40 protein-coding genes, 10 tRNA genes, 1 riboswitch and 1 other annotated feature are annotated in these 43,208 nt (G+C 39.6%); of the genes, 16 read left to right on the top strand and 34 right to left on the bottom strand.

Annotated features, from left to right (window positions below; all coding sequences use genetic code 11):
- Window positions 1-48: 48 nt before the first annotated feature.
- The 11 genes from CVD27_RS25585 to CVD27_RS25535 all read right to left on the bottom strand — a co-directional run bounded on the left by CVD27_RS25585 (window position 49) and on the right by CVD27_RS25535 (window position 1,838).
- A tRNA-Gly gene (locus CVD27_RS25585) sits at window positions 49-122 on the bottom strand.
- Between the two features lie 22 nt (window positions 123-144).
- Window positions 145-221: transfer RNA gene (locus CVD27_RS25580), tRNA-Pro, on the bottom strand.
- Between the two features lie 7 nt (window positions 222-228).
- Window positions 229-305 (bottom strand) — tRNA-Arg (locus CVD27_RS25575).
- 60 nt (window positions 306-365) lie between these two features.
- Window positions 366-451, bottom strand: a tRNA-Leu gene (locus CVD27_RS25570).
- Between the two features lie 62 nt (window positions 452-513).
- Window positions 514-598, bottom strand: a tRNA-Leu gene (locus CVD27_RS25565).
- 14 nt (window positions 599-612) lie between these two features.
- A tRNA-Lys gene (locus CVD27_RS25560) sits at window positions 613-688 on the bottom strand.
- 169 nt (window positions 689-857) lie between these two features.
- Window positions 858-932, bottom strand: a tRNA-Gln gene (locus CVD27_RS25555).
- Between the two features lie 57 nt (window positions 933-989).
- Window positions 990-1,061: transfer RNA gene (locus CVD27_RS25550), tRNA-Glu, on the bottom strand.
- A gap of 11 nt (window positions 1,062-1,072) precedes the next feature.
- Window positions 1,073-1,163 (bottom strand) — tRNA-Ser (locus CVD27_RS25545).
- 7 nt (window positions 1,164-1,170) lie between these two features.
- A tRNA-Asn gene (locus CVD27_RS25540) sits at window positions 1,171-1,245 on the bottom strand.
- 122 nt (window positions 1,246-1,367) lie between these two features.
- Complete coding sequence (locus tag CVD27_RS25535) at window positions 1,368-1,838, bottom strand: SprT family protein (RefSeq protein ID WP_101651776.1); 471 nt, start codon at window positions 1,836-1,838, stop codon at window positions 1,368-1,370.
- A gap of 98 nt (window positions 1,839-1,936) precedes the next feature.
- On the opposite strand from CVD27_RS25535, the gene cmpA reads away from it, so the two are divergent.
- Complete coding sequence (gene cmpA / locus CVD27_RS25530; RefSeq protein ID WP_007083554.1) at window positions 1,937-2,050, top strand: cortex morphogenetic protein CmpA; 114 nt, start codon at window positions 1,937-1,939, stop codon at window positions 2,048-2,050.
- 66 nt (window positions 2,051-2,116) lie between these two features.
- On the opposite strand, the gene CVD27_RS25525 is transcribed toward cmpA, so the two are convergent.
- From CVD27_RS25525 to acpS, 6 genes are all read right to left on the bottom strand, one after another.
- Window positions 2,117-4,303 (bottom strand): Tex family protein, encoded by a 2,187-nt coding sequence (locus CVD27_RS25525; protein WP_180960452.1) that lies wholly within the window; start codon window positions 4,301-4,303, stop codon window positions 2,117-2,119.
- 164 nt (window positions 4,304-4,467) lie between these two features.
- Window positions 4,468-4,818: a type II toxin-antitoxin system endoribonuclease NdoA gene (gene ndoA, locus CVD27_RS25520; protein ID WP_007083556.1), complete on the bottom strand. Its 351-nt coding sequence runs from the start codon at window positions 4,816-4,818 to the stop codon at window positions 4,468-4,470.
- A 4-nt stretch (window positions 4,819-4,822) separates the two neighbouring features.
- A complete protein-coding gene (locus CVD27_RS25515) occupies window positions 4,823-5,104 on the bottom strand; it encodes a CopG family ribbon-helix-helix protein (protein ID WP_101651779.1) in 282 nt (93 codons plus the stop codon).
- Between the two features lie 265 nt (window positions 5,105-5,369).
- Entirely contained in the window at window positions 5,370-6,542 is a 1,173-nt protein-coding gene (alr, locus tag CVD27_RS25510; protein ID WP_101651772.1) for an alanine racemase, read from the bottom strand.
- Window positions 6,543-6,694: 152 nt separating this feature from the next.
- Window positions 6,695-7,714, bottom strand: coding sequence for a LolA family protein (locus tag CVD27_RS25505; protein ID WP_101651770.1), 1,020 nt, complete (start codon window positions 7,712-7,714; stop codon window positions 6,695-6,697).
- Between the two features lie 195 nt (window positions 7,715-7,909).
- Entirely contained in the window at window positions 7,910-8,257 is a 348-nt protein-coding gene (gene acpS, locus CVD27_RS25500) for a holo-ACP synthase (RefSeq protein ID WP_101651768.1), read from the bottom strand.
- Window positions 8,258-8,397: 140 nt separating this feature from the next.
- Here acpS and CVD27_RS25495 point away from each other — a divergent pair, with 140 nt between their 5' ends.
- Complete coding sequence (locus CVD27_RS25495; protein WP_257984492.1) at window positions 8,398-9,072, top strand: rhomboid family intramembrane serine protease; 675 nt, start codon at window positions 8,398-8,400, stop codon at window positions 9,070-9,072.
- A 34-nt stretch (window positions 9,073-9,106) separates the two neighbouring features.
- Here the strand turns inward: CVD27_RS25495 and CVD27_RS25490 are convergent, their stop codons facing one another.
- Together CVD27_RS25490 and CVD27_RS25485 are read right to left on the bottom strand one after the other, a co-directional pair.
- Complete coding sequence (locus CVD27_RS25490) at window positions 9,107-10,546, bottom strand: PH domain-containing protein (RefSeq protein WP_101651764.1); 1,440 nt, start codon at window positions 10,544-10,546, stop codon at window positions 9,107-9,109.
- Entirely contained in the window at window positions 10,539-11,018 is a 480-nt protein-coding gene (locus CVD27_RS25485; protein ID WP_101651762.1) for a PH domain-containing protein, read from the bottom strand. Before CVD27_RS25485 ends, CVD27_RS25490 begins: the two co-directional genes overlap by 8 nt.
- 190 nt (window positions 11,019-11,208) lie before the next feature.
- Here CVD27_RS25485 and CVD27_RS25480 point away from each other — a divergent pair, with 190 nt between their 5' ends.
- The 5 genes from CVD27_RS25480 to menC are packed head-to-tail and all read left to right on the top strand — an operon-like array spanning window position 11,209 to window position 16,712.
- The gene (locus CVD27_RS25480) at window positions 11,209-12,057 is read left to right on the top strand and encodes a MurR/RpiR family transcriptional regulator (RefSeq protein WP_101651761.1); all 849 of its coding nucleotides are present in this window, start codon (window positions 11,209-11,211) and stop codon (window positions 12,055-12,057) included.
- 27 nt (window positions 12,058-12,084) lie between these two features.
- Window positions 12,085-13,218 carry an amidohydrolase gene (locus CVD27_RS25475; RefSeq protein ID WP_101651759.1) on the top strand — a complete coding sequence of 378 codons (1,134 nt, stop codon included), beginning with the start codon at window positions 12,085-12,087 and terminating at the stop codon, window positions 13,216-13,218.
- A 21-nt stretch (window positions 13,219-13,239) separates the two neighbouring features.
- On the top strand, window positions 13,240-14,724 hold the full coding sequence (locus CVD27_RS25470; protein ID WP_101651757.1) for an amino acid permease: 1,485 nt from the start codon (window positions 13,240-13,242) through the stop codon (window positions 14,722-14,724).
- A gap of 23 nt (window positions 14,725-14,747) precedes the next feature.
- Window positions 14,748-15,572 (top strand): GNAT family N-acetyltransferase, encoded by an 825-nt coding sequence (locus CVD27_RS25465; protein ID WP_101651755.1) that lies wholly within the window; start codon window positions 14,748-14,750, stop codon window positions 15,570-15,572.
- A 27-nt stretch (window positions 15,573-15,599) separates the two neighbouring features.
- Entirely contained in the window at window positions 15,600-16,712 is a 1,113-nt protein-coding gene (gene menC, locus CVD27_RS25460; protein WP_101651753.1) for an o-succinylbenzoate synthase, read from the top strand.
- A 628-nt stretch (window positions 16,713-17,340) separates the two neighbouring features.
- On the opposite strand, the gene uvsE is transcribed toward menC, so the two are convergent.
- Window positions 17,341-18,336 (bottom strand): UV DNA damage repair endonuclease UvsE, encoded by a 996-nt coding sequence (gene uvsE / locus CVD27_RS25455; RefSeq protein WP_257984491.1) that lies wholly within the window; start codon window positions 18,334-18,336, stop codon window positions 17,341-17,343.
- 88 nt (window positions 18,337-18,424) lie between these two features.
- On the opposite strand from uvsE, the gene CVD27_RS25450 reads away from it, so the two are divergent.
- The 3 genes from CVD27_RS25450 to CVD27_RS25440 all read left to right on the top strand — a co-directional run bounded on the left by CVD27_RS25450 (window position 18,425) and on the right by CVD27_RS25440 (window position 22,474).
- On the top strand, window positions 18,425-19,969 hold the full coding sequence (locus CVD27_RS25450) for a spore germination protein (RefSeq protein WP_101651751.1): 1,545 nt from the start codon (window positions 18,425-18,427) through the stop codon (window positions 19,967-19,969).
- Window positions 19,966-21,129 (top strand): Ger(x)C family spore germination protein, encoded by a 1,164-nt coding sequence (locus CVD27_RS25445; RefSeq protein WP_101651749.1) that lies wholly within the window; start codon window positions 19,966-19,968, stop codon window positions 21,127-21,129. Before CVD27_RS25450 ends, CVD27_RS25445 begins: the two co-directional genes overlap by 4 nt.
- Before the next feature lie 226 nt (window positions 21,130-21,355).
- Complete coding sequence (locus tag CVD27_RS25440; RefSeq protein ID WP_101651747.1) at window positions 21,356-22,474, top strand: GerAB/ArcD/ProY family transporter; 1,119 nt, start codon at window positions 21,356-21,358, stop codon at window positions 22,472-22,474.
- Between the two features lie 33 nt (window positions 22,475-22,507).
- On the opposite strand, the gene CVD27_RS25435 is transcribed toward CVD27_RS25440, so the two are convergent.
- The 4 genes from CVD27_RS25435 to CVD27_RS25420 form a co-directional block, all read right to left on the bottom strand.
- Window positions 22,508-24,004, bottom strand: a complete 1,497-nt coding sequence (locus tag CVD27_RS25435) for a DEAD/DEAH box helicase (protein WP_180960451.1) — start codon at window positions 24,002-24,004, stop codon at window positions 22,508-22,510.
- Between the two features lie 211 nt (window positions 24,005-24,215).
- Entirely contained in the window at window positions 24,216-24,920 is a 705-nt protein-coding gene (locus tag CVD27_RS25430) for an alpha/beta hydrolase (protein ID WP_101651734.1), read from the bottom strand.
- A 20-nt stretch (window positions 24,921-24,940) separates the two neighbouring features.
- Window positions 24,941-26,320 carry a UDP-N-acetylmuramoyl-tripeptide--D-alanyl-D-alanine ligase gene (locus tag CVD27_RS25425; protein WP_101651732.1) on the bottom strand — a complete coding sequence of 460 codons (1,380 nt, stop codon included), beginning with the start codon at window positions 26,318-26,320 and terminating at the stop codon, window positions 24,941-24,943.
- 90 nt (window positions 26,321-26,410) lie between these two features.
- Entirely contained in the window at window positions 26,411-27,490 is a 1,080-nt protein-coding gene (locus CVD27_RS25420; protein WP_101651730.1) for a D-alanine--D-alanine ligase, read from the bottom strand.
- Between the two features lie 219 nt (window positions 27,491-27,709).
- Between CVD27_RS25420 and CVD27_RS25415 the strand changes: the two genes are divergently transcribed.
- Window positions 27,710-28,366 (top strand): HoxN/HupN/NixA family nickel/cobalt transporter, encoded by a 657-nt coding sequence (locus CVD27_RS25415; protein ID WP_101651728.1) that lies wholly within the window; start codon window positions 27,710-27,712, stop codon window positions 28,364-28,366.
- Between the two features lie 57 nt (window positions 28,367-28,423).
- Here CVD27_RS25415 and CVD27_RS25410 read toward each other — a convergent pair whose 3' ends face one another.
- On the bottom strand, window positions 28,424-29,200 hold the full coding sequence (locus CVD27_RS25410; RefSeq protein WP_101651726.1) for a hypothetical protein: 777 nt from the start codon (window positions 29,198-29,200) through the stop codon (window positions 28,424-28,426).
- A gap of 246 nt (window positions 29,201-29,446) precedes the next feature.
- Between CVD27_RS25410 and mgtE the strand changes: the two genes are divergently transcribed.
- Both mgtE and CVD27_RS25400 read left to right on the top strand, forming a co-directional pair.
- Entirely contained in the window at window positions 29,447-30,805 is a 1,359-nt protein-coding gene (mgtE, locus tag CVD27_RS25405; RefSeq protein WP_101651724.1) for a magnesium transporter, read from the top strand.
- A 150-nt stretch (window positions 30,806-30,955) separates the two neighbouring features.
- Complete coding sequence (locus CVD27_RS25400) at window positions 30,956-31,549, top strand: DedA family protein (RefSeq protein ID WP_101651721.1); 594 nt, start codon at window positions 30,956-30,958, stop codon at window positions 31,547-31,549.
- Between the two features lie 14 nt (window positions 31,550-31,563).
- On the opposite strand, the gene CVD27_RS25395 is transcribed toward CVD27_RS25400, so the two are convergent.
- The 5 genes from CVD27_RS25395 to argS form a co-directional block, all read right to left on the bottom strand.
- Window positions 31,564-31,875: a hypothetical protein gene (locus CVD27_RS25395; protein WP_180960450.1), complete on the bottom strand. Its 312-nt coding sequence runs from the start codon at window positions 31,873-31,875 to the stop codon at window positions 31,564-31,566.
- Between the two features lie 69 nt (window positions 31,876-31,944).
- Window positions 31,945-32,046: riboswitch (guanidine-I (ykkC/yxkD leader) on the bottom strand.
- Window positions 32,047-32,078: 32 nt separating this feature from the next.
- Window positions 32,079-33,905 (bottom strand): APC family permease, encoded by a 1,827-nt coding sequence (locus tag CVD27_RS25390; RefSeq protein ID WP_101651717.1) that lies wholly within the window; start codon window positions 33,903-33,905, stop codon window positions 32,079-32,081.
- Between the two features lie 232 nt (window positions 33,906-34,137).
- On the bottom strand, window positions 34,138-35,316 hold the full coding sequence (locus tag CVD27_RS25385; RefSeq protein ID WP_101651715.1) for an MFS transporter: 1,179 nt from the start codon (window positions 35,314-35,316) through the stop codon (window positions 34,138-34,140).
- An 86-nt stretch (window positions 35,317-35,402) separates the two neighbouring features.
- Complete coding sequence (locus CVD27_RS25380) at window positions 35,403-35,852, bottom strand: DinB family protein (RefSeq protein WP_101651713.1); 450 nt, start codon at window positions 35,850-35,852, stop codon at window positions 35,403-35,405.
- 73 nt (window positions 35,853-35,925) lie between these two features.
- On the bottom strand, window positions 35,926-37,620 hold the full coding sequence (gene argS / locus CVD27_RS25375; protein ID WP_101651711.1) for an arginine--tRNA ligase: 1,695 nt from the start codon (window positions 37,618-37,620) through the stop codon (window positions 35,926-35,928).
- 129 nt (window positions 37,621-37,749) lie between these two features.
- Window positions 37,750-37,963: a binding site (T-box leader), on the bottom strand.
- 103 nt (window positions 37,964-38,066) lie between these two features.
- Here argS and CVD27_RS25370 point away from each other — a divergent pair.
- On the top strand, window positions 38,067-38,321 hold the full coding sequence (locus CVD27_RS25370) for an alpha/beta-type small acid-soluble spore protein (RefSeq protein ID WP_101651709.1): 255 nt from the start codon (window positions 38,067-38,069) through the stop codon (window positions 38,319-38,321).
- Between the two features lie 100 nt (window positions 38,322-38,421).
- Window positions 38,422-38,679 carry a hypothetical protein gene (locus tag CVD27_RS25365; RefSeq protein WP_101651707.1) on the top strand — a complete coding sequence of 86 codons (258 nt, stop codon included), beginning with the start codon at window positions 38,422-38,424 and terminating at the stop codon, window positions 38,677-38,679.
- 36 nt (window positions 38,680-38,715) lie between these two features.
- Here CVD27_RS25365 and CVD27_RS25360 read toward each other — a convergent pair whose 3' ends face one another.
- The 4 genes from CVD27_RS25360 to CVD27_RS25345 form a co-directional block, all read right to left on the bottom strand.
- Window positions 38,716-39,288 (bottom strand): TetR/AcrR family transcriptional regulator, encoded by a 573-nt coding sequence (locus CVD27_RS25360; RefSeq protein WP_101651704.1) that lies wholly within the window; start codon window positions 39,286-39,288, stop codon window positions 38,716-38,718.
- Window positions 39,289-39,383: 95 nt separating this feature from the next.
- Window positions 39,384-40,166, bottom strand: coding sequence for an ABC transporter permease (locus CVD27_RS25355; RefSeq protein WP_101651702.1), 783 nt, complete (start codon window positions 40,164-40,166; stop codon window positions 39,384-39,386).
- Window positions 40,167-40,170: 4 nt separating this feature from the next.
- Window positions 40,171-40,971 (bottom strand): ABC transporter permease, encoded by an 801-nt coding sequence (locus CVD27_RS25350; protein WP_101651700.1) that lies wholly within the window; start codon window positions 40,969-40,971, stop codon window positions 40,171-40,173.
- Complete coding sequence (locus CVD27_RS25345; protein ID WP_101651698.1) at window positions 40,968-41,939, bottom strand: ABC transporter ATP-binding protein; 972 nt, start codon at window positions 41,937-41,939, stop codon at window positions 40,968-40,970. The genes CVD27_RS25350 and CVD27_RS25345 overlap by 4 nt, the downstream gene beginning before the upstream one ends.
- A 184-nt stretch (window positions 41,940-42,123) precedes the next feature.
- Here CVD27_RS25345 and CVD27_RS25340 point away from each other — a divergent pair, with 184 nt between their 5' ends.
- Entirely contained in the window at window positions 42,124-43,029 is a 906-nt protein-coding gene (locus CVD27_RS25340) for a nuclease-related domain-containing protein (RefSeq protein ID WP_101651696.1), read from the top strand.
- The last annotated feature ends 179 nt before the right edge of the window (window positions 43,030-43,208 follow it).

The following is a 43,208-nucleotide window of genomic DNA, read 5'->3' as shown; positions in this document are numbered from 1 at the left end:
ATTATTGTTTGTTGACGTTTTTGTTTGTTTAGTTTTCAAAGAGCAATTTGGAGCGGGTGATGGGAATCGAACCCACGACAACAGCTTGGAAGGCTGTGGTTTTACCATTAAACTACACCCGCATATATTTAAATAAAATTATGATGGTCGGGAAGACAGGATTCGAACCTGCGACCCCTTGGTCCCAAACCAAGTGCTCTACCAAGCTGAGCTACTTCCCGTAAAATATGGCGCGCCCGAAAGGAGTCGAACCCATAACCTTCTGATCCGTAGTCAGACGCTCTATCCAATTGAGCTACGGGCGCACGCTTGAAATGTAACTTTTAAAGTATATCAAAGTTATTTTTGTTTGTCAATAACTTTTTTGGTGCGGCCGAGAGGACTTGAACCTCCACGGGGTTGCCCCCACTAGGCCCTCAACCTAGCGCGTCTGCCATTCCGCCACGACCGCATATGAATCAGCGACAAAATCAATCATAACATTTATCACTGTTTAATTCAAGAGGAAATTAATGGTGCGGGTGAAGGGAGTCGAACCCCCACGCCTTGCGGCGCCAGATCCTAAGTCTGGTGCGTCTGCCAATTCCGCCACACCCGCATATGATAATCGAATGGTGAGCCATGAAGGACTCGAACCTTCGACCCTCTGATTAAAAGTCAGATGCTCTACCGACTGAGCTAATGGCTCGTAGAAATGTTGTTACCTAAACTTAGTGTTTCGCCGGATGCCCACACCTCAGAAAGCTTATTCAAGCAGCAACTCGGCGTGTGCCCTGATGCTGTTTCACCGAAGCTTATTCGTTCGTGCTCTACCGACTGAGCTAATGGCTCGTAGAAATGTTGTTACCCAAACAAAATGGCTGGGCTAGCTGGATTCGAACCAACGCATGTCGCAGTCAAAGTGCGATGCCTTACCGCTTGGCTATAGCCCAATAATGTTTATAAGATTAAGAAACAGGAAATGAAACAACGTCACTCCCCGTCCCTGATGACCCCTACGGGATTCGAACCCGTGTTACCGCCGTGAAAGGGCGGTGTCTTAACCGCTTGACCAAGGGGCCAAACTATTATATGGCGGAGAAGGAGGGATTTGAACCCTCGCGCCGGTTAACCGACCTACACCCTTAGCAGGGGCGCCTCTTCAGCCTCTTGAGTACTTCCCCATATAAATGGCTCCGCAGGTAGGACTCGAACCTACGACCGATCGGTTAACAGCCGATAGCTCTACCACTGAGCTACTGCGGAATAATCATCAATAATGCTTGTCTCTAAGGCGCTCGCCCTGTCGACTCTTTACATTATATAGACCTTCAACTATAAAGTCAACATTATTTTTACATAAAGATTATTTCCAAATTATCACTCATTTATAATTCCATCTCTTTAACTTTTGATAATTTCCCTCGGCACTTCCCACATACATATCTTGAGGTATTAATACTTCTTCTTCTTTTATAGGTAAGTTTACAGTTTGTACATTGATAAATAAGTATTCTTTTCGATGTTCGTTTGGCTGTTCTTTCAGGAAGCTGATTACAGAAACGAGGTGCACCTACTTTCTGTAATAAAAGCTTAAAGTCTTGATCCTTGTGCTGATAACCCCTGCCTTCAAGATGAAGATGGTAATGACACAGCTCATGCTTTATAATGCCGATTAATTCCTCTTCCCCCAGTTGCTCTAGATACTTTTTATTGATTTCAATATTATGAGTACCTAAAAGATATCTTCCCCCAGTTGATCGTAATCTTGGATTAAACAAAGCCATATGTAAAAAGTGCCTCCCAAAGAAATCAAGAGATATCTTTTCAACTAATAATTGAAGTTCCCGCTGCTCCATTTTACAGTTCCTCACTTTCTAGCGAACGTGACAACCTATTATAGCATATATTGTATATACCCTTAATGAATGATGAACTTTTCGGGAGGTTTTACACTATGCCGACTTGGTTGCAAAACCAAATGAAAAGGGCTTTCTATGAGAAGGACCGCTATCAAATAAAGCTGTTGAACCAGTGCTGGTTTTTTTACAGAAAAAAACACTGCTCCTAAAAGCAGTGTCTAACTTTTATAGCGCCTGTAGACTGACCCTGTCTCTAGACCAGGCGCTTTCAAAACTTAAGATGACGGCAGCATAGTCAATGCCACACGGCCCTTTTTCATATCAACAGAGTCCACCCAAACCGTAACGACATCACCTACTGAAACAATATCCAAAGGATGTTTTACAAAACGATTGCTGAGCTTAGATATATGAACAAGCCCATCTTGTTTTACACCAATATCAACAAATGCACCAAAATCAACAACATTCCGGACGGTGCCTTGCAGCTCCATTCCTGCTTTTAAGTCTTCTAGTTTTAAGACATCTTTTTTTAGCAGCGGGCGGGGTAAATCATCCCGCGGATCTCGTTCCGGTCTTACTAAAGCATCAATAATATCTTTTAAAGTTAGCTCTCCAATAGCCAACTCCAGAGAAACTGATTTTAAATCCAGTCCATTAAGGGCCTTCTTTAACTCTTCTGTTCCTATGTCATTTACAGTAAAGCCTAGACTAGATAACAACTTTTTAACTTCACCGTAATTTTCAGGATGAATTCCTGTCCGATCAAGCGGTTGTTTTCCATCGATCACACGAAGGAAACCAATTGCCTGTTCGTAGGTTTTCGCACCTAAACGAGGGACCTTTTTTAATTCCGTCCTGCTCGTAAACTTTCCTTCCTCCTCACGTTTTTTGACAATATTATTTGCTGCTGTTTTATTTAATCCTGCAACATATTGTAATAAGGAAGAGGAAGCGGTATTAACATTGACCCCCACTTGGTTAACTGCTGTTTCCACCACAAAATGCAGCGATTCCGATAGGCGTTTCTGTGATACATCATGCTGGTACTGGCCAACCCCTACTGATTTCGGATCTATTTTAACCAATTCTGCTAAAGGGTCTTGCAGGCGCCGTGCGATGGAAACCGCACTTCTTTCCTCCACTTGGAAATTCGGAAATTCTTCTCTCGCAATGTCAGAAGCAGAGTAAACACTCGCACCAGCTTCATTAACGATTAAATAGAAGATTTCTTTATCCATTTCTTTTAAAATATCAGCGACGAATTGTTCTGTTTCCCTAGAAGCAGTACCGTTCCCGATGGCAGCCATTTCTACTTTATATTCACGCAGAATGTTGATAAACTTCTCACGCGCTTCTTTTGTTTTCGATACAGGTGGATGGGGATAAATCACATCTATCTTTAATACTTTCCCCGTTTCATCAACAACCGCCAATTTACAGCCTGTCCGATAGGCCGGATCAACACCTATCACTACTTTCCCTTTTAAAGGGGGCTGCAGCAACAAATTACGCAGGTTTTCAGAGAATATATGTATGGCTTGCTCTTCCGCTTTTTCCGTTAATTCAGCACGAATTTCTCGTTCGATAGATGGCTGAATCAATCTTTTATAACCATCCTCTATCGCTTCTTGAACAATCGGGGCGGCAGGGGAATGCTGGACGCGTATCCATTTGCGCGACAGATAGGCCATGATCATTTCAGCGTTGATTTTAATCGAAACGCGCAAAATATCTTCTTTTTCACCACGATTCAAGGCAAGAATCCGGTGTGGAACAATTTTATTTACAGGTTCTTCATATTCATAGTACATTTCATAGACATTTTTCTCATCTTTGTCTGCATCTTTCACAGCAGATGATACGGTACCAGATTTAAACGTTTCTCTACGAATCCATTTGCGTCCTTCGGCATCATCAGAAACCATTTCAGCAATGATGTCCTTTGCACCTGCAATAGCATCCTCAATGGAAAGAACTTGTTTTTCTTCAGACAGGAACTCTTTAGCCTTTTGCTCAATGCTGTCTTTAGGAAAAGTCATCAGCCATTCAGCAAATGGTTCTAGTCCTTTTTCTTTTGCCACAGTGGCCTTGGTTCTTCTTTTTTGTTTATAAGGCCGATATAAATCTTCAACCTCTTGAAGTTTTTCAGCCTTCGTAATCGCCTTACTTAATTCATCAGTTAACTTCCCTTGTTCTTCAATAATACGAATTACTTCTTCTTTTCTTTGTTCAAGGTTTTGAATATACTGCCAGCGTTCTAAAATTGAACGAATCTGAACTTCATCAAGGGCACCAGTCATTTCTTTTCTATAACGTGCAATAAAAGGGACTGTGTTTCCCTCATCTAGCAATGAGATAACACTTTTCACTTGTTTATGGGAAATTGAAAGCTCTGCTGCTATTTTTCCTAAGAGCTGATCATCTTTTACGACTGTATCATTCACAAAACAATCCTCCATCCTTTTTTCATTTCATTTTATCAAATTAATGTAAAGGTTTCATCAAAGACCACATGTTCTCCAAGCAAAAAGAAAAGCAAGCTAAGAGTAGCTTGCTAATTGGCAGAAAAATCATGAGACAGGATATGTATGAAAAAACGCTCTTTAAAAGAGCGTACTTTAAACTAAAATTCGATGAGACCTAAACTTACCTGTAGGGCTTCATCCACTTTTTCCATCATTTCGTCATCGAGATGGGTAATTTTATCGGTTAACCGCTGCTTATCAATTGTACGAATTTGCTCTAACAGAATGACCGAGTCACGTTCAAATCCGTAGCGCTTCGCATCAATTTCTACATGAGTAGGAAGCTTTGCTTTTTGAATTTGAGCTGTAATCGCTGCAACAATCACTGTGGGACTAAACCGATTCCCGATGTCGTTTTGGATGACAAGTACAGGTCGGACGCCGCCTTGTTCAGAACCAACAACTGGGGATAGGTCCGCAAAATAAACGTCACCACGCTTGACAATCAAAGGATTATCCTCCGCTTACAAGACGTTCAACTGTGTGTTCTGCCTCATATTCTGCTAAAAATGCTTCTGATGCAATTCTAAGATTAATCTTTGCCATTTCCATGTATCCACGTCTCATCGACTCGCGAATTTGTCTCTTTTTCCGTTCGCGTAAATACATTTTTGTTGCTTGATAAATAAATTCACTGCGATTTCCATTCTCTTGCTTAACGAAGCCATCTAACTCTGTTAAAAGATGTTGCGGTAACTTTACTAAGATTTCCGTAGTTGCGCCAGTTTCAGACACAAACATACACCTCCACCATCACTACACACCATTTTTTATCTAACCAGAATTTCATTCTGTGCTTAAATTTAACTGCACTTCTGTTTACGTCCTCCTGGAAGAAGTCAAAAGCGAGTTTTAAATTTAATACTGTACCATATTTAATAATAACACTAATCAAGCCTAATTCATAGACTAAATATAATTCTACTGTATTATAAGCCAATTAAAGATGCTTTTATGCACAATTTACCGCAATATCATAATTATGTTCAAAATTCCTTATTTACGCCATTGAATTTCTAAGAACGTCATTTTTTAAGTCGACAATTTTACCCGACTTTTTATAAAGCCTTGGAACACGATTGGTAATGATGCATGGGACTTCATAGTTAATGGTTTCAAGCTTCGCAGCCACCTCATTGACAGAAATAAATTGCTCCCCCTGCCGCCCAATTAACGTAACGATTGTTCCAATAGGTAATTTGGAAGGAAGATGTACCATACATTGATCCATACAAATTCTGCCGACGATTGGCGAACGCCTTCCATTCACTAACACCTCTTGACCTTGCAGCCTGCGAATCCATCCATCTGCATAGCCAATTGGGATCGTCCCAATCCATTCACCTTCATTACTTTCATAGGTAGCCCCATAGCTAACCTTATCCCCTTCTTTCAGCTGCTTTACATGGACAAGCCTTGTTTGCAGTGAAAAAGCCTCCTTTAAAGGAAAGGGAATTTCTTTTTCCATGGCAAGAGATGGAGTCAGACCATACATTGCAATCCCAACTCGAACTGCATTAAAATAAGCATTAGGAAATCTTATGGCAGCCGCACTATTGCTGGAATGAATATACTTTGGCCGCTTCGTTAACACCTTTAACATATCCTCAAATAATGCTAACTGTTGCTCGAAATAACTGATGTCTTGTTCATCTGCTGTGGCAAAATGAGTAAAAATCCCTTCAAAATTAAACCGACGATCCCCTAAAATGAATTGTTCAACGGTCGATAATTCATCACGGGTACGTACGCCGAGTCTCCCCATGCCCGTATCCACTTTGATATGCAGAGAAACTCTATCACCATCAGCCAAATGTTTTTGAGCTTCCTGAAGCCATTCCTTTTGAAAAACTGTAAGGGCAATATTAAATTTTGCCGCAACTTGAACATCCTCTGGCCGGGTTACCCCTAAGACCAAAATAGGCGCATCAATGCCTTTTTGTCTTAAAGCAATTGCTTCATCCATTATAGCAACAGCAAGATAACTGGCCCCCGCAGAAAGGGCGGTTTTAGCCACTTGAACATCACCATGGCCGTATGCATTTGCTTTTACCACTGCAATAATCTCCACTTGTTCTGGTAAATGATTTTTTATAGCGGAGACATTTTCCCCGATACAATCCAGATCAATTTCTGCCCATGTATCTCGGTAAAAATATCCTTGCTCTTCCATCTTTCCACTTCCTAATTAAAATGCATTTTTTATTTTACCACAAAATTGGAATATGATAATTCTTAAGAGCCGAAGCCCTTTTTTTCATACAAAAATATCATACTACTTTTCAAACTAAAAAACAGGCACTAGGCCTGTTTTAGTTTAGATAATTATTTAACAGCTTCACCTTGAACAGATTTCGCCACTTCAACCATTTCATCTCTAGTCAGATTTTTTGATGCAATCATATAATCGATACCGCCTTGTGACCAAGAAAGTGAATGATCTGATAATGCCCCGATTGTTGCACCTAAATCAACGATATCCCCCTCCATTAGAGTTGGATTGGCAGATGCAACCTTTGTTGTTACCTTTTCCTGAACAAGTGTATAAGACTTTTTGCCGTCGTAGGTGAGGACCACCCGCTTACCATCCTCGATATTGACTGTCTTTTCTTCAAGTAACTTGGTTCCTTTTAATTCAAATGTTGGATACTTAACAGAGAAAGATTGATCTTTATCTTTTCCGTTAGCCATCGCTGGTAAATTTAACTGGGCCCGAGTCATATTCTTTTTCATATCAAAATCATCTTTATCAAAATTGGCATTAAATTTCACCTTCGAAAACTCAACTGTCACAAGAGCATTTCGATCCGGATCCATCACTTTTACCACCGCAGGTGATAAATCACTTTTATTCAGCTTAATTTCTTGGAATGGGAGCATACTATTGTTTTGATAACGAGTTTTCGTTTCAAAGATATAATATTCCTTTGTGGAAGAAAATTTGGCTTCTTTATCGGCGACAATATCTTTAATTAAGGATTCATACAAATAGGCTTGGCTGCTATTTTGCGGCCAGTCGCTTTGAAATCGGAAGCTTTTGTTCAATGCCGGTGTTAGAACAAAGACGCCTTCTTTATTTCTGAGAATCATCTGACTTTGATCTTTCTCTGCATTTTTTAAATTCACACGATAGAACGTAGGATCTTTGTGCCAAATTTCCACGTTATACACCTGCGAATCCGAACCCATTTTCAACGTCATTTTCGCATTTACTTTATAGCTGGTTAAGTCACTCTGCTTACTTCTTAGTTCTTTTACCACATCATCTTGTGATTTTGAACCACAGGCAGCCAGCACGAAAATAACCATTAGCCCAGTAATAAGCATCAAAAACTTTTTCCTCATTCCTTCAACCCCTTCTTGTCTCATTTCATATGATTATCAAAGAAGAGAAAGGCAGGAATCAGGCTTATCAACCATAGCTGACCTTGTCTCTCCTATTTCCCTATGAATATATGAGACAACCATGGGGATTATTCTTACAAGAAACCAAGCCTTTCTAAAAAATAAAGACCTTGGTCAAATAGCAGGGCAGATAGTCTAATATTCAATGACAACTTGAGCAACAGCATATTCCCTGCTATGAGAAATAGACAAATGCGCCTGAACCTTTGGTTTTATAAAAAAAGGTTTTCCATACCCATCTGTATCAATTTCGATATCTAAAAAGGATAAATCACTACCAATTCCAGTGCCAAATGCTTTGGAAAAGGCCTCTTTTGCAGCAAATCTCCCGGCTAAAAACTCCACTTTTCTTGCATCCGATAAATCTTCATACTTATTCTTTTCATTTTCAGTTAAAATTCGATCAACCAATTTAATCTGACTGCTGATGATGTTCCGAACCCTTTGGAGTTCAATAATATCAATACCGATTCCTTTAATCATGGTTTCTCATCCTTCTATTTAATTTACTATTAGCATAATAGTGTACAAGACCAAAAAACTGTTTAAGATGTATAGGAAAGGAGGTTTTACACATATTTACCAGAACTGAAAGCTTTCGTGAATTTGTCCGCTTTTATCCGATGGTCTCTATTATTGTCACGATCCACTTAGTATTATATCTTTTAACCATTCTACCTATATTCCCAAACAACTGGTTCTTCGAAAATTTTTCTGGTGTTAATCTTTATATTATGGAAGGAGAAGTATGGAGATTAATCACTCCTACTTTTATGCACAGCGGTTTCTCACATATGCTATTTAATAGTTTCTCCCTAATTTTGTTTGGACCGGCATTAGAACGCATGCTTGGGAGCGGCAAGTTTCTATTCGTTTATCTTTTTTCAGGATTTATTGCCAATTTGGCTACATTGCTGCTCGAACCATTAACCTATACACATGTTGGCTCAAGCGGGGCGATTTTTGGCTTATTTGGCTATTATATAGCCATTATTATTTTTAGAAAGAGAATGATGTCCCAACAAAACAGTCAAATTATCCTCGTTCTCTGTGCAGTTAGTTTAATCATGACCTTCCTGCAGCCAAATATCAATGTAAGCGCCCATCTATTTGGGTTATTGGGCGGCTTTTTAGTGGGGGCCATTCCGTACTTTAATAAAAAAGAGCTTTCCGATTCTATCCAGACCACTACATTTTGGGCCAGCAGTCAAAGAAAAAAGGTCTCCTTCCAATCCCCCATAAAAGTATTAATCTGGGCAACGGTTATCATCCTTGCTATTCTAGGATTTTGGAGATAATACACTATTTATAAATACAGGGAGTAACCCGAGTTCATTCCGGGCCGTTCCCTGTTTCCTTTTTCCTTGAATACCAGAGATAAATACCCTGAAGAGCAGCTTGATCCAAATCAACTACACGACCTCCTGAACTGACAGCACCGGACTTTACAAAGACCTCAAGTGTACCAAGCTCTTTCCTTTTTTGAAAATAACTAACCCTCGCCTCTAGACTTTGTATTTTGTTTTTCTTCATATATATTGTTGTCCTTTTAAAACTTCCATATTTCATACTTAACTGATCTTTGCTAAGAATCCAGCCGGCCGATTTAAAGTTTAATACAGCTCTAATAGTCAGAAGGACAAGCAAGAGGAGAGAAAGTAATCCCCAGCTCTTTAGAAAGATGACTGAAAGGATCACAATCGGGATGACAAAATACCAGGACCGAAAAATATACCTCCACATTGCCCGTTTTGGCAGCCGATTAAAAACCCCAGTGATTTCATAATCCGGTAAGTAAGGACTAATTATACTTGAAAAATCGTTTATTTTTACAATCGGCAAAAGCATCACATTTGCCCCTTCTAAATTAACAGCGGACCCTCCCGCACTTTCCAAGTACACGGTTCCAAGCCCTAACAGCTGCCTAACTGGATTTTCATCTATTCTAACTGCCTGGATTCTCTTCAAAGGAATGGTCATTTGCTTTTTTTCCAGCAGTCCTTGGGAAATCACAAAATCAGTTTCTGTCCGAACCACAGTGAAATTTGCATATTTAAGCATAGTGAAGAATAAGGAGATAATCCATGTTAGGAAAATACCTAAAAATACAATGAAGGCAATAAGCATAACATTATGAACTGCCCATGATTCAATTCCGCCAAATAATTTTTTATAAGGAATAAGGTCATCTACCTGCGAAAGTATCGCAAAAACCCCCGATATCACTACCCCCATCCCGCCGGAAGTGAATGAAAGTAAGATTAGCTGTTGTATTGAAAGTTTAAAAATCGGTTTACTTTCTGCCGCCTTTTCAAGAGTGGAGTCTTGTTTAGCAGCATAAACATGTGTTTGAATCCGCCCAGCTTCCTCCTTTGAAATAGCTGATAGCACAGCTTCTGCCTCATCACCGCCGCCTGCAGTTTCAATTTCCACTTTAGCTAATCCAAATAAACGCTGCATCAGCCCCTCAGTTATATTCATACTTTGAATACGTTCAAACGGAATATACCGTTTTTTACGGAGAAAAATTCCGTATTCAATCCGCAGTTCATCCTCCTCGAATCGATACGTATACCTGTACCAAGATAAGATACCTGTAAGGAAAGTAAACAGGATGGCAATTAACGATAGGATGAGGGAAACCTGTAAGGAAGTTTTACTGTCGCGCCCAGCAGAAACAATTAAAGCAATCAGTGGGATGATGAGATTTCGGATTCTCTTACCAGTCGTAACAATACTTGCAATCGGGTGAAGACGTTTCGGTTTAGACATCTTCTTCCGCCACCCTTGCTAATTTTGATATATACTTACGAAGCTTCTCTGCCTCGTCCTCTTCCAAAGCTGGAATCTCATGTCCAGTGGCCGCCGTGTGCACAAGAACAGAGCTTAATCTATATTTTCTTAAAAGAGGACCTTGAACGGTATCAACATGCTGTACACGAACCATTGGAATAAGTGTCCTTCTTTTTATAAAAATTCCTTCCTCAAGCTCTACCTCTACTTCGCGCACCTCATACCTCCAGCTCTTCCATCTAAAAAGAGGCGAAATAAATATATGATAGATTGGGAAGATCACACCCAAGGTAATTAAAATGGTGGATATCCAAAATGGAACATCAAAAACATTCAATAATAACAGAATAACTCCGGTTATAATCCAGCCAATAACGGACCTGATGACTCCGGAAATTCTCCATACGGTTAATGCCTTTTGAGAAATTCTATTTTGCGGCTTGGCTAACAAATTCCATCTCCTCCATATCATCAGGGAAAAAGTATCTCTACCTACAATATATCCCATTAACAGCAAAAAAAAATAGTTAGGAATCATCTTTTAATTCATATTTATTTATGTTAACGTATAAAAATGAAAGTATTAACTGCAACATTTTAACAAAGTGAAGGATTTCCTTCTTTTCAGAAAGGTGGATACGATGGAACCACTTCCTTTTAAACAATTAGTTAAAGATCATTTTAACAATTTATCAACAGGACAAAAGAAGGTTGCAAATTACCTTATTGAGAATATAGATAAGGCTGCCTTTCAAACGGCATTTCAGATTGGCAAGCAGGCTTCCGTAAGTGAGACCACTGTCATCCGCCTTTCATACGCTTTAGGTTTTCAAAGCTTTAGCCAAATGCAAGAACGAATTCAAAGGCAGATGGTATTGCAAAACCAAACTGCTGCCGCTGCTTCTGATTCCATTCAATCTAGTGATAAGCATATATTTACAAAGGTAATAGAAAACCAGGTTGATATATTAAGGAATTTATTAAATTCGGCAAATATCCAAGAGATATGGAAAGCTGTGGATGTATTAATTAAGGCAGACCAGATCTTAATTGCAGGCCATCGGATTGCACATGCAGCCGCTTATTGGTTTTCCTATATGCTGAGTACGATACGAGAACAAGTGAATCTATGTTCCACATCGGATGATTTTTTCGAGAAGTTTTGTAATCTCACTAATCAATCTGTTGTTGTTGTTTTCTCTTTTCCACGATACTCCAATGAAACAATAAAGATTGCGGAGTGTGCGGTAGAACAAGGGATTACCCTGATTTCGATAACCGACCGGCTTCTCTCTCCTGTCGGAAGAATTTCTAACATCGTATTAACCACCGAGGAAAACGCAGAAACCGGCACGAATTCCATTGCATCCGTTATTAGTTTATTAGATTTAGTTATTGAGGGAATTCAACAAAAAGATAATGAACGCATCCTTGCATACCAGCAAAAGCTTGAAAAGCTTTATTCAACTTTTGGAGTATTTAATGAATAAGTATAGAAGTTTAAGAGGTGAATAAGGTTGAATACGCTAGACTTTATTAATCAACATAAAGAAGATTTACTAAAAACCTATCATGACCTCCACGGCCTGGCGGAACCCAGCTGGGGAGAAGAAAAGACATCCGGCTACATTGCAGAAAAACTGCAAAATGCTGGCCTTAAAGTAAAAAGGTTTAAAGATCACTTCGGAATAATCGCTGAAATACCGGGTATATCAAATCAGGTGGTGGCACTGCGGGCAGATATGGACGCATTAGTCCAAGAGGTAAATGGTGTGGTAAGACCCAATCATTCTTGTGGTCATGACGGCCATAGCACCATGGTGCTTTACACAGCACTTGCACTGGCTGAAAGTGGTCTGAAACCGGAGCACACACTACGATTTATATTTCAGCCTGCTGAAGAAAAAGGCGAAGGCGCTCTAAAAATGATGGAGGATGGCGCCTTGGAAAATGTCCATTTGTTATTTGGCACCCATGTACGGCCAGTTAGTGAACTTCCATTTATGAAGGCCTCTCCTGTAATTATTCATGGAGCAGCAGGAACCATTCGGGGAATAATAAAAGGACGGCAAGCCCATGCAGCCCGCCCAAACGAAGGAATCAACGTGATTGAGGCCGCAGCCTCTTTAGTTCAAAACCTTAAAGACATTGATTTACAAACAGATGTTCCTTATTCCATTAAGATGACCCAATTGGCAACAGAAAATGAAGCAACAAATGTGATTCCCGAGACGGCGAATTTTGCCCTTGATGTGAGGGCACAATCTAATAAAATTATGACCGAACTTAAACAGCGGACTGCCCATGCAATAGAGATGGCCGCTGATCGGTATGGAGCGTCTATCACATGGTCGATGGAGGAGTTTGTCCCAGCCGCTGCATTAAACAACACTGCAATGAGCATGGCGGAAAAGGCAATAGGAGAAATATTAGGGGAAGAAAATGTCGTCCCAGTTTGTATTTCCCAAGGTGCGGAGGATTTTCATTTTTACACAGCTAGAAATCCCGGTCTTGCCGCTACGATGATTGGTTTAGGCTGTGGCTTGACGCCTGGGTTACATCATCCTGAGATGAAATTTAATCCAGATGCATTGATTTATGGAACAAGAATTTTAATACAAACCTTGTTAACAGCATTACAAGAGACTTAAAACAATTAGGAGCGATGTGCGATGGAAAACACAGCACGTAAAATAGATACAACGATTGAGCAAAATAAAGTTCAAGAACCATTGGAAAGAAAATTAAAAACAAGACACTTATCCATGATTGCCATCGGCGGAACGATTGGTACCGGATTATTTTTGGCAAGTGGAGCAACCATTTCGGATGCGGGTCCTGGCGGAGCCCTTGCTGCGTATTTAATTGCTGGTATTATGGTTTATTTTATTATGACTAGTTTAGGGGAAATGTCCGCATTTATTCCAATCACCGGATCGTTTAGCACTTATTCCGACCGATTTGTTGACCCAGCTTTGGGATTTGCGATTGGCTGGAATTATTGGTATAACAACGCCATTATTGTTGCACTCGAATTATCAGCTTCTTCATTAATTATGAAATATTGGTTTCCGCATGTTCCAGGAATTGTTTGGAGCGCAGCTTTCCTTGTATTAATTTTCGGATTAAATATTTTATCTGTAAAAGGTTATGGAGAATCCGAATTTTGGTTTGCCCTTATTAAAGTAGCTACTATCATTATTTTTATAATATTAGGTTTGTTAATGATTTTTGGGATTATGAAAGGCCATACAGGCGGCTTTGAAAACTTTACGAAAGGCGAAGCACCATTTAAAGGCGGATTCCTTTCGATTTTAAGTGTGTTTATGATTGTTGGTTTCTCCTTCCAAGGAACAGAGCTTGTCGGGGTTGCTGCGGGTGAGAGTGAAAATCCTGAAAAGAACATGCCAAAAGCAATCAAACAAATCTTTTGGCGAATTTTATTATTCTATGTTTTAGCCATTTTTATTATCGGCTGCTTAGTCAGCTATAAAGATCCATTATTATTAAGCACAGATGTGAAAGACGTAGCAGTAAGTCCATTTACATTAGTCTTTAAAAATGCTGGCCTTGCCTTTGCTGCAGCTCTAATGAATACAGTTATTCTTACAGCGGTACTCTCTGCAGGTAACTCTGCGCTTTATGCGGCATCTCGTGTTTTATGGGTGCTGGCAAAAGAAGGAAAAGCGCCTGCGTTCTTAAAGCAAGTTAGTAAAAGAGGCCTTCCAACCAATGCTTTGTTCGTCTCAACATTGATTGGGATGTTATGCTTCTTAACCTCCCTGTTTGGTGACGGTACGGTTTACGGATGGTTATTAAATGCCTCTGGTTTAGCTGGATTCTTATCATGGTTAGGTATTTCTATTTCACACTACCGTTTCCGTAAGGCGTATATTGCACAAGGAAGAAGTTTATCTGAATTACCATATGTAGCCAAATGGTTCCCGTTTGGACCCATTTTAGCTACGGTATTATGTTTAGTGGCTGTTTTTGGTCAAAATTTCGGTGCCTTCTTTGGTCCAAAAATTGATTGGTACGGTGCATTGGTTTCTTATATTGGACTGCCTCTATTCCTATTAGCTTATGTTGGCTATAAGGTTGTGAAAAAGACCAAATTGGTTCCATTACATGAGGCAGATTTCAGCCGCCACGAATAGTTTTTTAATTGGGGGAAATGACAATGACAACAAAAGAGATCAAAATTCGTTCCCTAAAAACGACTGAAGAGCTAGAAGAAGTTCGCAGACTCGAAAGTAAAATTTGGGGTGAGTCAGACTCCATTCCAACACACCAAACGATTACCGCCGTCAAAAACGGCGGTTTAGTGCTTGGTGCCTTTTGTGATGGTCAGCTGATTGGTTTTCAATACAGCTTCCCTGGATTTAACGGACAGTCTGTCTATCTTTGCTCACACATATTAGGGACAGATGAACAATTTCGAAATAAAGGCATTGGTGAAAAATTAAAGCAAGCTCAACGCAAGGAGGCGTTAAAGCTTGGCTATTCTCTTATCACTTGGACCTATGATCCACTAGAAAGTATTAATGGATATTTAAATATCGGCAAGCTCGGCGGTGTGGTTTCCACTTATATACCAAACTGCTATGGAGAGATGGAAGATTTATTAAATAGCGGGCTCCCTTCTGACCGCTTCCTCGTGGAATGGAAGATTAACGAGGAAAAGGCTGATACATCTGGAACGGAGTTTGAACCGGACAGCGTTTTAGCAAACTCCCTGCTTCAGTGGGAAATCAATGAAAAGGGGCAACCCGTTGTATTGCCTTTTACACTAGAAGGCTTACATAACAACCACACTCAATTCGTACCTATCCCGAAGAACTATCGGATCATTCGTGAAACAGACTTGTCACTCGCCGCTGACTGGCGAATGCAAACGCGGAACGCATTTACTGAGCTGTTTGCTCAAGGATGGCAGATTCGCGGTTTTAAAAAGATTAGCAATCCGGAGATTCCGGTAAATTTCTATATTTTATCTAGACAGTAACCCGAGGAGTTAAAGGAGACTTTTGGCATGAAGATTAAGCAAGTCATTTTAAGACATCTGAAGCTTGATTTACTACATCCGTTTACTACAAGCTTTGGAACGGAATATGATAAGGATTTTATTTTGGTGGAAGTTAAAAATGAAGACGGCCTTTCCGGCTGGGCGGAATCGGTGGCTATGCTTGACCCATTATATAATGAAGAAACAGTTAAAACCAATTGGCATGTCCTTGAAGACTATTTAATGCCTATAGTTTTAAAAAATGAAATCCAGCATCCTGATGAACTGTTTGAAAAGTACTTTGCTCATCTGCGCGGCAATTATATGGCTAAGGCAGCCATTGAGGGCGCTGTATGGGACTTGTATGCAAAAGAGCAGAACATTTCTTTGGCAAGCGCTTTAGGCGGCGACCGATCTACTATTGATGTTGGTGTTAGTATCGGCATTAAGGACTCCATAGAAGAAACCATCGAAACCATTGGCGAACGTCTAGAGGAAGGCTATAAGCGAGTCAAATTAAAAATCAGACCCGGCTGGGATGTGGAGTTAATTAATCGGGTTCGACAAGAATACCCTGATATCCCTTTAATGGCTGATGCCAACTCGGCCTACACCTTGGATGATATGGATCGATTAGTTGCACTAGATAGTTATCATTTAATGATGGTTGAACAGCCTTTAGCTCACAATGATATTATCGATCACGCCGATCTGCAGGCTCGGATGAAAACCCCAATTTGTTTAGATGAGAGTATTCATTCTGTCGAGGATGCGCGAAAGGCCTTAAAGCTTGGGAGCTGCAAAATCATTAATATTAAGATTGGACGTGTTGGCGGGTTAACTGAATCACGGAAGCTGCATGACTTCTGCCAAGCTAACAATATTCCTGTATGGTGCGGCGGCATGCTCGAATCCGGGGTCGGCCGTGCCCATAACATTGCGATTACCTCTCTGCCAAACTTTACTCTGCCAGGTGATACGGCCGCTTCTTCCCTCTATTGGGCAGAAGATATTATCGAACCTGAAGTAACCGTTCAGAACGGAACAATTACCGTGCCAACCTCTCCAGGGATCGGGTATGAACCTAGTATAGAAAAGATTAATAAGTATACGGTTTATAGCCGGACTTATCGTGCTTAAGTTTTGCTGATTGAGGATGGCCCTTCGTTGAGAGGGGCCATTTTGTTTTGTCTTCGAGAACGAAATTGACTTGGAGTATTGAGGAAACGGTACCTAGTTAAAAATCAGAGAGGTTGTCCTCAATAGATACCCCTTGAGGACACTATTATCCTCGAAACGGAGAGAATGGACTTCAATTCCCCTCTTGAAGACACTTCGCCGTTGAATTCAGGCGAAGTGTCCTCAATCCGCCCTCTTGGGGACATTTCTATCCTCGAAACCAAGAGAATTGTCTTCAATCCACCTTCTTGGGGACATTTTTATCCTCGAAACGGAGAGAATGGACTTCAATTCCCCTCTTGAAGACACTTCGTCGTTGAATCCAGGCGAATTGTCCTCAATCCACCCTCTTGGGGACATTTCTATCCTCGAAACCAAGCGAATTGTCCTCAATCCACCCTCTTGGGGACATTTTTATCCTCGAAACCAGGCGAATTGTCCTCAATCCGCCCTCTTGGGGGCATTTTTATCCTCGAAACCAAGAGAATTGTCTTCAATCCACCCTCTTGGGGACATTATCGTCATAGAATCCGAGCCATCTGTCTTCAAAACTTAAATGATCCAGTAAGTTCAAGTTCACCTCATCGCTCTATTCCACCACAAAATTAGTCTGATCCAGCCATTTAAATCCTCCATGCTCCTTTAAATCTCTAACCAATTGAAACAGCGCGGCATCCTTTTGTTTAGCCTCAATCATACAATGAATCTCTGGTACACTGCCCTTCACTTCATTCAAAAACGTCATAAACATCTCTGGATCTACATGATCAGCATGCGCTCTAAACTCCTTATCAGAGCGAGGACTGGAAATATGCATCTTTACTGGAAGGGGCGAGTGACTCCAAGTGGAAACCACTCGTTCCCAATCGGACACCCAATCTTCCTCTTTATGATTGGCAAGATGGTGATGGTAATCAAACACCATTGGAATCCCTAACTTCTCGCAAAGATACAACGTATCCTTAAGCGTAAAAGTCGTATCATCATTTTCTAACATAATTATCCTTTGAATATCCGGCTTTATATATCCCCAATTATAAATAAACTGTTCCAAGGCCTTTTCCTTATCCTCATACCCCCCGCCAACATGAAGGACACAGCGATGCTCCGGATTTATGTCCATCCCCTTCAAAAGAGCCTCGTGCATCCATAATGTCTTTAGAGAATTTTTTAATATCTCTTTATCCAATGAATTCAGCACCACAAAATGATCGGGATGAAAGTCAATTCTCATTGGATGCTCTTTTAAAAAATCAGCCAATTTTGCTAGTGTTTCTCTAAGCGGTTTCATATAGTTCCACTCTTGTAACTCCTCGTGGTTAGCCAGTGGAATCAGCCGTGAACTAAATCGGAAAAATTGAATATCATTCCCTACATTATGCTTTAATAGCCGCAAACAATTCTCTAAATTAGATTGAGCTATTCTCTCTAATTTACGAATGGCTGCTTCCCGGTCTTTAATCTTTGAAAATTGGGAAAATGTCATAGTTTGAGAGGGAGATGCCTGCTGCAGTTCAACACTCATAGCAACATACCCGAGTTTCACAATCATATCTTCCACCCCTGCTTTAGTCGATATAATCATTTTCCCCTTCTTAGTCTTAATCCACTACAAATTATTTTCTCTTTATAGGGAAGTCTAATAAAAAGTACTGTGGAGAGAGTGAAACACCATGCCCTTTTTCTCAAAAGAAAAAAAGCAAAATCAAAACAAGGCTTCCGCCGAACAGGTTTTTTTGGGAGAAGATTTTGATGTCCGCTATAAATGGCTTAAGCAATCATTTAACCAGTGTTCAGATATCACAGTCTATGAATTAGCTGCTAATAAAACTCGGTGCGGAATTGTTTACGTCCAGGAAATGGTCGATGAAACCTTATTCGATGAGCAGGTCCTTTCCTATATTGTATCGAAGGATTTTGCAAGCTCGCATAAAGAGCTCATTCATAATTTACTTGAATTAAAATTGATCAGCTCCATCTCAAGCAATCTACTGACAGATATGCAGAAGGCCGTAGAGCTAGTTCTCGATGGAAATATACTAATATTTATTGAAGGCGACCCGAGGATGCTTGCCTTCCCATTGAAGAAATTTGAAAAAAGAGCCATCAGTGAGCCGGCCAACGAAAATGTGATAAGAGGACCGAGAGAAGCATTTGTTGAGGATATCCATACCAACCTTACCTTGATCCGAAGAAAAATCAAGTCTCCCACTTTAAAAATGGAACAGCAGTTACTTGGTAAGCTGACGAAAACCAAAGTAGTCATTGGTTACATGGAGGGGATATGCAAAGAAGAACTCATTGAAGAAGTGAGACAGCGGATTGGCCGTATCCAAATGGATGGTGTATTAGGAAGCAGTTATATTGAAGAAAATATTGATGATTTTCCCCTGTCGCCCTTTCCACAATCACAAAAAACAGAGCGTCCGGATGTAGTCGCTGCAGCCTTGCTGGAAGGAAGAGTAGTAATTTTTGTCGATGGAACCCCTATCCCTCTTATTGTACCGGTTACTTTTACTATGTTTCTTCAATCACCGGAGGATTATTATCAACGATATATCTTCGCCAATTTTGTCCGATGGCTGAGAATGCCTTTTTTAGTTATATCCCTGCTGTTTCCATCGTTCTATATTGCGGTGACTACCTTTCATCCAGTGATGATTCCATCCGATTTGTTATTGAGCGTGGCAGCCGCAAGGGATTTAGTCCCATTTCCAGCAATGGTTGAAGCGCTTATGATGGAACTAACCTTTGAAGCCTTAAGAGAAGCAGGACTGCGGGTACCAAAAGCCATTGGACAGGCTATCAGCATTTTAGGTGCATTAGTTATTGGGCAAGCGGCGGTTCAAGCAGGAATCGTTTCAGCGCCAATGGTCATTATCGTATCTTTTACAGGGATTGCCTCCTTTATTGTACCTTATTTCGATTTGGGTTTTTCCCTTCGTCTGCTTCGTTTTCCGATTATGATCTTATCGGGTACCTTTGGCATGTTTGGTTTGATGATCGGCTGTCTTCTTATTTATGTTCATTTGGTCCACCTTCGTTCTTTTGGAATGCCCTACCTTACACCTATTGCACCATTACGCGTTAGTGATTTGAAGGATAACTTTTTGAGAGCCCCTTGGTGGTTAATGAAACGTCGTCCTTCGTTCGTTGGAACAAAAGATCCAAATAGGTCTAATCTCAAGTATCCATTTACGGAGGAGAATGAAGATTGAAAAAAGTTTTCATTTTTTCGATAGTTATAAGCATGCTTTTTCTATCAGGATGCTGGTCTCGTGTAGAAATAAATGAACGAGCCTTTGTTACAACCATATTGGTGGATAAAGGTAAAGGTGGAAATATTGACGTAACCTTAACCTTTCCACTTCCAAATCGAATGGCTACAGGCCAATCCGGAAGTTCCGAGACATCAGGAAAACCATACTCAACTTTAACCTATTCAGGTGTAAATATCTCACAGGCCTTTCATAAAATGCAGGTTGATATACCCAGAAGAATTAGTTTTGGACAAACAAAGGTTGTGATTATTGGGAATGGAATGGCCAGAGAAGGAATTACAAAAATACTAGAATTTATCATTCGCGAGCCAAGCCTAAATATCAATTTAGCTATGTTTGTAGCCCCAGGGAAGGCAAAAGACATTATTAATATGGTCCCAGCCTTTGAACGCTCACAATCAAGAATCCTATCAGGGTTCAGCAGAAGCCAAATTGCTTTATTAACAACACCTAAGGACTTTTTTGAAACAGTAAATGGTGATATGGCTGTTAGTATTTTAAAGGTCGGGAAACGTAAAATGGTTAGTGAAAATGGAAAGAAGGCTGTTTGGGTGGGCACGGATGGGATCGCCTTATTCAAAAATTACAAAATGGTGGGTAAATTATCTACTTATGAAGGACGAGGGGCCTTGTGGCTGCGCAACACGATTATACGGGCACTTGTAACCATTAAATCACCTACTGATCATAAAGACATTAACTTATCCGTAATAACAGCAAAAACAAAAATTCGTCCATCAAAAAAGGAACCTTACACGTTTGATATTCACATCAATGTAGAAGATGATCTTTCAGAATCGGACTCGACCATCGATTTAAGCCGGGAAAGTAATATCAGAAAATTAGAATTGATAGCTGAAAGAGATATTGAAAACAGGATTAAAGCGGCTCTTTTAATGACTAAAAAAGCAGGTACCGACGCATTTCAGTTTGGTGAATATTTATCATGGAGCAAGCCAAAAATATGGAAAAAAGCAAAAGGAAATTGGTCGTCCATATATAAAGATCAAGTTAAAATAAACGTTTATGTGGATCTTAAAATAAAACGCAGGGGTACTGAAAATAACCCATTTTGGACAAAGGAACTAAGCTCATGATTTTTATCATTCTCGTTTTTTCCATTATCTTTTTTTATGAATGGAATTTCCTTAAGAACCGAAACCGAAAAAAAAGGACGTACTTCTTTGTTTTTTGTATCATGGGAGTTTCTTTCTTTTATTGTATTTTTACGTACCTTTTTAAATATAGTCTGAATCCCAATGACTTCATTGAATTCCTGTTTAAACCGCTGCAAACCAAAATAATAAGTTAGGTGAAGTAAAGTTGAAAACAGAGGGAATCTCACAAAGCCAAATCACCCTTTTTTTAATTCTATTTTTCTACTCCACATTTGTAGGCTTTTCTTCGGTCCAACTCGTTAAAATGACACAGTATGATTCTTTAATTGTTATTTGTATTGGTGGTTTAAGCGGTGTGATCCAAGCGCTAATTTCTATAAAACTGGCCAAAAGGAGGCCAAATGAATTTATTGTTTCCTATGGAAAGGAAATATTTCCTTACTGGATTCATCTGCTATTAATGGGGACTATGTTCTTTTTTTGTCTTCATGGCAGCGCCTTTATATTAAGAGAATATGAGGACTTCATTACCCAAGTCTATCTTCCAGAAACCCCTATTTGGGCCATCGGGATCATCTTCGGTTTGGCAGTTGCTATTGTCTCTCGTTTAGGTATCCTAACAATCTTTCGATCAGCTCAGGGTTTATTTTTTATAACCATCTCCGTCATTCTTTTAAACACTTTTTTTGTGGGTAAAGAACTACGATGGGAACGCTCGATTGCTTTTATAACTAATCATAATTTCCATGGTATTCTCCAGGGAAGTTACTTTATTTCTCCCTTTTTCTGTGAGGTGGGCTTGTTTATTTTCATTTTCCCCTATTTTATGGAAAAAGAAAAAACTTTAAAGTCCATTTTTATTGCTTTATTTTTTAACGTTAGCCTGATTATCCTATACATTGCTTTCTTATTACTTCTTTTTGGTCCGAATCTAACGGCTCATTTATCTTTCCCGATATTAGAGATGGTTCGTTTCATTCGAATCGCCGATTTTATTGAGAACTTAGATCCTCTCTTAATTGCCGTGTGGTCTACCATGGTTTACATCAAAATTAGTTTTTTCTTTTATCTGGCTGTTCAAATCCTTGCTCAGCTATTAAAGCTAAATGATTACAGACCCTTGACGTTTTCTTTAGCGGCTGTTGTGGTGTCCATGTCTATCACATTGGCTGAGAACTTTGCTAATCTTGTGGATGTTTATGAACACTCATGGCCTACCTTTGCCTACTGTGTGGAGATGATCCCATTCCTTTATTTACTTATGGATACGATAAAAAAATATGTAAAGAAAAAGTCAATGAACGAAATTCAGAAAAACACGTAAAAGAGCAAGGACGTGGTCCTTGCTCTTTTTCATTTATTGGTGATTATAACTTCTTGGTTTTGATGTCTTGCCGCCCGTTCTCTTTTCACCGCTTCTAGGTTTTACTGGCGCCTTTTTACGGTTACGGTCATAAGAGCCGCCTCTTGAGTCATCTCTTCTTCTGCGGTCTCCACGGTCAAACTGCTTTCTTTCGCGTTTTTGTGGAAGTGGAGCCTCTTCGGTTAATTTAACTGGAGTAGTATCCGGCTCTTTCGTTAACATTTTTAACACAGCAGCTACAACTGTTGAAGCATCATTAGCTTCAAGCAACTCTTCAGCCGCTGCTTTATAATAATGAAGGTTGTTCGATTCAATGGTCTGAGTAATTTTATCTACTACCGCGCGTTGTTGACCTTCCAAAGCCTCATCCAATGTAGGAGCTTTCATGCGTTCCATCTTCCGTTTGGTTGTTTTTTCAACAACAGAAAGATAAGATTTTTCACGTGGTGTAATGAACGTCATCGCTACACCCGTTTTTCCAGCACGACCTGTACGGCCGATCCGGTGAACGTAGCTCTCCGGGTCTTGTGGAATATCAAAGTTATACACATGTGTTACACCAGAAATATCGAGTCCCCTTGCAGCAACGTCTGTTGCAACAAGTACATCAATAGTACCTTCTTTAAATTTCCGAAGAACTTGAAGACGCTTCGCCTGGCTTAAATCACCATGAATCCCTTCAGCTGTATAGCCTCTTAAATTTAATGCTTCAGATAATTCATCAACGCGGCGTTTTGTCCGGCCGAATATAATCGCAAGTTCCGGTGATTGAATATCAAGAAGTCTTGTTAATACATCAAATTTATTTCTCTCTTGCACTTCAAGGTAATATTGTTCAATTAAAGGAACGGTCATTTCTTTCGCTTTTACACGAACAATTTGCGGGTCCTTCATGAACTTTTCTGCCATTCTTTGAATTGGAGCTGGCATTGTCGCAGAGAACAATAGTGTTTGGCGCTCTGCAGGGGTTGAAGCAAGGATGGATTCAATATCTTCAATGAATCCCATATTCAACATTTCATCCGCTTCATCAAGAATAACCGTATTAACGGTATCAAGACGCATTGTCTTACGATTAATATGGTCTAGAACACGTCCAGGGGTTCCAACAATAATATGTGGTGCTTTCTTTAATGAACGGATTTGGCGGCTGATATCCTGTCCACCATAAATTGGCAGAACACGAACTCTTTTTCCTGCCCCAATTTTATAAAGTTCTTCTGAAACTTGGATCGCTAACTCACGAGTAGGCGCAATAATAATTCCTTGGATAGCATCCTTTTTTGTATCAACCTTTTCCACCAACGGAATTCCAAAAGCAGCTGTTTTACCTGTTCCTGTTTGAGCTTGCCCGATCAAATCTATACCTTTTAGCCCCAACGGAATCGTCTCAGATTGGATTGGTGTAGCTTCCTCAAAACCCATTTTGAGTACAGCTTTTAAAGTAACCTGACTTAGGCCTAAATCTTCAAACTTTGTCAATGTTTTCATTCTCCTTCATCTATATAAAAAATATTTGGTATATAAGTGCTGAATATACAAACATACGCATCAAAATGCGGTAATTGTCACTTCATTATTTTACCAAAAAAAAGACATTCTCCAAAAGAGTATGCCTTCATTCATCGTTCTTTAGACACGTTGATGAATATCATACCACTGTTACTATTAATTTGCAATAAATACATCTTTTAAACCATTTTCAATCCTTTACAGTTTTTTTCTCCATTAAAAAGTCAAAAACTTGAGAAAACAGGGAATCCCGTTCCTCACAGTGGCATATGAGATGCTTGGAATGTTTGATATAGGAAAGTTTTTTCTGCTTTGCACTTATGGTCTGGAATAAATATTCAGCACTTTTAGGCGGCACAATCCCGTCAGATTCCCCTTGTGCAATAAAGGTGGGTACATTTACCTGATGCAATAGAGGTTTAATAAAAGAAACAAGTCTACGGAACTGCAAAGTTGCCGCAAAGGGTGTTTCTATTATTTTTCTTTTATAACGGAGAAATAATTCATTAGCTCTTAAGTTTCCTTGCAGGGAATCTTTAACCATTTCTTGAATATCAATGGCTAATTGCTTCGGATTAAGATAATAAGCCGCGGCACTCAATAGAATAAGCTTTTCCACAGGATACTTGGCAGCGAGATAGCTGGCTATCATCCCACCCATTGAAAAACCAATCACATATACTTCATCACAGGTATCAATTAGTTTCGTCAATTCGGCTTCCGCGTAGTCGATCCACTCGTGATATTGGACTCCTTTCAAGGAACCGGGAACACCATGTCCCGGCAAGGTAGGAACACTAAACTTCCAATCGGTTCGTTCCTTTAAAAAATCAGCCAGTGGCTCTACTTCATAAGGAGCACCTGTAAAACCATGGATAAGTAAGCAGCCAATCATATTCTCACCTGCCAAATCCTTTACTTCTTTTGTAAAGTTTGAACAATCTCTTCTAATCTCATACCTCGAGAAGCTTTCACAAGTATAAGCGTGGTTTCGTCAACATACCTCTTCAATTGTTCAATCAGTTCTGTCTTATCTTTAAAAGAAAACACTCTATCGGTACCTAAAACTTGGCTGGCTCCTTTAGCAATATGCCCGCCTAACTCACCGTAAGTGAATAGATAATCGATCTTTTCCCGATTTAATCCTGTACCTATTTGCAGGTGGTACTGTTCTTCCTTCGGTCCAAGTTCAAGCATATCACCTAGAACTAGAATCTTCCGTTTATATCCTTGGAGATTCGATACTAATTCAATGGCAGCCATCATGGATGTTGGGCTGGCATTATAAGCATCATTGATAATCTTTTCTCCCTGTTTTCCCTCAACAAGCTCCATTCTCATATTAGTAAGCTTAATGTTGGCTAAGCCGGCATTCATTTTTTCGTAAGGAATGGAAAAATAGTGGGCGATGAGCATGGCTGCAAGGGCGTTTAAAATATTATGTGTACCAAGAACTGGCAGTTCAAAGACTGTCTCGGAAGCATTAATTTTAAAGGAATTACCTTGCTCAATTTGCGTAATATCCATTGGATACAGATCGTTCGTGACATTTCTTCCGAATGTTTGAATATTGATATTTCCTTTATATTTAAAAATCCGTTCCATTAACAGCGGCTCATCCCCATGGAGAACAGCAAGTCCACCTTCACGCAGCCCTTGTAAAATCTCCAGCTTCGCTTCAGCAATTCCTTCCCTTGAACCAAGGTCAAGTAAATGAGATTCCCCGATATTGGTAATGACAACTGCATCTGGGCAAGCAAGTTTGGTGAGGAACGCAATTTCCCCTCTGCCGCTCATCCCCATCTCCAGTACAGCAATTTCGGTGTCTTCCCTTAAGCCTAAGACCGTTAATGGAAGGCCAAGATGGTTGTTATAGTTCCCTTCGGTCTTTTGAACTTTATACTGAGTTGATAATAAACTTGTAGTCATATCCTTTGTGGTTGTTTTTCCATTACTTCCAGTAATACCAACTACTTTTACGGACAATTCCTTGCGATATTTTCGCGCCATTTCCTGTAATGCCACAAGGCAGTCCTCAACAATTAAAATAGGTAAGCCTTGTGGGGGATTTGGAACATCCTTTTGCCAAAGAGACGCAGCAGCCCCTTTTTTAATCGCTTCCTCCACATATTGATGTCCGTCAGCATGTTCACCTTTAAAGGGTACAAATAAATTTCCTGCCTGGATTTTTCGTGTATCGATGGTAACCCCTTCAATCATAATATCTGCAAATGTTGTAATATCATTGATGGCGGAGGCCATTTCTGAAATCTGTTTCAAAGAACGTTTAATCATTTGGATACCCTCCTTTATCTCTTTTAAATCTACCCGCTTTTCTTAAATAGAAACGGACACGGCAAATAGGCCGTGTCACAGGTCTTTTAATTAAAAAGTATACTTAATTTGCTGTTTTTCCGCATGTCTTTCTTGTGCAAGCTGAACCAGACGTTCAATCAGCTGAGGATACTCCAGACCTGAATGCTTCCATAATAACGGGAACATACTGAAAGGAGTAAAGCCAGGCATAGTATTTACCTCATTAATGAACGCCTTACCATCCTTCGTAAGGAAGAAATCTGCACGAACAAGTCCGGAGCAATCCAATGCCTTAAATGCACGAACCGCCATCTCCTTCATTTCAGTATATTCTTCTTCGGAAATATCCGCTGGGATAATTAAAGCCGTATCCCCATCTTCATATTTTGCTTTATAATCATAAAAATCCTTCTTAGGAACAATTTCACCGGCTACCGAACATTCCGGTTCGTCGTTGCCAAGAACAGCAATTTCAACTTCACGGGCAACGACACCTTCTTCAATGATGACTTTGCGGTCAAATTGGAAGGCTTCAGCAAAAGCTGCATCTAATTCCGTACGATTCGTACATTTGCTGATCCCCACACTAGAACCAAGGTTTGCCGGCTTTACAAAGCATGGATAACCTAGCTGTTCTTCTACACGTGTGTAAGCCGCGTCCTTTGCCTTTGCCCATTCACTTTTAATAAAAGAAACATAGTTGACTTGAGTGAGTCCGGCTTGTGCAAAAATATTTTTCATTGCCACTTTATCCATGCCTGCAGCTGAAGCAAGAACACCATTCCCCACATAAGGCAAATTGAGAAGCTCTAATAAGCCTTGGACGGTTCCATCCTCACCATTTGGTCCATGTAATAATGGAAAAATAACATCAAGCGGCGATGATTCTTGCTGGTCACCTTGAAAAAGCGCAGGTGCTAATGATAACGGTGATAATTGTGGTGCATTTGTAAACTCAAGTGCTTGAACATTTTCAACTGGTTCAAGTAACTGAGGTCCTTTAATCCACTGTCCTTCAACATTTATGTAAATCGGATGAATTTCAAATTTTTCAAGGTCTAATGCTCGAATGACAGCAAGTGCTGTTTGTAAGGAAACCTTATGCTCAGCAGATTTCCCCCCATATAACAAACCTAATTTTGTTTTCATTTTTATTCCTCCAAATTCTCTTTCACTTTTTTATTTTAACACTTTACTAAATAAGATAGGAAATACAGCAGACCTGTTTTTAAATGTTTTTTTCTCATTCATTATTTTATGATTCCTAGTGCTTGCTTCAATACTGTCTATCAGCATTTTGTCATAATTTCTATCATTCCGGCTTACTTTTCCTGTATGATAGTAGTATTACAACTACGGAGGATCATTATGTTAACGGGATCATTGTTATCCATTTTATTACTTGGTTTTCTACTTGGCATGAAACATGCTTTTGAACCCGACCATGTCATTGCTGTTTCCACGATTGCTAGTGAATCCAAAAATATTAAAAGGTCTGTGTTTGCCGGTGTTTATTGGGGCATTGGCCATACCGCAACACTATTTATTTTTGGCATGTTTTTAATTATAGCGAAAAACACCATTTCTAATACAGTGGCTTTAAGCCTAGAATTTGTTGTCGGGATTATGCTGGTTACCCTTGGTCTTAATAGTATTTTATCAATAAAAAAACAAGATCCTATCCATTCTTCTGACCCTCACTCAAAGAAAAGGCCGCATATAAAGTCGTTTCTAATTGGACTAATCCACGGACTTGCCGGAAGTGCAGCAATGGTTTTGTTAACAATGAGTACTGTAGCGACTGTTTGGCAGGGAGCGGTGTATATCTTGATTTTCGGTGCCGGTACAGTCGTCGGAATGCTTTGTTTTTCAACCGTAATTGGTATACCGTTCGTTTTATCCTCAGGAAAACAGTTGAACCGCTACCTTAATAACGTTGCAGGTGTCATCAGTATCTTGTTTGGAATGTATTATATGTATAACCTGGGTGTAAACGAAGGCCTTTTCTCTCTTTGGTTTTCATAACGGATCTGACAGCTGAGCATATAAGAAAAACAGTCCTTCCAGCAGGACTGTTTTTTCTTATATAACATTGAGTTTCCACTCTTTTGTTCTTTTATCAAAGATAAGTTTGGCATGATAGGGCTTGTTGGAGATCTGCTGATACTCCTCATACATGTCATCCATATTAGCAAAATCACCCATGACCCAGATTGGAATATCAATTCGTGTCCGCTGATGTTCGGCATCACGCAGGGAGATACAAATCCCCTCTTTAATAAACGGCGTGAGGGAAAGTAAAATTTCCTTATTCACTTGCGGATATGTCCGTTTTTTTCTAATTCCAAGGATAGATTTTTCAAGTTTCAATTCGCTAAGCTTCCCTGCAATGCTTTCGCTTAATAAGTGGAAAAAGTCTTTGAAGCTTCGATAATAAATTTTGTTATACCATCCATCATCATGGGCTAAATAAACAAAACGATTGCCGAGTTTATTATAAAAGGGCACTCTCAAATGTTGTTTCTGATGGCCAAGGTATAATAATTCCGCCAATTCCTGGCCTGAGAGTTCATTTAATACTTCTTCCTCAGTAAAATCAATCCAGCAAAAGTTTCCATAACCATAGACATCTTCTGCTGCTAACTTATCAATACGATCTTCCGGACAATATTCGAGCAGTGTATGCATATTAAAATCAGCATCATCAAAACGGTGCTTTAGTAAAAGCAGATGATTTAATGAACCTGAAAAAGCAGCAGCAAATTCACTGAATTCGATACCGTAGGACATTACATACTGGTCTGATTGATTTAAATGTACGTAGACGAGATCCCGTATGTCTTGATGATGCTTTTTCAAAGCCAAACTCCTCCGATCAACCACAAGTTATATGTTTAACGGATAGTTTCCAAGAAACTTCCAACACCCTTTTTAAATACTTCCTTATTTTATCAAATTATAGGTCAAATAGCATATTTCATTTCTTTTACAAAAAATTTTCATCAGTTACACATACTAAAGTTATATCATAATCCTTATTATTTGTTCATCTGGCATTTTTAACAAGGATTTTTCGAAGGCACCCATAGAAAGGGGCGTAAAAATATGATTAAAGATATGACTCAGGATGAAATCAGTCTTTATATTATTAAAACATTAAAGGAAAACAAACCGGAGGAATTTCAAACAATCTTAGAAGAGCTCCAGCCCTATGATATAGCTAAAATTTACGAAGGCTTACCCGAAAAGCATAAAGGGAGATTTTTACTATTTTTACATACTGATGCGCTGGCTGATTTAATGGAAGAGTTAGATAAAGAGGAGCAGCTTGATTTATTAAATATCCTTGGAATTGAAAAGTCCAGCGAAGTTTTAGATTTGATGGATAACGATGATTTGGCCCTGTTATTAAATGAATTATCCCCAGAGAAAAAGGATTCTCTGTTATCCGGAATGAAAAAAGAAGAATCAAGTGCTGTTCAAGGTATCATGAACTACCAGCCGGAAACAGCTGGGCGAATAATGACCAACCGCTTTGTTTGGATTCGTGACTATTTTACTGTCAGAGAAGCCGTTGATAAGTTTAAAATTTTTGCTGAGTTTGCAGAATCGATTAATTATTTGTATGTCATTGATGAGGCACGGAAGCTCGTTGGGGTTGTCTCATATCGGGATTTATTGCTGGCGGAACCAGAGGAAAAAATTCATGAGATTATGTACGAGCGGGTGATTTCTGTTTCCGTTGACACGGATCAGGAAGTCGTTGCCAGAACAGCCGAACGGTATGATTTCCTCGCGATTCCGGTTGTCGATGAGAATAATATTTTGGTCGGAATTGTGACCGTCGATGACATTATTGATGTTGTTATTCAAGAGGCCAATGAGGATATTGAGAAGCTATCAGCATCAGGTAAGGCCATTGATTTCGAAACGAAAACCTTTGTGGCCGCTGCTAGAAGATTACCCTGGTTGATTTTGTTATTATTTATAGGTGTTATTTCAGGAAGGATTATTAGCAGTTTTGAGGAGACTTTGGAGCGTGTCGTGGCGCTTGCCTTTTTTATGCCAATGATCGCAGGTATGACCGGGAACACCGGCACTCAGTCGCTTGCGGTGGTGGTAAGAGGGCTGATTACGCAGGATATTGATAAAAAGGTAGTTACTCGATTAATTGCAAGGGAACTTGGGGTTGGGATTACAATTGGGATTACTTGCGCGATTATCATTGCGATAATTGCTTATATTTGGCAGGGCAATTTGATATTGGGGGCTGTTGTAGGATCTTCCCTCTTTTTTACCCTGATTATCGGGACTCTTGCTGGAACGATTATTCCGCTTATTTTATACCGGTTGAAAATTGATCCCGCTGTAGCATCGGGACCACTGATTACAACATTAAACGATATATTTTCACTGCTGACTTACTTTGGGATTGCCACTATGTTTTTGAGGCATTTGATGTAAAAATGAAACCTTTCACTTATCTATACGTTATATACTGTAGCACTTATGGGTATGATTTCTTCGATACCACCATATTTATTTCAATATGAGACAAACTGGTATAAAATAAGAAACAGAATCCGTAAACGAAGAAATAAGTGAAGGTGAACTATGGCAGACTATATTAGCTCAATATTGGAATTTCTATCACATTTAGGTTACTTTGGAATCGCTTTGGGACTCATGATTGAGATCATACCAAGTGAAATTGTTTTAGGCTATGGCGGTTATATGATTTCGCAAGGACACTTGAATTTCATTGGCGCTGTGATTGCCGGAACGATCGGTGGGACGATTGCCCAGTTGTTTTTATATTGGGCAGGCTATTATGGCGGCAGACCCTTTCTGGAGAAATACGGTAAATATATCCTTATTAAAAAGAAACATATTGACGTTGCAGAACACTGGTTTGAAAAGTATGGAGCAGGAGTCATTTTTTCAGCCCGGTTTATACCAGTAGTTAGACACGCCATTTCTATTCCCGCAGGGATTGCTAAGATGCCTGCCGGAAAGTTTACGCTTTACACCGTAGCAGCAGTATTACCTTGGTCGATTCTATTCTTATATCTAGGTAAGGTGTTAGGCAATAACTGGTCACATATTAAAGAAGTTGCACATCCTTATGTACTGCCACTCATTATCGCAGCGATTGTCTTAGGAGCCATCTACTTTTTAGTTAAAAGAACGAAGAAAACCACCGATTAATTTTCGGTGGTTTTTTATGACGTCTGTTTGGAGAATTTCTCCTGAGCCCAGGCATCAAGTTTTTTCACCTGCTTTTTTCCAAAAGTAAATCCATATAAGAGCAACAAAACAATAATTAGTGTAAACAAATCAATCTTCTTCGTTGATATAAAATTTATGATACCCATTAATACTTGAGGAATTACTCCTGTTAAAGCGAATAAAACAGTCGCCACCTTAAACCAAAGGCTTGATTTTAGTCCATATCGTGCGTATAAAAGAAAGAATGTGGACGCCCAAGCCAGTACCTCAAGGCAGACTAATATCACCCATTTGTTTTCAATCAAAAAATTCAACTGAAAAATCCCCTCCTTCCCAATATAAAAAGCCTGGAAGAAAATTGCGTCACAACGCATTTCTCCCAGGCTTTTCTCCTTCCGTGTATACAGAACAAACTTCTGTACGTTTTCTCTCGGACCAGCCTGGCTACATGCCACGGAACCCTAGAAAACCTTTTTTATAAATTTTTGCTTTACCTATTCATCTCAACCTATTTTTTAAAATGATATGGAAGTGTGGCTACAATAACTTTTTTCTTAAAAATTAAATAGGCACGTATTAATAAACTGGACTGGTTGTGTAAAATATTATGCCAGTTTTTCTTTGTAATAAACTGCGGGATTAGCACGGTCACCCGGTAATTGTTTTCGCTGGCTTTATGCTCAACCGTATCGATGAACTTTGATAGTGGCTGCAGTATACTGCGGTAGTGTGATTGCAATGTGACAAGCCGTACGTCAGGCTGCCACTTTTGCCATTTTTCTTCGAACCGCTTTTCATCCTCACGATCGAAAGAAACATAAACAGCAAAGATTTGATCTGTTAAAGACTTTGCGTAATTAATAGAATTTTCAACAACCTTGGTAATACCCGCGACTGGGACAATGATAACATTCCCTTGAACCGGAATGGCCTCATCCTCAGGTTGAATCCGCAGCTGTTCCCCAACTGCCTCATAATGAGACTTAATTCTGAGGAACATGATAACAATCAACGGTAAGAATAGAAACACAAACCATACTTGGCCCAGCTTTGTAACAAAGAAAATAATTAAAACAGTTAATGTAATAAGCGCACCGATTAAATTGGAAGTTAATTTTGCTACCCAGCCGGCAGGTTTTTGACGGAGCCATTTAATGATCATTCCTGTTTGCGATAGGGTAAATGGTATAAAAACCCCTACAGCATAAAGAGGAATTAAGTGCTCTGTCTGACCTTTTGAAGCGATGATCAGGATGATGGAGGCGACCCCTAGGGACACAATTCCGTTAGAATAACCAAGACGATCTCCTCGTATCGTAAACATCCTTGGCATATACTTATCTTTTGCAAGGGCAAAGGCTAACAGCGGAAAGGCTGAGTAGCCGGTATTTGCGGCTAAAACCAAAATTAATGCTGTTGTTCCCTGAACAAAGAAGTAAAGATAATTTCGTCCAAAGGTTTCTTTAGCGATTTGTGAAACAACCGTTTCATCTGCCTTCGGAGCGATACCATAATAATAGGCAAGAAATGTAATGCCGGAAAACAATAAAGCTAGAAGTGAACCCATTAATACCAATGTTTTTGCAGCATTTTTAGGTGCCGGGTCTTTAAAGGTTGGGATTGCGTTGGAAATCGCCTCTACCCCTGTTAAAGCCGAGCATCCAGACGCAAATGCACGAAGCAGTAAAAATAGTGTAATTCCCTGAACAGGAGCTCCTATTGACGCATGCTGTGCGGTTGGAGTAATATCTCCCGTTACAATTTTGAAAAGTCCTACACCAATCAATATAAAGAGTGCGAGAACAAACAAATAAACAGGATATGCCAATATAGAAGCTGATTCAGTGATTCCACGCAGATTTAAGATAGTAATAAAAATAACTAATATACAAGCAATAAAAACAGAATGTGCATGTAAACCCGGAAAAGCAGATGTAATGGCATCGGTACCGGCTGTAACACTTACTGCCACCGTTAGTATGTAGTCAACTAATAAAGAACCGCCGGCAATTAACCCTGCTTTTTCTCCAATATTCTCCTTTGATACGACATAGGCTCCTCCGCCATGAGGATAAGAATAAATAATTTGACGATAAGATAAAATGAGTGCTGCTAAAAGGAATAATACCCCAACAGCAATAGGTATGGAATACCAGAATGCAACGACACTTATCGTTGCTAAAACGATAAGGATTTGTTCGGTTCCGTAAGCTACTGATGATAAGGCATCGGACGAAAGAATGGCTAACGCTTTTAAAATTCCTAACTTTTGTTCGCCTAATTCGTTCGATTTCAGCGGCCGACCGATTAATAATCGCTTTAATGAAGAAAGCACGTATTTCACCCACCACTTTTTGAAGTAGAATTACCGATTGATTTTATCACAACAGTGTTATTAATATGAAGCCTTTCTAAAAAAAAAACGGACCATATTTAACATTTTCTTGAACGCTTTTGCATGTAAGCGTCATTCATTAAATGAAAAGTTACCTCTACTTTCCCCACTTTCCTATGAAATCATCCATTTATACCACGGAAAAGGCATGGATCTGATCCATGCCTTATAGCTACCCATTTTGCGTGATACTTAAGCGTCCCTTGTATAAGAAAAAGAAATAAAGTAGCATAGAAATCACAATAGAAACCGCTGCCGTTCGATAAATACTGCTGTAACCAAGCAGATGGCTTATTTGACCAAACACCATTGCTCCCAGGCCTACTCCTAGGTCAAAAAAGGAATAGAAAGTCGCCGTTGCCATTCCCCTGCGATTGACAGGCACCTTTTCAATGGACCATGCTTGAAGAGCCGGCTGGACCGTACCAAATCCTAAGCCATAAAGAATGGCCGCTACATATAAAATTAGGCTATTTGGCAGCCAAGCCAATAATATCATAGCGATTAGAATTAAGAATGTCCCCGGAATAAACACTGCCTGATGACCTTTTCGATCATATACCTGTCCTGCAAATGTCCTCGTAATCATTAATGCCAATGCGTAAAACAGAAAGTATAATTGAATCCCTGAAATATTTTTTTCGGCTGTGTATAACGGGAGAAAAGCAGCAATACCTCCAAAGGTAAAGGTAATAAAAAACATAAGGACAGACGGCTTTAGGGCCCCTTTTTCATAGAGGGAAGGTTTGGCCTTTTCCTTACTTTGTTTTTGCTCGACTTTTTTATAGGTAATTCTAGAGGATAAAATCAAAGCAACCAATCCCAACCCAGCGCAAAGGAGGAAAAACTGTTTAAACGAAATCATCCCGGTTAGAATTAGTCCTAAAGACGGGCCAAAGGCCAGCGCCAGATTGCCTGAAAGTCCATAATAGCCCATCCCTTCTCCCCTTCTAGAGACAGGTATTAAATCAGAGGCAATCGTTCCTGATGCCGTTGTTGAGAAGCCCCAGCCAGCCCCTTGAACGACCCGCATCATAAACAAAAGGGCGATGCTAGTTAAAAAACCAAAGGATCCAACTGAGAGTACAAAAATGGCCAGCCCAATTAAATAGACAAATCCCCTTCCCCTGGTTTCGAGCGCGGTGCCCGCATATGGACGAAGTAAAAGGGCTGAAAACGTAAAAATACCGACTACAAAACCGATTAGCTGATCATTCCCACCTAAGTTTTCGACAAACAGTGGAATGGTCGGAAGCGTCATTTGAAAGCCAAGAAAGATAAAAAAATTGGCTAAACAAATAAGCACAAAGTCTTTTGTCCAAATTCTTTCTTTTTGAAGCTGTTTTTCCATAAAAACGAAAATCTCCTTCTCACTTATGTATGAAAAGTCGTTTCTACCAGTAGAAACGACTTTTCAAAAAATTATTTATTTGCAGCCTAAATGACACGTTTCATCGAATGAATTTGACCTAAATGGTTCGCCTCATGAAAAATGGCAAAATTGGCAAGCTCACCAAAGGTTTCTTGACCAAGAAACGGGGTTTTCAACCTTTCGTTAAAGCTTTCCTTAGGAATTTCCTTTATCCTTTTGATTTGTTCTTTTAATTGCTCTGTTAATTCATTGACAGAAGGAATATCGCCTTTCCAATCAGCAGGTTTCGTACCTGTTGCAAATAATTCCATATAGCCGGCAGGAAGGTTTGTTGATTTTTTCGGGAAGCCAAACATAAATTGTTCTGCTACAGTTAAAATGTGGCCTACATGCCAGTGAATTGTATTGTTAAAGCCCTCTGGCTGGACATCTGCAATTGACTCATCGAGTGTCCCCAGATTTTTCAATAAAAAGCTCCTTGTTAACTCAAAACTTTTAAATAAAAGCTCGCTCATTATTTAACCCCCTCAAACAAGTTTCTCGGTACTATTCTATACCATTATTAGGGAATTATTAAATGAAACGCTCTCACATTTCTTCCGGAGCTTCAATGCCTAACAGGCGCAAGCCTTCCTGAAGAACAACTGTCACTGAGTAAACTAAAGCTAAACGGGCCGTTAGATTTTCATTTTCCTCTAGGATTTTTACTTCCGCGTAATATTTATTAAAGGCTTGAGCCAGGTCGATAATATACTTCGCCACAAGCGACGGGTCATGATTCTCACAAGCCCGTTTAATCGCAGGTGCAAAGTCCAACAGCAAGCTTGCTGTCTTCCATTCCTTCTCCCAAGTGTTTGTCAGACTTAAAGGGAGGGCATCTGCTTTATAGTCCGCCTTTCGTAAAATAGAGCATGCTCGCGCAAAGGTATATTGAACATAAGGCCCTGTCTCTCCTTCAAAGCGGAGCATTTCCTCAAGTGAGAATTCAATGTCGTTCATGCGGTTATTTTTTAAATCATGGAAAATAACTGCTCCTACTCCCACCTTTTTGGCCACTTGATCTTTATTTAGCAAATTGGGATTCTTTTCTTCAATATTATGTTTTGCCATCGCAATCGATTCGTTTAATACTTCCTCTAATAACACTACCTTACCTTTACGAGTAGACATTTTTTTACCGTCTTTTAACATCATCCCGAAAGGAACATGAACCATTTTCTCGGCCCATTCATATCCCATTTTTTTAAGTACTTCGATTAACTGTTTAAAATGCAGACTTTGTTCATGACCAACAACATATAAAGATTGATCAAAATGATAGTTCTCTTTACGATAAAGAGCCGCTGCCAAATCACGGGTAGCATATAGGGTAGCGCCATCAGATTTTTTAATCAGACATGGCGGAAGCTGTTCCTCCGATAAATCCACAACCAAGGCCTGATCCGATTCTACCAGTAATTGCTTTTGCTCAAGAAGGTTTACAATCCGCTCCATTTTATCATTGTAAAAAGCTTCACCGGCAAAAGAGTCAAACCCGACATTCATCAATTCATAAATACGGGAAAACTCTTTTAATGATTCGTCCCGGAACCATTGCCAAAGGGTTAAGGCTTCTTCGTTCCCATTTTCTAGTTCTTTAAACCAGCTGCGCCCCTGGTCTTCTAACGCCGGATCTTTTTCTGCCTCTTCATGAAATTTTATATAGAGGGCAAGCAATTCTTTTATTGGGTTTTGTTTCACCTTTTTTGCATCACCCCAAAGTTTATACGCAGTGATTAACTTTCCGAACTGTGTTCCCCAGTCGCCAAGATGGTTGATTTTAAATGGCTTATAACCACATTTTTCTGTAATTAAAGCGAGTGCATTTCCGATTACAGTCGATCGCAAATGTCCCATCGAGAAGGGCTTTGCGATATTTGGCGATGACATATCAATCGTTATGGTTCCGCCCTTTCCGAAATCAAGGTCCGCGAATTGTCCTTTTTCTGCTATTACCTTATTAATAAGCTTTTCGGACACAAGCTTTTTATTTAAAAAGATATTAATATATCCGCCTACAACCTCTACTTTTTCGAATGTCTCTGACTGGATTTGCAACTTAAGTTCTTGAGCAATAACATTAGGGGATTTTCTTTTTAGCTTTGCTAACGAAAAACAGGGAAACGCCAAATCCCCATGTTCCGCATTTTTAGGTTTTTCAATTAATATTTCCAGCTGTGATTCAGGTATTTCTTGATTCAGCAGCTCATGGAGTATGGCTGCCAGCTCCTTTTTAAAGTTCACTTTAATGACCTCCCTTTTGATAAAATAAGGCTGTGTTAAATTTGATGTTGATTTCCGCTCCAATCAACATCGTTACCAAATCAAAAATGTCCTTTAACACAGCAAAAAACAAAAAACCCCCGCCTCTATAAAAGAGACGAGAGTTTCCATTTCCCGCGGTACCACTCTAGTTGTTCCAAAAAGAACCAGCTTTCCTTTGTAACGGAGGATCTCCGGCGCACCCTAATCTTTTTCAGGTACGCATCTCAAAAGTGCGCTTCATTATCCGCTCCATATCAGGCTCCCACCATCCCTGACTCGCTTAGACTTCCCAGATAACTACTCTCTTTTTCATTGATTTTTCCAGTTTGATTATCAGTTATTATAATGGAAAGATTAGGATTTATCCATAGGCGTTAATAAATTTTTCCGTTAGGGAATCCTCTATATAAAGGAGGGTTTTTTTTATGGCCAGACGAAATAAAATACTTGTTCCAGAAGCTCGTAATGGATTGGATGCCCTGAAAGCCAGAGTAGTTCAATCCGGAAGGCCTGAAGATGCTAAATTTGAAGCAGCCGAAGAAGTGGGTGTTCCTTTGAAAAAGGGATACAACGGCCAGCTGACGTCCGAGCAGGCTGGTAAGGTCGGAGGAAGACTTGGTGGCAGTATGGTTCGCGAGTTGGTTAAAATGGCTCAGGAAAACTTGAGTAAACAAAAATAGAAGTAAGGAGCCAATTGTCAAGGCTCCTATTATTATTTTAAAAAAAGTTTGACAATTTTGTGACAATTGGTAGAATATTCAGTATAAGGAGTTGGTGGATATGCATGAAAAATATGTAAAAAACTTACAAACCTTTAAAATGGCATCAACTTATGTAGGGGTATCAGGAATCATTTTTCTTTTATTCAGCTTTTTTGAAAACGGTTCCAATCTTACACTCGGATTAGGTATCGGATTAACCGCTTCTTCAGTTGTCCTTTTCCTGCTTGGAATCTTTTTAGGGTTAATGGAAGAGTACACGCTTGCAAGTAAACGAAAAACAGCGTTGGCACAGCCATCGCGTCAATTTCATTATTAAATACACTAAAGACTTGTGATCTGGCACAAGTCTTTTTTAATTTGCCGGCCCGCTTAATAGAAAAACCTTCATGATCTCAGCAATTTGTTCGGAGCTTAAGGGTTCATGGTTTCTTTCCCAATCAGAAACAAGCGCTATATACATTTTTAATAAAAGAAAGCTGGTAATTTCTATATCTCTTGGAGGAATGGCTCCCTTTGAAATCGCAGTCTCCATCTTTTCCCTTAAATAAGCAATAATTTCATCCTCTACATGCCGCAGCATTTCGGAAACAGCTATGGTTCCCATTTCTTTTTCTTCTTGGACGAGCTTGATCATCAGCTGGTGCTGAGAACGAAAGGCTAATAACCGGGACAAGGCCAGATGAACATTTTCAGCAAACGTTAAATCTGACTCGATGACTGACTCAGCCTCCGCAATCATTTCCTTAACAAGAGTAGAGATGATTTCTTCAAATAGTTCTTCTTTATTTTTAAAAAAGGTATAAATGGTTCCTTTTCCTACATTAGCGAGCCTTGCTACCTGGTCCATTGTGGTGGCTTTATAGCCAAATAAAGAAAAAGATTTTGTAGCCGCTTCGACGATCATCTTTCTTCTGTCGGGAGCCATATTATAGTCCTCCTATTTTGACTAATTTAGTTTTTTGGTCAAACTTTTATTTTACTATAACATAGCTTTTCCATCGTTTCAAACGAAGAAAAGGTTTATGATCCTGTTGAGCGGTAGTGTCTAACACCGATTTGCCAAATGAGAAAGCAAGGGACAATAAATAAACTTCCTGCTATAGGTATCAGCATATTTGTTATAGCATTTCCTTCATTCTTACCGAGAATAAACATTAATGGTAAATAATTAACCGTTCCAAACGGAACGACGTACGTAAAGAAACGAGTGACCCATTTTTGATAAATTGTTAACGGATATTGTGCCACCTCTCTGCCGCCATCGGTAAAAATATTGGCCAACTCTAAGCCTTGGACCGTCCAAAAACACATGGCTGCTGCAAGCATGTATATACCTAGAAAAATAAAAATCCCGCTTACCACCATAAAAAGCAGTGTAAAAACCTTCATTACATCCCATTCAATCGAAAGGTTACTTAACGCCCAGATCAAGACAAAGCCACTTTGGAGAAGACGCCCCACTCTTGTAAACTCAAATTTTGACCCAAGAACCTGCAGAAACGTGCTTCGCGGCCGGACAAGGAGCCGGTCAAAATCCCCATTGACGATCAGATTGGAGAAGACATCAAAGCCACGGGCAAAGCATTCGCTCAAAGAAAAAGCAAGATGAATCACAGCAAAGCAAAGTGCCACTTCAAAAAATCCCCATCCTTTAATTTCCCCAAACTGCTCAAACAAAAAATATACTCCAAGAAAGACAACGAACGGAATAAAAAACTGGCCTACCGATAACAGCCAAAAAGATGTCCGATATTGCAACTGGGATTTGAAATGGATCAGTAAATATTTAAAGTAAAGCTTCATTTCATTAACCTCCTTGAACAACCACCTTTTGTAAAACACGGTTAAGTGCCACTCTCCCCAGGCAGATGAGAACAAGGACATAGACTGTTTGAATGGTGATTCCTATAACAGCCTCCGGCCCCGTGATATGTCCGGAATATACTCGGAATGGAAAATCAGCCGTCCAGCGGAATGGAAGCAGATTAGCGATCTTTTGCAAGGATTCTGGCATCAAGGGCACTGGGATAATTAATCCAGCGAAAAACTCCCCTATCACAGAAAAGATTAATAAAGACCCCACTGGTGACATGGTTAAAAACACCGATATATACAAGAACATTGAGATTGAAACTAATAGAAGTAAACCTAGGATGAGGGCTATAAAAAATAATAGAAAAGCAGAGAAACTATGCGGCAGTGTCATGTTATAGGGTTTCGGAAGAAGCAAGGCAATGAAAAGAATCGGAAAGCACCTCAGAAGGGCGCTGGACAGACGCTGAGCAAGAAGCTTAGCATACCAAAAACCATACAAGTCGCAGGGCCGGCATAACTCGTACGCAATGTTCCCGCTTGTGATTAAATCAAACAGCTCGTTGTCACGAAACCAGAGTGTGATAAAAACAAGAAAGGCTTGCTTTAGCCATATGTAATCAATTAGTTCATTTAAAGAAATCGGTGGATTTTGGGTGTATTGGTAAAAGGCCTCAAATACCATGATCGTAATAAAGCCCCAGAAAAATTGCGTTGCTACACCGGCAATCGCTGCGGTTCTATATTGTAATCCAAAAAGGAGTCGGAGCTTGAGGATGGATCCATAGACTCTCATATTTGATACTCCTTATAAAGTTGAACAAGCATATCTTCAATTGGCTGGGATTCAATGGTTACATCTTCTATTTCCACCACGCTCGAGAGTCTGGTCATCAACTCTGATGTCTTCATATTTTCTATTTGGAGGACTGCCCTGTGCGGTGACCAGGAAATCGTGTCGGCCCCGGGAATGTGTATGGGATTCGGATTTTTTTTATAATCAACTGTAATGGTCTTATGAGTGCCAAACCTCTTCCTCAATTCTTCGAGCTGTCCATCGTATAATAAGCACCCCTTTCCTATTAGAATGACTCTTTCTGCCAGTGCCTCAATGTCGTTCATATCATGTGTTGTCAGGATAACGGTTACCCCTTTTTCTTTATTGATAGTTTTAATAAATTGACGGACGGCTAGCTTGGACACGGCATCAAGTCCGATGGTAGGTTCATCTAGGAATAGGATCTTTGGACTATGCAAGAGGGAGGCCGCCATCTCACAGCGCATCCGCTGCCCCAAGCTTAATTGGCGGACAGGTGTATGGATAATTGTTTGTAATTCGAGTGTTTCTATCAGCAGGTTTAGGGTCGTTTGGTAGTCTTGACGAGGAATCTTATAGATGTCTTTGAGGAGTTCAAATGAGTCGGCCACTGGTACGTCCCACCAGAGCTGGGAGCGTTGCCCGAAAACGACACCAATATTTTGGACATACTGGATTCGGTTTTTCCAAGGGATGAAGTCCATAATCTTGCAGGTACCGGTATCGGGCACCAGTATTCCACTCATTATTTTAATTGTGGTTGATTTGCCTGCTCCGTTTGGTCCAATGTAACCGACGATTTCACCTTGATTAATAGAAAAAGAGAGGTCTTTCAGCGCATGGACGGTGGTGTGTTCACGATAAAACAAGGCTTTTGCCGCCTGTCTCAAACCTGTTGGGCGTTTAGCAATTTTATAGGATTTCCCTATCCCTTCTAAATGAATCAAATTCTGTAACCCTCCCCTTATTTTGAATCATAGAGGAAGATAATAACATTTTTTCTAAATAATTGTCAATACTTTTCTGAACTGATTGAAAATTTAACAAAAGATTCATTGTTATGATCTAGCGTTGCTTGTTAATTTTTTTACAATGGATTTGAACTATTATTTTTTAGAAAGGTTGTGGCATATGGCTTATAAGCCTCGGTTTGAATCAGCCGATTTAAAGATTCTTGGGTATTTAAATAAACGGATGGTTTTACCTGAAAAAGATAGGCAACATTATTTAACCCTTAAGAAAGGGTATGAGGGTGAGGTAATGTTTGATGAGATGACCGAAAAACTATCGTGTGATTGTCTAATTTTGAACGATTTGCTATTAAAGGTAAACAATACTACTTTTCAAATAGACTCATTGATTATTACGGCCGATACAATATATAGTTATGAAGTGAAAAATTATGAGGGGGATTATTATTATGAGCAAGAGAGATTATATAAGAAGCCCAAAACTGAATATAATGATCCCCTAAACCAATTGAGCCGCAGCGAATCCTTACTCCGTCAATTACTCCAGAATCTCGGATACACTTACGTTATTGAGGGCTGGGTAGTCTTCATCAATCCAGAGTTTACCCTCTACCAAGCTCCCCTTAATAAACCATTAATACTTCCAACTCAATTAAATAGACAGGTGAAAAAGTTAGATATGATTTCTTCTAAATTAAATGAAAAACATAAAAAATTGGCAGACAAGATCCTATCACTCCATATAGAAGAGTCTCCTTATAAACAATTACCGCAATTTACTTACGGGCCGTTGAAGAAAGGAACTACCTGTGCCTCCTGCCACTCTTTCTCTGTGATAGTTCGGGGAAACAAGTGTATTTGTGAGGATTGTGGTCATATGGAGCTTCTTTATTTTGCTGTTTTACGGAGTGTGAGAGAGTTCCAGGTTTTATTTCCAGACAGCAAGATTACAACCAATATCATTTTTGAATGGTGCGGGGTGGTTGAATCTAAAAAGAGAATTGCAAGGATACTAGAAAAGAGCTTTAAAATAAAGGGATATGGTCAATGGTCATATTACGAATGACTTTAGTAGATAGCATAATGTTAATTTAATAAAAGCATTTTTGGGGACAAACTTGAGAGGGTTTGTCCTCAAGTTGCTTTATTGAAGATAATTTCTTCATTTTTTTGCTGCATTTGTCTTCAAGAAGACCTATTGAAGACAGTTCCTCCCTTTCTCCATGTGGATTTGTCCTCAAGAGC

It is taken from the genome of Neobacillus cucumis (assembly GCF_002860255.1).
Lineage (GTDB): Bacteria > Bacillota > Bacilli > Bacillales > Cytobacillaceae > Neobacillus > Neobacillus cucumis_A.
This window is presented reverse-complemented; position numbering and strand designations above follow the sequence as displayed.

Bases quoted from the DNA above. Each gene is read 5' to 3' on its own strand.
- CVD27_RS25535 (WP_101651776.1), bottom strand. From the start codon at position 1,838: ATGGAGCAGCGGGAACTTCAATTATTAGTTGAAAAGATATCTCTTGAT.
- cmpA (WP_007083554.1), top strand. From the start codon at position 1,937: ATGCCGACTTGGTTGCAAAACCAAATGAAAAGGGCTTTCTATGAGAAG.
- CVD27_RS25525 (WP_180960452.1), bottom strand. From the start codon at position 4,303: ATGGAGGATTGTTTTGTGAATGATACAGTCGTAAAAGATGATCAGCTC.
- alr (WP_101651772.1), bottom strand. From the start codon at position 6,542: ATGGAAGAGCAAGGATATTTTTACCGAGATACATGGGCAGAAATTGAT.
- CVD27_RS25505 (WP_101651770.1), bottom strand. From the start codon at position 7,714: ATGAGGAAAAAGTTTTTGATGCTTATTACTGGGCTAATGGTTATTTTC.
- acpS (WP_101651768.1), bottom strand. From the start codon at position 8,257: ATGATTAAAGGAATCGGTATTGATATTATTGAACTCCAAAGGGTTCGG.
- CVD27_RS25495 (WP_257984492.1), top strand. From the start codon at position 8,398: ATGGTCTCTATTATTGTCACGATCCACTTAGTATTATATCTTTTAACC.
- CVD27_RS25490 (WP_101651764.1), bottom strand. From the start codon at position 10,546: ATGTCTAAACCGAAACGTCTTCACCCGATTGCAAGTATTGTTACGACT.
- CVD27_RS25480 (WP_101651761.1), top strand. From the start codon at position 11,209: ATGGAACCACTTCCTTTTAAACAATTAGTTAAAGATCATTTTAACAAT.
- CVD27_RS25470 (WP_101651757.1), top strand. From the start codon at position 13,240: ATGGAAAACACAGCACGTAAAATAGATACAACGATTGAGCAAAATAAA.
- CVD27_RS25465 (WP_101651755.1), top strand. From the start codon at position 14,748: ATGACAACAAAAGAGATCAAAATTCGTTCCCTAAAAACGACTGAAGAG.
- menC (WP_101651753.1), top strand. From the start codon at position 15,600: ATGAAGATTAAGCAAGTCATTTTAAGACATCTGAAGCTTGATTTACTA.
- uvsE (WP_257984491.1), bottom strand. From the start codon at position 18,336: ATGATTATATCGACTAAAGCAGGGGTGGAAGATATGATTGTGAAACTC.
- CVD27_RS25450 (WP_101651751.1), top strand. From the start codon at position 18,425: ATGCCCTTTTTCTCAAAAGAAAAAAAGCAAAATCAAAACAAGGCTTCC.
- CVD27_RS25435 (WP_180960451.1), bottom strand. From the start codon at position 24,004: ATGAAAACATTGACAAAGTTTGAAGATTTAGGCCTAAGTCAGGTTACT.
- CVD27_RS25430 (WP_101651734.1), bottom strand. From the start codon at position 24,920: ATGATTGGCTGCTTACTTATCCATGGTTTTACAGGTGCTCCTTATGAA.
- CVD27_RS25425 (WP_101651732.1), bottom strand. From the start codon at position 26,320: ATGATTAAACGTTCTTTGAAACAGATTTCAGAAATGGCCTCCGCCATC.
- CVD27_RS25420 (WP_101651730.1), bottom strand. From the start codon at position 27,490: ATGAAAACAAAATTAGGTTTGTTATATGGGGGGAAATCTGCTGAGCAT.
- CVD27_RS25415 (WP_101651728.1), top strand. From the start codon at position 27,710: ATGTTAACGGGATCATTGTTATCCATTTTATTACTTGGTTTTCTACTT.
- mgtE (WP_101651724.1), top strand. From the start codon at position 29,447: ATGATTAAAGATATGACTCAGGATGAAATCAGTCTTTATATTATTAAA.
- CVD27_RS25400 (WP_101651721.1), top strand. From the start codon at position 30,956: ATGGCAGACTATATTAGCTCAATATTGGAATTTCTATCACATTTAGGT.
- CVD27_RS25385 (WP_101651715.1), bottom strand. From the start codon at position 35,316: ATGGAAAAACAGCTTCAAAAAGAAAGAATTTGGACAAAAGACTTTGTG.
- CVD27_RS25380 (WP_101651713.1), bottom strand. From the start codon at position 35,852: ATGAGCGAGCTTTTATTTAAAAGTTTTGAGTTAACAAGGAGCTTTTTA.
- CVD27_RS25370 (WP_101651709.1), top strand. From the start codon at position 38,067: ATGGCCAGACGAAATAAAATACTTGTTCCAGAAGCTCGTAATGGATTG.
- CVD27_RS25365 (WP_101651707.1), top strand. From the start codon at position 38,422: ATGCATGAAAAATATGTAAAAAACTTACAAACCTTTAAAATGGCATCA.
- CVD27_RS25360 (WP_101651704.1), bottom strand. From the start codon at position 39,288: ATGGCTCCCGACAGAAGAAAGATGATCGTCGAAGCGGCTACAAAATCT.
- CVD27_RS25355 (WP_101651702.1), bottom strand. From the start codon at position 40,166: ATGAAGCTTTACTTTAAATATTTACTGATCCATTTCAAATCCCAGTTG.
- CVD27_RS25350 (WP_101651700.1), bottom strand. From the start codon at position 40,971: ATGAGAGTCTATGGATCCATCCTCAAGCTCCGACTCCTTTTTGGATTA.
- CVD27_RS25340 (WP_101651696.1), top strand. From the start codon at position 42,124: ATGGCTTATAAGCCTCGGTTTGAATCAGCCGATTTAAAGATTCTTGGG.